The sequence below is a fragment of the Streptomyces sp. NPDC127119 genome, from assembly GCF_042677425.1.
In the GTDB taxonomy this organism is placed as follows: domain Bacteria; phylum Actinomycetota; class Actinomycetes; order Streptomycetales; family Streptomycetaceae; genus Streptomyces.
This window is the reverse complement of record NZ_JBHXTO010000041.1, coordinates 1-52,656: the sequence shown is the minus strand read 5'-3', so window position 1 is coordinate 52,656 and position 52,656 is coordinate 1. Positions and strand designations below refer to the sequence as shown.

Below are 52,656 nucleotides of genomic sequence, written 5' to 3'. Positions count from 1 at the left end.
GCTCGGGGGGGGGTTCACCTTTTTTGGGGCGCCTCGCTTGGTTGTGTGGGCGGGGGTCCGGGGGGGCTGCTGGGGGGGCAACCCCCCCACGACGGACCCGCACACGCGGGGGGCCCGGGGCACAGCCCCGGTTTCGGCAAGGGGCGGGCCAGGGGAAAGTACCCCCACCCACCCCCGCCCTCCACCACCCCGCCCCATAAAATCCGCACGTCAGGCCCGCTCCACCGCCGCAGCGCGCCACCCCGCACCACCCGCTTGAGGAGCCGCACCTCCATGGCCGAAAACCCCGCCTACCCCGTAGGCCTCCGCCTCGCCGGCCGCCGCGTCGTGGTCCTCGGCGGCGGCCAGGTCGCCCAGCGCCGCCTCCCGGCCCTCATCGCGGCGGGCGCGGACATCCAGCTCGTGTCCCCGTCCGCGACCCCCTCGGTCGAGGCCATGGCGGACGCCGGCGAACTGACCTGGACCAGGCGCCGGTACGCGTCGGGCGACCTCGCGGAATCCTGGTACGTCCTGATCGCCACCCCCGACTCCGCGGCGAACGCCGAGGCCTCCGCCGAGGCCGAGGCCCGCCGTGTGTGGTGCGTGCGCGCGGACGACGCGGACGAGGCCACCGCCTGGACCCCGGCGACGGGCCACAGCGAGGGCGTCACGGTGGCCGTCCTGACCACGGACGCCAAGGGCCGCGACCCCCGCCACACCGCGGCCATCCGCGACGCGGTGGTCGAGGGCCTGCGTGACGGCACCCTCGTGGCACCCCACCACCGCACCCGTACGTCCGGCGTCTCCCTGGTCGGCGGCGGTCCCGGCGACCCGGACCTGATCACGGTCCGCGGCCGGCGTCTCCTCGCCGAGGCGGACGTGGTCATCGCCGACCGCCTGGGCCCGCGCGACCTGCTCGCCGAACTCCCGCCGCACGTCGAGGTGATCGACGCGGCGAAGATCCCGTACGGGCGTTTCATGGCCCAGGAGGCCATCAACAACGCGCTCATCGAGCACGCCCTGCAGGGCAAGTCGGTGGTCCGTCTCAAGGGCGGCGACCCCTTCGTGTTCGGCCGGGGCATGGAGGAGGCCCAGGCACTGGCCGAGGCGGGCATCTCCTGCACGGTCGTCCCGGGCATCTCCAGTTCGATCTCCGTGCCGGGCGCGGCGGGAATCCCGGTCACGCACCGCGGGGTCGCCCACGAGTTCACGGTCGTGAGCGGCCATGTCGCCCCCGACGACGAACGCTCCCTGGTCGACTGGGCCGCACTCGCCAAGCTCCGCGGCACCCTGGTCGTGCTGATGGGCGTGGACAAGATCGGCGCGATCGCCCGTACCCTCATCGAGAACGGCAAGGCGCCCGGTACCCCCGTGGCGCTCGTCCAGGAGGGTACGACCGCGGCGCAGCGCCGCGTCGACGCGACCCTGGCGACGGTCGGCGAGACCGCCCGGGCCGAGGAGGTACGGCCGCCGGCGGTCATCGTCATCGGGGAGGTCGTGACCGTGGGGGCGGACGGCTCGTTCGAGACGTCCGACGGGGCCTCTGACGGGACCTCTGAGTAACCCCGGGTAACGCAACCCGTTCCAAGCCGTTGGCACCGCACTCAGGACAAGGCAGTATCACCCTGTGGCCGATCTCATCACCGTTGAGGACCCAGCCGACCCGCGCCTGCGTGACTACACAGGCCTGACCGACGTGGAGCTGCGCCGCAAGCGCGAACCGGCCGAGGGCCTGTTCATCGCCGAGGGCGAGAAGGTCATCAGACGGGCCAAGGACGCCGGCTACGAGATGCGCTCGATGCTGCTGTCCGCCAAGTGGGTCGACGTCATGCGCGACGTCATCGACGAACTCCCGGCCCCGGTGTACGCGGTCAGCCCCGACCTCGCCGAACAGGTCACCGGCTACCACGTGCACCGCGGCGCGCTCGCCTCCATGCAGCGCAAACCGCTGCCCACCCCCGACGACCTGCTCCGCACGGCCCGCCGGGTCGTCGTCATGGAGTCGGTCAACGACCACACCAACATCGGCGCGATCTTCCGCTCGGCCGCCGCCCTCGGCATGGACGCGGTCCTGCTCTCACCGGACTGCGCGGACCCGCTGTACCGACGCTCGGTGAAGGTCTCCATGGGCGCGGTCTTCGCCGTGCCGTACGCACGCCTGGACTCCTGGCCCAAGGGTCTCGACTCGGTCCGCGAGGCGGGCTTCGGCCTCCTCGCACTCACCCCGGACGAAAAGGCCAAGACCCTCGACGAGGTGGCCCCGCACCGCATGGACCGCGTCGCCCTGATGCTCGGCGCGGAGGGCGACGGCCTGTCCACCCAGGCCCTGGTGGCAGCGGACGAATGGGTCCGCATCCCCATGGCCCACGGAGTCGACTCCCTGAACGTAGGAGCGGCAGCAGCGGTCGCGTTCTACGCGGTGGCAACAGGCAGACCAACCCGCTGAGCCCGCACGCCCCGCCGGCCGGCGCACGCGACGACGGGGGCGCCCCGCAAGGGGCGCGAGGAACGCCGCGCCCAACCACGACGCACGTTCAGTCGACGACTAACGCCGGTGTGCCCCGTAAGGGGCGCGGGGAACGGCGCGCCCAGCCACGACGCACGTTCAGTCGACGACTAACGCCGGTGTGCCCCGTAAGGGGCGCGGGGAACGGCGCGCTCAGCAACGTCGCACCCGCAGCCGACGAGCAACACCGTCGAGCCCCGCAGGGAGCCGCGGGGAACGGCGCGCCCAACCACGACGCACGTTCAGTCGACGACTGACGCCGGTGTGCCCCGTAAGGGGCGCGGGGAACGGCGCGCTCAGCAACGTCGCACCCGCAGACGACGAGCAACCCCGTCGCGCCCCGCAGGGGGCCGCAGGGAGCCGCGCGCCCAACCACAACGCACCCGCACCCGCACCCGACGAACACCCCTACCCGCCCTACCCGCCCTGCTGAAGCCCGCCCTGCCGATACGACTGCTCCTGCGACACGCCCCCGCCAGGGGACCCCCCACGATCAAGCCCCCGAGCAGGCCCCTGACACCCCTGCGCCGCAGCAATCGCCAGCGCCACGAGCAACGTCACCACCACGAACACGAACAGCCGCTGCCGCAACAGCCGCGGATTGGCAGGCCGCCGCCCGGTCCCGGTGGTCCGAGGTCCGGTCCGCGGCCCGGTCCGAGGCCCAGACCGCCCGGTCCCGCTCCGCGGCGCCCCACTCCGACTCCCGGACTGCCCGGCACGACTGCCGGACTGCCCGGCACGACTGCCGGACTGCCCGGCACGACTGCCGGACTGCCCGGCCCTGCTGCCGGACCCGGACCCGGACCCGGACCCGGACCCGGACCCGGAGCCAGATCCGGAGCCGGACCGATTCGAGCCACCCCGCGAGGGAGCCGGCGGACGCGCCCCCGACCGCGAGGACGACCCGTTCCCCCGAGGCCCGGAAGACCCCTGCGTCCGCCGCTGCGTCCGCTGCTCCGGATAGTCGTCGTAATCGTCGGCGAGCCGCCCGGTGGGCCGGTCGGCCTCCGCCGCACGGGGAGCGGGCGGCCGGGCCTCGCCCATACCCTGCGCCTCCCGCGCCGCGATCTCCTTGAGCCGCAACGACAACTGCAGCGTGCTGGGCCGCTCCTCGGGATCCTTCGCCAGGCAGGCGCGTACGAGAGGGGCCAGCGCGTCGGGCACACCGTGCAGGTGCGGCTCCTCGTGCACCACCCGGTAGAGCATCACTTCGGAACTGCCGTGCCCAAAGGGCGAGTCCTGCGTCGCGGCGTACGCCAGCGTCGCGCCGAGCGCGAACACATCCGTGGCCGGCGTGACCGCCGCACCCCGCACCTGCTCCGGCGCGAGGAACCCGGGCGACCCCACGGCCGTACCCACGTGCGTGAGCGTGCTCGCCCCGGTCGCCCAGGCGATACCGAAGTCGATGATGCGCGGCCCCTTCGGGGACAGCAGGATGTTCGACGGCTTGAGGTCCCGGTGAACGACACCGGCCTCGTGCACGGCGACGAGCCCTTCGGAGAGGGCGGCGCCGACGGCCGCGACCTCGGACGCGAAGAGCGGCCCGTCCTCGGTGACCTTGTCGTGCAGCGAGGGCCCGGGAACGTACTGGGTCGCGAACCAGGGCCGCTCGGCCTCCAGATCCGCGGCGACGAGCCGCGCGGTGCACCCGCCCCTGATCCGCCGTGCCGCCGACACCTCGCGGGCGAATCGCGACCTGAACTCCTGGTCCTCCGCGAGGTCGGGCCGGATCACCTTCAGCGCGACCCGCTGGCCGCGCCGGTCGGAGCCCAGGTAGACAACGCCCATCCCGCCCGCGCCGAGCCGTCGGTGAAGCCTGAACGAGCCGACGACACGCGGGTCCTCGCGCCTCAGGCGCATCATCGCCATGTCCATCCCCGCTGCCCGGTCCGTTTGACGAGCCACAGCTTACGTTTCCGCGGCCGGGTGCGCGCAGAGGCCGCGCCCTCGCGGCCCGACCGATTGTCAGTGCCGGGTGGGAAACTTGAGAGGTGGTCAGGGGACGGGGGACTGCGGCGGCGTTGAGCTGCGCGGAATCCCAACCATCGCTCGCAGAAGGGGGATTGGGCCCGTGAAGGGTGATCGCGTGGAGATAGTGGTCGACGCGGGGGACACGACCCGTACGTACGAGGTGGTGGCCAGCCGGGCGGGCCGTCGGGTGGAGACGGCGGTCCGCAGAGGGGTGGTCGAAGTGAGCGAAGTCACCAGGAGTGGATCAGTCGTGCGTACGGCCCGCTTCATGTCCACCCGGGTGCTCGCACTCGTCGAACAACCGGTCCCGAGGGAGGACAGCTCGGAACAGACCGGACGCCCCCTCAGGGAAACCCCCGAGACCTAGAAGGCCTTCTCCACCCAGGGGAGTACTCCGCAGGTCACCGCTCATCCTCCGGGAGGCCCGGTAATAGGTACGAGGGCATGACGACCCACACGCCCCTCCCGCCTAGATTTGTTGTCAAGCGGCGGGTGGCAGCACTCGTCCCCCGAGGTCAGACACCCGCCGCTGCCAGATATCAGAGGTCCGGCGTCGTCAGAGGTCGGACACGAGAAGCTTTTCAACAGAACGGTCAGGAGAGGGACCATGGCTGACACGGCATCGCGGGCGATGATCCGTACACAGGGACGCAGGGCGTACACCGCCGCGTTCGGGCCCAGCCGGTCCGGTCGGCGCCACCCCCTGGTGGCGACGGCCATGGTTCTTCCTCTGGCCACCCTGCTCGTAGTCGTCTTCGGCGGCTGGGAGGCAGTGGTCACACAGGCGTCGTCCGTGGGCGTGATGCTGGGGCGCTGAGCGGCGCCCCAGGCCCGGAAGAGCGGTCCGGGCGGGGACATCCGGCCATGAAACCCCGTGGGGACGGGGGTGCGGCGGACGGCAAAAGATGCGGGCGCAGCTGGGGAGCTGCGCCCGCATTGCTTTGCCCGCCCAGGCTTCTGGGACCTTCTGCGTACGCTCCTGAGACGCTGTGGACCCGCCCACGCGCGACCGGACCGGGGACGGAACCGGACAAGGCTGGTTGAAAAAGGACAAGGCCGGACGGGGCCGGGGCGTACGACCTGAGGAGGACCCGAGTGACCGCAGATGTGCTGCCCGCGCTCAGCGCGAAGGTGCGGGCCGCCGCCCATCCGGCGGCGGAGACCTGCGTCTGCGGTACGGACACCTCCGTGCTGGCCGACCGGCCCGACGGCACCGTGGTCCGGCACGGAGCCACGGTGGCGAAGGCACACGCCGCCGGCACCGACCCCACGGAGCTCGCGGCGAGGCTGGCCGTGGCCGCGCACCCCGCGCTCGACGGCGTCCTCCTGCCGCCGCAGAGACCGGGCACGGCCGAACTGGACGGCAGGCCGGTCACCTTCTGGTCCTACGGCACTCCCGTGGACCGCGACGACCCGGACGCCGCTCCCTGGGAGGAGGCCGCGGCCCTGCTCGCCCGGCTGCACCGGACTCCGTACGCCGTCCTTCCGTCCGGTCTGCCTCCCATGCGCGGCCCGGCGAAGGCGGCCCGGGCGGTCGCCCGCCTCCTGGCGGCGGGACCGCACCCGGCGGCGGCCCCCGTGCTGCGTGCCTGGGCCGTCCTGCCCGCCTGGGCGCGGGGCGAGGCCCCGATGCCGGACCTGGGCACGCTCTGTCACGGTGATCTCCACCTGGGCCAGCTGGTGCGGTCGGGGAGCGGCGACTGGCTGCTCATCGACATCGACGACCTCGGCCTCGGCGATCCCGCCTGGGACCTGGCCCGTCCCGCGGCCTGGTTCGCCTGCGGGCTCCTGGCGCCCGACGAGTGGACGCGTTTCCTCACCGCGTACCGGAGGGCCGGGGGTACGGCCGTCCCGGCGGACAGTGATCCCTGGCCGGCCCTCGATGTCCCGGCCCGCGCCCTGAGTGTGCAGACCGCGGCGCAGGCGATCGCCAAGTCGGTCGCGGCCGGGCGCCCGTTGGACGAGGTCGAGACGTCCGTGATCGACGCATGTGACCGAATGGCAGCGCACCCACCGGAGTTGGCGGGAGACTACGCGACGTAGGGTGCAACCGACCGCAGCCGGACAGAGTCTGTCCTGGCGGAAGCAGTACCGACAGGCGAGGAGTTGAGCCGAGCATGCAGTGTCCGAAGTGCCATGCGCCGATGCACACGTACAACCGCAACGGTGTCCAGATCGAGCAGTGCAGCGGCTGCCGCGGGATCTTTCTCGACTACGGCGAGCTGGAGTCGCTGACCCGTATGGAGGGCCAGTGGTCGCAGCCCGGCCCGCCGCCCCAGGGCGCCCCGCAGGCCTATCCGTCCGCCCCCGCACCCGCCTGGGGTGCGCCGCAGCACGGCGGTCATGGCGGGCACGGTGGCCACTACGGCCACAAGCGTCAGAAGAGCTTCGGTCACATGCTCTTCTCCTCCTGATCCGGTCCGACCCGGAACACGACGAAGCCCCCGACCGTACGAGACGGCCGGGGGCTTCGGCTGGTGCGCGATACTGGGATTGAACCAGTGACCTCTTCCGTGTCAGGGAAGCGCTCTCCCGCTGAGCTAATCGCGCGGGTGGGACCTGCTGGTGATGCGTACCGCTCTTCTACTGCGTACTGCTCGTCCTTCGTACTGCCGGTACTGCGTGCGCGATACTGGGATTGAACCAGTGACCTCTTCCGTGTCAGGGAAGCGCTCTCCCGCTGAGCTAATCGCGCGGGGACCCGGCGAACCGGATCAGTGGACGATACTGGGATTGAACCAGTGACCTCTTCCGTGTCAGGGAAGCGCTCTCCCGCTGAGCTAATCGTCCTTGGAGGTGGAGACGGGATTTGAACCCGTGTAGACGGCTTTGCAGGCCGTTGCCTCGCCTCTCGGCCACTCCACCAGGAGTGCGGGGGGTCGGGAAGATCCCCCACTTCCTGCGAGCGGACGACCAGGTTCGAACTGGCGACCTCAACCTTGGCAAGGTTGCGCTCTACCAACTGAGCTACGTCCGCTTGTCGTTTCCGGTCGGCTCTCGCGTCCCGGCGACGTGTTGAACTCTAGCGGATACCGGGGCCAGCACAAAAACGCGTTTGCGCAGCGTGCTGCGTTACGCCCGCTCCAGGACACGGCCGAGGCACCCGCAGGTCACCCACCATAGACTCACGGTTGTGCACGACCTCCCAGCTCTCGCCCGCTTCGGCGGCCTCGTCGCGACCGGCCTCGTCGATGTCACGGACGACCCCGCGGCCCTCGACTCCAGTGGCTTCTGGGCCGTGAGCGCCGACTTCGAGGGCCGTGTCGTCTGTGCCCGTTTCGCGGACGTACGGCGCGAGGCCGTACCCGCGCCGGTGCCGGGGAAATGGACGGGCCCCGCCGCCGGCGACTGGACGTCGTCGCTCGACCGCGCCGCGTACACGGCGGGTGTACGCCGCATACGGGAGCTCATCGCGACCGGCGAGGTGTACCAGGCGAATCTCTGCCGGGTCCTGTCCGCGCCCATCGCCCCGGACGCCGACGTCGACGCGCTGACCGCCCTGCTGGCACGCGGCAACCCGGCCCCGTACGCCGGAACGATTCGCCTGCCCGGCCACGGGGTCGAGATCGCCACCGCGTCCCCCGAACTCTTCCTTCGGCGCACCGGCCGTGTCGTCGAGTCGGGTCCGATCAAGGGCACCGGCCGCACCGAGGCGGACCTCCTCGAAAAGGACCACGCCGAGAACGTGATGATCGTGGACCTGGTCCGCAACGACCTGGGCCGGGTGTGCGCCACGGGCAGTGTGACCGTGCCCGACCTGTGCGTCGTCGAGAAGCACCCGGGCCTCGTCCACCTCGTCTCCACCGTCCGCGGCGAACTGCGCGAGGACGTGGGCTGGCCGGAGCTGCTGGGCGCGGCCTTCCCGCCCGGATCCGTCACCGGCGCCCCCAAGTCCAGCGCCCTGCGGATCATCGAAGAACTGGAGACGGCCCCCCGCGGGCCGTACTGCGGCGGCATCGGCTGGGTCGACGCCGACCGCGGCACCGCGGAACTGGCCGTCGGGATCCGCACCTTCTGGATCGACCGGGCCGCGGGCGTGCTGCGCTTCGGTTCCGGCGCGGGCATCACGTGGGGCTCGGATCCCCGGCGCGAGTGGGAGGAGACCGAGCTGAAGGCCGCCCGGCTGCTCGCTGTAGCGTCGGGGGAGTACCCAGGGGCGTACGACGCGGGTGAGGCGGGTGGGCTCACCTCCGCGCGGGCCCCCGGAGTCTCCGGCCGGGGAAGCACGTCAGGCCGGTGACCCGGAACGTTCTCGTCGTTCTCGTGAGGTGAGGTTCAGTGAAGATCTGGCTCGACGGCGGGCTGCAGGACAGCGAGTCGGCCCGCGTCTCCGTGTTCGACCACGGGCTGACCGTGGGCGACGGCATCTTCGAGACGGTGAAGGCGACCGACGGGCGCACCTTCGCGCTCACCAGGCACCTCGACCGCCTGGCACGCTCGGCGAGCGGCCTCGGACTGCCCGAGCCCGACCGCGACGAGCTGCTCAGGGCGTGCGCGGCCGTCCTGGACGCCAATCCCATGCCGCTCGGCCGCCTGCGGATCACGTACACCGGCGGGCACGGGCCGCTCGGCTCGGACCGCGGGGAGCAGGGGCCGACCCTGGTCGTGGCGCTGGCGGAGTCCGGCCGCCGCCCCGACTCCACCGCCGTGATCACCGTCCCCTGGACCCGCAACGAGCGCGGCGCGCTGACGGGCCTCAAGACGACGTCGTACGCCGAGAACGTCGTCGCCCTCGCCCGCGCGCGTGAGCACGGCGGGTCCGAGGCGCTGTTCGCGAACACGGTCGGGCAGCTCTGCGAGGGCACGGGGTCCAACGTCTTCGTCGTCCTCGACGGCGAGATCCACACCCCTCCCGTCGCCTCCGGGTGCCTCGCGGGCATCACGCGCGCCCTCACCGTCGAGTGGACCGGAGCCAAGGAGACCGACCTCCCGCTGGGCGTCCTGGAGCGGGCCGAGGAGGTCTTCCTGACCTCGACCCTGCGCGACGTACAGGCCGTGCACCGGGTCGACGACCGCGAACTGCCGGGCGCGCCGGGTCCGGTGACCGCGAAGGCCATGCGGATCTTCACCGAGCGGGCGGCCGACGACCTCGACCCCTGAGCCGCACCGTCACCGTGCGGCGATCGCTGACCTGATCCCCGGACCGATCGCTGTCCGGATCTCCGCGCCGGTCGTCGTGCGGTCGCCCGTCGGAACCGTCGGCCGAACTCGATGGCGTGAGGGCGTCCGGACGGGTACAACACCCCTGATGACCACCACCCTGCGGCCGACCGAGCCGCTTCAGCGCGACGCCGACGGGGCGCTCTCCCGTCACTACACGGTGTGTGTGAACAGCCGTCCCGTGGGCGCGATACATCTCGCCACCGACCCCGGTTCCGGACCGCCCGTCGCCCGGATCCTTGAACTGGGCATCGAGGAGCCGGACCGGGGGCGCGGCCGGGGCACGGTGGCGGCGCTCGCCGCGGAGGAGGTGGCGCGCGGCTGGGGCTGCCGGCGCATCGAGGTGTCGGTACCCGCCGACGCGGCGCGGGCCCTGCGACTCGCGACGGCCCTCGGTTACGTGGTCCGCAACCGCGCGATGGAGAAGCGGCTCGGCGCGACCGCGCCCGAACTCCCGGCCGGCAGCCGGGGCCGCCCCATGACGGAGACCGAGTTCGACTCCTGGGTGGTACGGGCCAAGGAGGCCTACACCCAGGAGTGGATCACCGGGGGGATGCCCGAGGCCGAGGCCCGCACCAAGGCCGATCAGGACTACGCCACTCTGCTGCCGGACGGGGCCGGCAGCGCGGGCTCGGACCTCGACGTCCTGGAGCACGACGGAACTCCGGTGGGTGTGCTGTGGACGGCGGCGCGTGACGGCTGGGCGTTCGTCTACCGCGTCGATGCCGACGAGGAACACCGGGGCCGGGGGCACGGCCGCTCGCTGATGCTGCTGGCCGAGGTACGGGCAGGCGCCGCCGGACACGCAGGTGTCCGCCTGAACGTCTTCGCGGGCAACACCCCGGCCGAGCGGCTCTACGAGTCGCTCGGCTACGGGACGACCACGTACCACTTCTACAAAGACCTGCTGTAGCCGCGGAAGCCCCCGGAGAGGGCGGGCGTCAGGACTCCTGCCCGGCCAGCAGCCGGTCCACGATCTCCTCGACGCGCTCGCGCAGCCCGTCCTGGCTCTTGCCGCCGTCGAGGCGCTCGCCGTCGATGACGTACGTCGGCGTGCCGGTCACGCCGATCGCCTTGCCCTCGGCCTGGTCGGCGTCCACGATCAGGATGTGCCGGCCGTCGATCAGGGCCGTGTCGAACTCCTCGACGTCCAGGCCGAGCCCGCGGGCCACATCGAGGAGGACCGCCTCCCCGTCGCGGTCCAGCTCCGACACCCGCTCCAGCACCGCCTCGACGTACGGCCAGGCCTTGCCCTGTTCCGCGGCCTCCTCGGCGGCCTGGGCCGCCGCGAACGCGTGCTTGTGCTTCTCCAGCGGGAAGTGCCGCAGCCGCAGCTCCAGCCGGTCGCCGTAGCGGGCACGCAGCGCGCGCAGGTCGTCGAGGGCACTACGGCAGTCCGGGCACTGCAGTTCGCACCAGATGTCCAGTACGGGGACGGCGGGGCGGGCGGGGGAGGAGTCGCTCATGGGGTCAGTCTCCCAGCCGGGGCCCACGTGCCCCAACCGGGACCTCCGGGCGGCCCCGGGTCCGCCCGGTCCGCCCTGCAGCCGGTGGGCGCCGACCGCGATTCTCCCCGGCGATGCCTCGCCATGGACCGGCCACCTGGACCGGCCACCTGGACCGGCACCTCAGGAGGACCCGACCCGGAGATGTCCCTGAGGTCTCCCCGGACCATGGCATACCGGGCGTGCGGCGGTGCAGGATGGAAGGGACGAAGTGCCCCCGACCGACCGACCCACCCGCCCCGCCTGGAGGACCGGATGATTGCCGAGACCGTCTGTTCCGCCGTCGCCGCGGCAGGCCTGGGCATCGCCGCGGTCACCGCGTACCGCAAGCGTTTCCTCACCGCGGCCCGCCTTGCCGCGTACTCGCTGGTCCCGCTCGGTCTCGTGATGACCGGGGTCGTCGAATGGGCGGCCGACACGGCGTTCAGTCCGACCGCCTGGGCCGGTGTCGGCGTGCTCGGGGCGGCCTGGCTGCTGTTCATGACCACGCGCGCCGTGGAGCGGCGTACGGGCGGGACCCGCAAGGAGCGCAGGGCGGCCAGGGCCGCGCAGCGCGAGGCGGTGGCTCCGGCGGCCTCGGCCCCCTCGCTGGGCCCGGCGGCGGCCCGCCCCGCGGCCCGTCCCGAGAGCAAGCCGCGCAAGGCCCCGGCGGGGGAGGACTTCAGCGACATCGAAGCCATCCTGAAGAAGCACGGGATATGAAGAACGCGGCGGCACGCGAGGATCTCCTGATTCGCCACAGGGAGTCGGACGAACACCCGACCGCCCTCCATGACGGCCCGCTCGCACCCGCGTATCCCAGATCGTGGAACACCGTGTCACGGATTTCGGCTAACTCCCCCATAATCCGGGCGTGTTGATCGCGTAGGGCGTCTCGGCTGCGTCATCATCGCGGCGAGATGCTGGACACAACCCAGAGCGACACCGTTGTTCCTCCCGAGGAACGGCGGGGTTGTCTCTTCGCGCTTTCTCAGCCACCGCTGATGATCTTCCTTGCGGTGATCGGCTGTTTGCTGCTCATGGCTTCGCTGCACGATCTGCTGCTGCTCTGAGCCGTATGCGGAGTCCCCGGCGTCACCCGCTGAGGACTCCGTCAGCCTGCCGCTTCTTTGCGCCGTGCCCGGTACGCGGCCACATGCAGGCGGTTTCCGCAGGTGCGGCTGTCGCAGTAGCGGCGGGAGCGGTTGCGGGAGAGGTCGACGAAGGCGCGTCGGCAGTCCGGTGCCTCACAGCGGCGCAGCCGCTCCTCCTCTCCGGCCACCACGAAGAACGCCAGCGCCATGCCGCAGTCCGCGGCGAGATGGTCGGCGACGGACGCGCCGGGCGCGAAGTAGTGCACGTGCCAGTCGTAGCCGTCATGGTTCGTGAGACGCGGAGTGGTTCCGGCGGCGGCGACCAGTTCGTTGATGAGCGAGGCGGCGGTCCGGGCGTCCGGGGCGGCGAAGACCGCGGCGAAGCGCCCCCGAATCCGGCGCACCGCCGACAGATCGAGCTCGGACAGGGTCCCGACATCGCTCATGGCGTGTTTTCGCACGAAGTCGAGCAGCGCCGCGAGGTTCGCGAGTCCGTCCGGGGTGTCGTCCTCCGGTGCGGTGTTCACCAGATCGACCACGGTGTCGAGGGCGCACCGGGTGTCGTGGGTGATCAGCACGTTTCGCTCCCTGGCCTGAAGGTCGGGCAACCGCCCGCCGATGCTGGCCGATGCTAGCGGCTCCCGCCGGGAGCGACGGTGTCCCGACAGCACCCCCAGGGCGGACGCCACGATCCACACGCCCCACACCCCCACCCACACAGGGACGCGGGGAACGGCGCATTCGGCCAGGGACGGCGGCCAGACAACGTACGACGGTCACCCCCACCTACCTGGGGGCGCGAGGAACGGCGCACTCGGCCGGGGACGGCGTGCAGGGGCCATGCGACGTGCACCCCCACGCACCCAGGGGCGCGGGGAACGGCGCGCTCAGCCAGGGACGGGGGCCAGGGAACGTACGACGGTCACCCCCGCCCACGGGGGGGCGCGAGGAACGGCGCACTCGGCCAGGGACGGGGGTCAGGGAACGTACGACGGTCACCCCCGCCCACGGGGGGCGCGGGGAACGGCGCGCTCAGCCCAGGGCGGCGGTCAGGAATCGTACGGCGGTCACCCCCACCCCCACGCAGCCGTAACAAGGCCCAAGCACACAACACAGGCGCCACCCCCGCGGCCTAACGCGGAGACGGCGCCCATGTGATCCATATGCAGTTGTCTGAGCCCGAGCCGTCTCCCCGAGTGGACGGCGCCGGGCGGCTTGGTACGAAGCCTTGTCCTAGCTTTCGGCCAGGATGTGTGAGAGCTCCGTATCGAGATCGAAGTGCCGGTGTTCCGTGCCGGGAGGCACGGCGGCGTCGGTTCGCTTCAGGAACGACTCCAGGGCCCGCGCCGGGGCCTCCAGCAGAGCTTCGCCCTCCGGAGAGCTCAGGGCGATGCACACGACGCCCTGACCATGACTGCGGGACGGCCAGACTCGGACGTCGCCGGTACCGGTGGGCCGGTGCAGGCCCTCGGCGAGAAGGTCGCGGGCGAACACCCACTCGACAGTCTCCTCCGCTCCGGTGTGGAAGGTGGCGTGCACGGCGTAGGGATCGGCCGTGTCGTACCGCAGGCCTGCGGGGACAGGCAGAGAGGACTCGCTCGACACAACGAGGCGCAGGTGCAGCTCGCAGCTGACCGTGGTGTTCATAAGCGCCAGGGCCTTTCGCTCAGTGTGCGCTCGGGGATTCGCACGTCGGCGAAATCGACATGCCACCTACGGTGCCGTTGTAAACCCCTCTGAGTGTTTTGCGTGTCTTTAGGTACCTCATCCGGCCGAGTCCTCGTTCGCGTACTACGCCCATTCCGGTGACCGGTTTCCGTCCGGTAGGGTTTGGCCGTATGAATACGGGGAGTGACCGAACGGGGGAGGTCGCCATGGCGGCCGACGAAACCAAGAGCGAGCCGGCGCTCGGATCCCGTGCGCCGCAATTCATCAAGGCACGCCGCATGCTGCACCTGAGCTGGCAGGTGGGTGTGTTCGTAGTAGGTCTCGCGGTCGTCGTGGCCGGCGTGATCATGCTGCCGCTGCCCGGTCCGGGCTGGCTGGTGATCTTCGGCGGTATGGCGATCTGGGCGACCGAGTTCGTCTGGGCGCAGCTGGTGCTCCGCTGGACGAAACGCAAAGTCACCGAGGCCACACAGAAGGCTCTCGACCCGAAGGTCCGGCGCCGCAACATCATCCTGACGACCATCGGGCTGGTGATCATCGCGGTACTGGTCGGGGTGTACGTGTGGAAGTTCGGCATCGAGATGCCGTGGAACATCAAGGAGTAGCGGCGGTTCACGCGCTCACGGGCCGGTCGGGCGCACGCCCTGACATGGGGTAATCTTCTTCCTGCGCCCGGGCGATTAGCTCAGCGGGAGAGCGCTTCGTTCACACCGAAGAGGTCACTGGTTCGATCCCAGTATCGCCCACACTGCCGATAGGCGGCTTGGGTCCACTGATTTGCGTGGACCCAAGCCGCCTATCGCCGTTCCGGGCAACACGCCCCCCGGCCGGCCACCGGAAGTTCAGCCGCAGCCGCAGCCGCAGCCGCAGCCGCAGCCGCAGCCGCAGCCGCAGCCGCAGCCGCACCTCGCGCCCCAGCGGTGACGTGCGTCCAGTGGCCACAAACGCAGGTCACGGATCGCGACCCAAAGCGACTCCCGCCCCGAGAGACGCGAGACTCGCCCGCTGCCGCCAAGAAGGCCCGTGGGACCGGCTGCACTGCCCCGCCCCGGTCCCAGTCGAGCCCCTGTCCCTGAACGGGCGCGAGGAGCTAGCCCGAGGCCGCCCCAGGGGGCACACGCCCTCCGACCAGCCGCTTCACCTCTCAAAGTCACACCGCCGAAGCGACGGGCGACCCCGCGCACCACCCGCCCCAGGCCCTCGCGGGCGACACCCCTCGCGTACTCCGGCCCCGCGGAAACCCTCGGCGGACCCCTCCCCGAGGAAGCCGCCTCAGAGGCGAGCCCACTCCCAGGCGTACCGCCCCGCAGGGGCGCCCCTGGCCGCGCACCCCCTGGCCCCCGCGCCCTCTGGCGGTGACCTCCCGGGGCGGCGCACCCCCACGCACCCCACCCCTTTCAGCCCCCCTCCCCAAACCCCCACCCCCCGACATTCCCGTTCGACCACCCGACCCACCCCGCCCTACCTGCGGAGTCGCCCAACTCCGTAGTCAATTCGCCCCAGTTCACGCTCACGCCCGCGCGAGTCCCTTCACATCAATTCCTGTCCGAATCATTGACGCCCGCGAAGGGCCTCCGTACCTTGTGCCAGCAAGCGCTTACTTGAAACGATTCATGGCAGCGGACAGCGACGTCGCAAGGAGGCCCGACTGTGGGGATAAACGGGAGTGTCGAGAGGCGGACGGTCCTCAAGGCGGCCGGGGCGTCGCTCGCGACGGCGGGGCTGGCCGCGACCACGGGCTGTGGCGGTGACAGCGGTGGATCGGGCGACGGCACGGTCGAGATCCGCTTCGCCTGGTGGGGTGCGGAGGAGCGGGCCAAGCGCATCAACCAGTCCATCAAGCTCTTCGAGAAGAAGTACCCGAAGATCAAGGTGAAGACGGACTTCCAGGATTACGTGGCCTTTTGGGAGAAGTTCCAGACCCAGGCCGCGGGCGGAAATCCACCGGACGTATTCCAGAACGCGGTCGCATTCCTGCGGAAGTACGACAAGAGAAGTGTTCTGCTCGACCTCAAGTCGCAAGTGGACGCGGGAAATCTGGACCTCAAGAACTTCCGCGCCGGAGTGGAGAAGGTCGGCGAGGTCGACGGAAAACTCCTCGGCGTACCCGTCGGCTCGAACACCATGTCACTCGTCATCGACGAGAAAGTCTTCAAGGCCGCCGGTGTGAAGGCCGAACAGGGCTGGACCTGGGACGAGTACTTCGCCGCGCTCAAGAAGATCCATGACACCCAGAAGGTCGCGGGCGACACCGGCTACTTCGGGATCATGTACCTCTACGACCTCTATCTGCGCCAGAACGGCAAGGCGTTCTTCACCGAGGACGGACTCGGTTTCGAGGAGACCGATCTGACGGAGTGGTGGCAGGACGGCTACAACCGCGTCAAGGCCGGCATCGTCACCGACCCGAAGAAGGTCGAGCAGCTCAAGCCCAAGTCGGCGCTGGCCTCCGGGGACGGGGCGTCCGAGTTCACCTGGGACAACTTCACCGTGCGCTACGCAACGGAGGGCGACAGCAGCTACGGCCTGGCGCCGATCCCCACGACCGACGGCAAGGAGACCGGCCAGTACCTCGGCTCGCTGATGCTGAGCGGTTTCGCGCGGACCAAGCATCCGAAGGAGGTCGCCCAGTTCATCTCCTTCATGGTGCACGACCCCGAGGTCGGCAAGATCATGGGCTACGACCGGGGCCTCCTGTCCACCACCGAGCAGTTCGACGCGTACAAGCCGGCCGACGCCCCCAACCAGGCGATCGCGAAGTACGAGGCGGACGTCGCCGAGGCCGGACTGCTCGGCACGATCACACCGCACCCGGCGGGCGCCGACACCGTGGAGGCCGCTTTCCTGCGGGTCGCCAGTGACATGTCGACGGGCAAGACCAAGGTCTCCGACGCGGTCAAGCAGTTCTTCTCCGAGGCGAAGACCGCCCTCGCCACCTGATGGGAACAGCAGTGACGACGCTCATCAAGGACTCTCCGCCGGATGCCCCGGCGAAGCGTCCCGGCCGCCCCGTCGCCGTGAAGCGGCGGGGCCGCCGGGAGAACCTGGCCGGCTACCTCTTCATGTCCCCCTGGATCGCCGGCTTTCTGCTGCTGACCGCGGGGCCCATGGCCGCATCGCTGTATTTCGCGTTCACCGACTACAACCTCTTCGACTCCCCGAAGTGGATCGGCTTCGACAACTTCACCAGGATGTTCGACGACCCCCGGTGGCAGAAGTCGGTCGAGGTGACGGCGAAGTACGTCATCATCGGCACCCCGCTGAAACTGCTCCTCGCGCTCGGGGTCGCCCTGCTGCTCGCCCAGAGCCGGCGCGGACAGGCCTTCTACCGGGCCGCGTTCTACGCCCCCTCGCTGATCGGCGCGAGCGTGTCCATCGGCTTCGTATGGCGCGCGCTGTTCTCCGACGACGCCGCGGTGGACCGTACGCAGTCGTTCTTCGGATTCGACGTGGGCGGCTGGGTCGGGAACCCGGACTGGGTGCTCTACAGCCTGGTGGCGCTCACCGTCTGGCAGTTCGGCGCCCCCATGGTCATCTTCCTCGCCGGTCTGAAGCAGGTGCCCAAGGAGCTGTACGAGGCGGCCGAGGTCGACGGCGCGGGACCGTTCAAACGGTTCTGGAGCATCACCCTGCCGATGATTTCCCCGGTGCTGTTCTTCAACGTGCTGCTGGAGACCATCCACTCGTTCCAGATCTTCGGTTCCGCGTACGTGGTCTCCAACGCCTCCTGCGGACCGGCCGACTCCACGCTCGTCTACACCTGCTACCTGTACCAGAAGGGCTTCAAGGAGGCCCAGATGGGCTTCGCCTCGGCGATGGCCTGGATGCTGCTGCTCGCCGTGGCCCTGGTGACGGTCGTCCTCTTCTGGTCCCAGAAGCGATGGGTGCACTACGAGGAGGCCTCCCGATGAGCACCACCACCACGACCACCGGCGTGTCCACGCGTACCGGCACCGGTACGAAGACCGCCCCGCCGCGCAAGCCCCTGGCGCTCGGGCGGAAGACCGGCGGGTCGCTCGTCTGGCACCTCAGCGCCCTGCTCGTCCTCGCGGTCGTCCTCTACCCCGTCGTCTGGGTCATCGGCGCCTCGTTCAAGCCCAGCCGGGAGATCATCGGCAGTCTGCAGCTCTTCCCGACCAGCCCGATCCTGCAGAACTTCAAGGGGCTGGCCGACGGCATCGCGGACATCTCGATCGCCACGTTCTTCCAGAACTCGCTCTTCTACGCGCTCGGCTCCGTCGTCGGCATCCTGGTCTCCTGCTCGCTGACGGCGTACGCGTTCGCCCGTATCCGGTTCGCCGGGCGCAACCTGATGTTCTCGCTGATGATCGGCACCTTGCTGCTGCCGTACCACGTGCTGCTGATCCCGCAGTACGTGATGTTCCAGAAGATGGAACTGATCAACACGTACGTGCCGCTGCTGATCGGCAAGTTCCTCGCCACCGAGGCGTTCTTCGTCTTCCTCATGGTGCAGTTCATGCGGAACCTGCCCAGGGAACTGGACGAGGCGGCACGGCTCGACGGCTGCGGGCATCTGCGGATCTACTGGTCGATCGTGCTGCCGCTGTGCCGCCCGGCCCTCATCACCAGTGCGATCTTCACCTTCATCAACGCCTGGAACGACTTCATGGGCCCGCTGATCTACCTCAACGAGCCCGCCAAGTACACCGTCTCTCTCGGCATGATGATGTTCCGCGACCAGGAGGGCGTCGCCAACTACGGCGGCATGATCGCCATGTCGCTGGTGGCGCTGCTGCCCGTGCTGGCGTTCTTCCTCGCCTTCCAGCGCTACCTCATCGACGGTATGGCGACCTCCGGTCTGAAGGGCTGAACAGGTCATGACCCAGACACGCACGAAGGCCCGTACGGCCGCTGTCACGCGGCGTGAATCCGCCTTCGCCGAGCGGTTCGCGCTCTTCGCCGAGTGTCTGCTCACCGGGGTGTGGATCGCGGTGGCCTCGCTCCCCGTCGTCACCTACCCGGCCGCGTTCGCCGCCGGGGCACGGCACCTGCGTCGGCGTACGGGTCATGAGGCGGGCGGCTGGCGGGAGTTCGTCGCGGACTTCCGCCTGGCCGTGCGTGGCGGGTGGGCCGCCGGGCTCGCCGGGTGGGCCGCGGCGCTCGCGGTGTGGGTGGACGTCCAGGCCGTGCGCGCCGGGATTCCGGGCGGTCCGTTCGTCGGGGCCGTGGGGCTGTTCGCGCTGATCGGGCTGGCCGTCTCCGGGCTGCGCGCGGCGGCGGTCTGGGAGCCGGGCGCCCGGTGGCGGGAACTGCTCGGCGCCGCCGGACGCCGTACGGTCCTGGACCCCGTCGGGTCCTTCCTGCTCGTCGGCGGACTGGCGGTCGTGGCCGTCTCCGGCTGGTTCGTGCCGCCGCTGGCGATCCCCGTCCTCGGGGCCGTCGCGGCGGCGGCCCTCGCCGTGGAGGAACGCGGTCGCCGACGCCGCTGACCGGCTGTCCCGACGGTCTTGACCACTTCGCACAAGGTCGGCGCCCCGGCGCCGTACCTCTCTCTGTCATGCACCTGACCTCCTCGCAAGGAAAGGAAAGGCCATGTCCCCCATCCCCCGCAGGTCCCTCCTCAAGGCGGCCGCCGTCGCCGGAGCCGCCGCCCAGTTCAGCTGGGCCCTGGGTGCGCAGGACGCCCGGGCCGCGCAGGCCGCCCCGAGAACCGAGGCCGCCGACGCGGACCCGGTGACCCTGGACTGGCTGGAGGACGGCGGGCTCGGTGAGGCCCCCGGCTCGACCGTGGGCGTGCCCTGGCCGAAGGGCGCGTACGACAAGGACCAGACGTTCGCGCTGACCGACGCCGACGGCAGAGCCGTGCCCGTGCAGTCCTGGCCGATCGGCTACTGGCCCGACGGCTCCCTGAAGTGGACCGCGCACGCGGTCGGCCCGGGGGCGGGCAGCGGAAAGCTCACCCTCGACGCGGGTACGCCCGCCGCCCCGGAGAAGAAGATCACGGTCGGCAGCGGCGGCGGCACCATCACCGTCTCGACCGGGGTCATCACCGCGAAGATCGGCAAGAGCGGGGCCACCCTCGTCAAGTCCGTCGTCCGCGGCTCGACGGAGATCGCCAGGGACGGCCGTCTCGTCCTGCTGCGCCAGCCCGAGATCGAGGACGGCGACCAGGGCGCCGAGAAGTACGAGCGGTTCGAGAGCGTCATCGCGGAGACCGAGGTCGAGCAGGACGGGCCGGTCCGCGCCGTGGTCCGCATCGACGGCAAGCACCGCAAGGGCAGCAGGAGCTGGCTGCCCTTCTCGGTGCGGCTCTACTTCTACGCGGGCGGCGAGTCGTTCCGCATGGTGCACACGATCACCTTCGACGGCACCCAGGAGCCAGGAAAGGCGAGCGGCGACTTCATCCGCGGTATCGGCGTGCGCTTCAAGGTGCCGATGCGCGATGCCGCGTACGACCGGCACATCCGGATCGGCGGGGAGGGGACCGGGCTGCTGCGCGAGGCGGTCAAGGGCATCACCGGGCTGCGCCGGGACCCGGGCGCGGCCGTCCGGACGGCCCAGTTCGAGGGACAGAAGCTGCCCGACCCGTCGACCTGGGACCAGCGGGTGACCACCCGGCTCCAGTACATCCCCGAATGGGGCGACTACACCCTCTCGCAGCTGTCGGCCGACGGTTTCGGCGTACGCAAGCGCACCAAGAAGGGGCACGGCTGGATCTCCGCGGGCGGCGGCCGGCGGGCCAGCGGCTTCGGGTACGTGGGCGGCGCCAGCGGTGGACTCGCCTTCGGGCTGCGGGACTTCTGGGAGAAGTTCCCCGCCCAGCTCGACATCCGCGACGCCCAGACCGACGAGGCCGAGGTCACCCTGTGGCTCTGGTCGCCCGAGTCGCAGCCCATGGACCTGCGCTTCTACCACGACGGCATGGGCCAGGACACGTACCCCGAACAGCTCGAAGGCCTCAACATCACCTACGAGGACTACGAGCCCGGCTTCGGCACCCCCTACGGCATCGCCCGCACCAGCGAACTCCTCTTCTGGGCCCACGAGTCGACCCCGAGCGCCGCGGCGACGGCCAAGCAGGTGGCCGCCGTACGCAAGCCGGCGCAGCTCGCCGCTCCGCCCCAGCACCTGATCAAGGCCGGTGTCTTCGGCAGGCTGTTCTCCGAACCGGACCGCTCCACCGCCGCCAAGGCGAAGATCGAGGACCATCTCGACTTCCTCTTCACCTACTACAAGGACCAGGTGGAGATGCGTAGGTGGTACGGCTTCTGGGACTACGGCGACATCATGCACACGTACGATCCGAGCCGTCACCAGTGGTGCTACGACGTCGGCGGCTACGCCTGGGACAACTCCGAGCTGTCGCCCGACCTGTGGCTCTGGTTCGCCTACATGCGCTCCGGGCGCGCCGACATCTTCCGCTTCGCGGAGGCCATGACCCGGCACACCGGCGAGGTCGACGTCTACCACCTGGGGCAGTGGGCCGGCCTCGGCACCCGGCACGGCGTCCAGCACTACGCCGACAGCGCCAAGCAGCAGCGCATCGCCAACACGACCTACCGGCGCTACTACTACTTCCTCACCGGCGACGAACGCGTCGGCGACCTCATGCACGCCAACGTCGACTCCGACGAGACGTTCCTCGTGCTCGACCCGATCCGCAAGATCCGCACCGAGCCGTACGAGCCGGACCGCAACGCCCTCTCCATCGGCTTCGGCACCGACTGGAGCGGGCTCGTGTCGGCGTGGCTCACCGAATGGGAGCGGCGCGGGCCGAAGTGGGAGAAGGCGCGGGCGCGCGTGCTGTCCACGATGGAGACCATCGCCGCGCAGCCGAACGGGTTCGTCCAGGGCAGCGCGCTGTACGACCTGGACACCGGGAAGTTCGCCGTCGCCGGCTCGGCCGTGGTGGGGGTCTCGCACCTCTCGGCGATGTTCGGGCTGGTCGAACTGAACGCCGAACTGCTCGACCAGATCGACATGCCGGAGTTCAAGGAGGCGTGGCTCGACTACTGCCGGTACTTCAACGCGACCAAGGCCGAGCAGAAAGCCCGTTACGGGTCCGACTTCGGGTCGCTGCTGCTGTTCCAGGGACACTCGCGGCAGGACGCGTACGCGGCGGTCGAACTGGGCGACGACGCACTCGCCGCGCGGGCGTGGCGGCAGTTCTACAACAGCGCCGACACGTGGGACTACAAGGAGACGACGGACTGGTCCACGAAAGAGGTCGCGGGGCCGACGGGGCTCGTCGCCGGCAGCGAGGCGCCCTGGGTGTCGACGAACACGACGGCGCTGTACGGGCTGGCGGCGATCCAGAATCTGGCACTGATCGGCGACCAGATGCCGTGACGCTGCCGCTGGGGGTTGGGGGCGGGTCCGCTGTGGCTGGACGCGCCCGCCTCGGCGCCCTTAGGGGCGCGAGGAACTGCGCGCCCGGCCACGACGCACGCGCGCCGACACACGCGCCTGCCGTGCGCTGCGCCCGCGAGGGGCTGCAGCCCCCAGGAGGACGCCCGCCGCGGCGCCCTTCAGGGGCGCGCGGAACTGCGCGCCCGGCCACGACGTACGCGCGGCGGCTCACGTACCCGCAGTGCGCTGCGCCTCTGTGGGGCTGAGCCGCCTGTCGGGTGCGCCCGCCTCGGCGCCTTTTAGGGGCGCGGGGAACTGCGCGACCAGCCACGACGTGCGCGCAGCGGCTCACGTACCCGCAGTGCGCTGAGCCCCCTCCGTGGAGGGATGTTCGGGTGCGGGTCCGTTGTGGCTGGCCGCGCAGTTCCCCGCGCCCCTCGGGAGCGCCCCTGGCGGGGCGACTCCCCGCGGGGGCGGTTTCCCCCCGGCGGGACGGCCCCCTCCGAGGCGGGGCGGCCCCCCCCCAGCAGGACGCGGCCCTCGCGGGGCGGCCCCCCAGAGTGGGGCGGCCCCGTTCAGGCGGCGGTGTCAGCGCATTCGGCCAAGGGCGTCCCTGAACCGTCGTGCGTCCCGTAGGCGTTGTTCGTAGGTGGCGCCCAGGGTCAGGAGGAGGAGGCCGGCCAGGGCGGGTGGGGCCCAGCGGGGGACCGCGCCCATGGCCTGGGCGATGTACGGGGCCAGTTCGTGGAGGGCGACCAGGATCAGCGTGGCGCCGCCCAGGACGAGCGGGGCCCGGAGGCGGTGCCGGACGCCGACGAGGGTGACGGCCAGTGCCGCGGAACCCAGCAGCAGGGGGCGCAGCCAGTTCGCGTCGCCCCATACGGCCAGGAGGCTCGGCAGCAGTGTCACCGAGAGGCCGGGCCCGTACGCCGTCCAGGACGAGGCCTCCGCGTCACGGCTCCTGCGGACGTACCCGAGGAGCAGCGCGGGCACGGTCACCGGCAGCGTGTACGCCTCCGGGGCGCCGACGTCCCACGCGGCCAGCCGGACCCACGCGGCCAGGACGAACAGCACGGCCGCCGCATGGCCGACCTGCCTGCGGTCCTCGCGTACGGCCGTGCCCGCGGCGATCACGCCGCACAGGGCCAGGACCAGGGCGAGGACGGGCAGTTCGGCGGTCGCGAGGCCGATCGCCAGCAGTCCCGCGACGGCTCCCGTGACCTCGGTGGACACCGTCGTCGCGCGATCGCCGAACCGGGGCGCCAGCACCGCCGCGACGGCCGGCACCACCAGGACGAGCAGCGCGATGTGCTGCGGCTGCCAGTCGAGGGACGCGCCCGTGGCACAGGCGAGCGCCGTGGCGTACACGAGGGCGGTGGCGGTCGTGACGGCCCGGAGGTTCGTCCCCTTGCGCAGGGCCGCCGCCGACGCGAACACCGCGGTCAGGGTTGCGAGCACGGCGAGTGTCGCCGCTTCGGAGGCCAGGGAGAGGGCCACCAGGTGCAGTGAGCCGAGGAGGGCGAGGCAGAGCGCGGTGGTCGGGAGCAGAGGCGCGCGTCGGACCGCCACCGGGGGGTGGTCGACGGTCGCGGACGTGTACTCCGCTGCCGCCAGCACGGCCACCGTGATCGCGCCGTGCGCCACCAGGGCCGCCGTGTAGGGGAGTTGTGCGATCGCGGGGAGGGGCAGTGCAGCGGACCAGGCCAGGAGCAGTGCCCCGCTCAGGGCGAAGGGGCGCCGAGCGCCGCTCCGGAACGTCAGGGCCAGCACCGCGGCCACCGCCGCCGGCACCAGCGGAGCGCTCTCCGTGCCGGACATCCACGGCGCGGAGACCGTCACCGCGTCGCGGGCGTCCGACGGCGCGCCGGACCAGGCGTGAGCGGCCCAGCCGGCCGGGCCGAACAGGGTCAGGAGGACGAGGGGCAGGGTCTCGGCCACGGCGAGCGCCTGCACCGTGACGGAGGACCAGAACAGGCCACGGCGTACGGTCCCGGGCAGCCAGGTGCCGCGTACCGACAGCAGGGCGATCGCGCAGGCCAGGCAGGCCGGGACCGTCCACACACCGGGCAGGACCGTACGGAGCACGCCGCCCGCCGCGGCGACGGCGATCAGACCGCCGGCCGACGCGAGACCGAGAGCGGCCCGCGCCTCGGGGGCACGCCATGCGGCCCCGAGCGCGATCGCCGCGGCGAGGGCGAGGAGCGCCGCCGCACGGGCGGCGGCGCTCGGACCGGGGGCGTCCAGTATGAGGACGCCGGCCGCCAGGACGCCGAAGGCGCCCGTGCCGTAGGCGCCGACGGCGGCGACGATCCGTACGGGCCGGATGGAGCGCACGGGGACGGAGAGGGCCAGCGCGGTGTCCGACGCGGCCGTCACCAGGAGCGCTGCCGTGATCGGGTGGGCCCCCGCGTCGGCCGCCACCGCCCAGAGCAGCAGGGGGAGTTGGGCGGACGCCACGGCTGCCGGGAGGGGCAGTCGCAGGTCGCCGAGCACACGGCCGTACGCCGTCCACAGCGCGGCCAGGAGGGCCGCCGCCGCTGCCGCGTAGCCGGTGCCGCCCACCGCGGAGAGGGCGACCTCGTGCAGGGCGTACGCGTCGAGCACCGTCAGCGCGAGGCCGAGGCCCGCCACCGATTCCGCCGTCGAGCGGAGGCCGCGCTTCAGCAGCGGCACCGGCGCGGCGAGCGCGGCCGCGGTGACCGCGCCGAGGACCGCCGACCGTCCGGCGATGCCCATGTCGCCCCAGCTCACCAGCGTGAACGCGATGGCCGCGATGGTCAGCAGGACGCCGCCGAGCACGAGCAGCACGTTCTGCACACCGGGGGCCGTGGCCTCCGGGCGTCGGGGCCCGGGAGCGCGGGGCGGCCGGGCGGCCGGGACATGGGCGGGGGCCGCCTGGGGCCCGGCCGACCGGAGCACATTGAGCAGCCAGATCCGGCGGGCCAGCAACTGGGCCCTGCGGGCGTCCAGTTGCCACAGCTCGTGGTCGAGGATCCGCAACTCCTCGGCCGGCGGCGGAATGTTCGTCATGCCTTGGAGTGTGGTCCGGGTCACGTCCCACGGCATGAGCGTACGTACTCAGGTCGTACTCAGATCCGTCCTGGGCAGCCGTGGCGGGTCATGGGCTTGTGGTGGGCGGGCAGACCCGGATCATGAAACCCATGGACTGGACGCACTACCGCTTCCGCAGCCTCTGGATCCTCGCCGCCCCGCCCGGCGACGTCTACGACGCGCTGGCCGACGCCGAGCGCTATCCGCTCTGGTGGCCGCAGGTGCGCGAGGTGACGCCCGTCGACGGGGCCAGTGGTGTCATCCGGATCCGCTCGGTGCTGCCGTACGACCTCGTGTTCACCGCCAGGGAGGTCCGGCGCGACCGGGCGGCGGGCATCCTGGAGATCTCGATGACGGGCGACGTGGACGGCTGGGCCCGGTGGACCGTCGCCGCCGACGGAGCGGGCGACGGGCCGGGTGGCGGGCCGGGCACCCGCGCCCGTTACGACCAGGAGGTGCACGTGACCAAGCCGCTGCTGCGACGGTTCGCGGTGCCCGGGCGGCCCGTCTTCCGCGCCAATCACACGCTGATGATGAGGGCGGGGCGCCGCGGGCTCGCCGCCCGCCTTCGGGGGAACCGCGAAGCGGTTTGAAGGAAACGCACGGAGACCTGTATTGTTCGGTGCGTTCCCGGGCGATTAGCTCAGTGGGAGAGCGCTTCGTTCACACCGAAGAGGTCACTGGTTCGAACCCAGTATCGCCCACCGGGAAAGGCCGGTCCGTCACAGACGGACCGGCTTTTTGCATGATCCCGCATGACGCGGCGCTCAGGCGGCCTCCGCCGGGAGTTCGGGACGCAGGGGCCAGGACTGGTCGACCAGCTCCTCCGAACCGCTGCGGGCGAACCACGCCTGCAGGCCACGGGCCTGCGCCGCGTGCCAGCCGCCCTGCAGCGTGTGCAGTTCGGCCGGTGACAGCCGCTCCATGCGGGTCGCGAACCGCCGCCCGATCGCCCGTACGACCTCCAGGGAGGCCAGCGCGTCGGCCGCCGCCTCGTGGGCGCCCTGCAACTCCACCTCGTAGTGCGCGCACAGGTCCGTCAGCGTGCGGCGGCCCTTGCGGTAGCGGTCCAGATACTTGTCGAGGACCCGCGGATCGAGGACGCGCAGCGGCACGGACTCGAACCAGTGGTCCAGCGAGGACGCCCGGTGCCTGCGCAACTCCCGGTCCAGGAGCGTCAGATCGAAGGGCGCGTTCATCACCACGAGCGGCCGTCCCGCCGCGCTCTGCTCGGCCAGCTCCCTGACTATCTCGTCCATGACGGGCGACGGCCAGCGGCCGCTGCGCCGCAGGTGTTCGTCCGTCAGCCCGTGCACCGCCGTGGCGCCCTCGGGCACCGGCACCCCCGGATTCACCAGCCAGCGACGCACGCGCGGGCGGCTGCCGGGAGCGTCCTGGACGACGATGGCCGCCGACACGATCCGGTCGGTTTCCACGTCGACACCGGTCGTCTCCGTGTCGAAAGCGGTCAAGGGCCCTTCGTACCAGCACGTCATACGCACACAACTCCTCGTTCACCTTCGGCAGTTGACGCGCCGTCCCCTGCCCTTTTTGTGATACCCGGGCTGTTTGCGCCGTACGCCGGAAGGAGACAACAGAGGTACGGGTCTTTGCAGTTCAGCGACTCGTCGCGGGGATTCACCGGATTCGGAAGGCTGTTGGACATGGCGCTCGCGCAGCCCGAGCAGGGCGGGCTGCTGCCCCGGCGGACGGCACCGCATCGCGGCTCACTGGCCACCACCGCATGCATGGAGACACTGCAGGTCGGCTATCTGCACGCGGTGGCGGCCGCCTCGGGCTGCTCCCTGTCCCAGCCCTTTCCGGACAACGGCATCGACTGGCACGTCAGCCACAGCGCCCCCGGGCACACGGTCGACGACGAAGTCACCATCAAGGTGCAGCTCAAGTGCACGTACCAGATCCCGCCGAACCCGCCGGGCGCCGCCTTCTCCTTCACGCTCGACAACGCCCACCTGGAGAAGCTGGCCCGGACCCCGGTCTCGGTGCACAAAATACTGGTCGTGATGCTGGTGCCCAGATCGCAGGACGACTGGCTGCGTGCCGGCCACGAAGGCCTCGACCTGCGGCACTGCTGCTACTGGATCAACCTCGCCGGACACCGGATCACCGGCCGGCGCAGGACCACCGTGCGGATACCGACCACGCGCGTCTTCGACGACAGGGCGCTCTGCGAGATCATGACGCGGGTCGGTACGGGAGGCATACCGTGACGCACCGCCCCTTCGACGAGCCCCTACGCCCCGTCAGGCCCCACCCCGTCGAGCCGCCGGGGCTGTGGGACCAGCCGCCGCGGCCCGACGAGGTCGATCCGGCCGTCCTCGGCGCGCTGCTGCTCCGGCACGGCTGGCAGCGCCGCGGCGGGGCGCCCGGCCGGTACGGCCGCTGGACGCCACCCGGGCCCGGCGGTTCCGGCACCAGTCTGCTCGTGCCCGAGAGCCGGGCGTTCCCGGACAGCGAGGACCTGCTGGGGGAGGCCCTCGTCGCGCTGTCCCGCAGCGGTTCGCCGTCCGCCCGTGACGTCCTGGTCGGCCTCGCCGTGCCCAGCGACGAGATCCACTGGTGGCGCGACGTCCCGGTGGGCCCGGTCGGCACATCGCCGTGGACGGTCGAGGAGCAGATGCGTACGGCGGCCCGGCAGATCCTCCTCGCGGGCGCCCTCGCCACCCGCGGGCGGGCCGGCTACCACGGCGCCCGCCACCGCAGGCCCGCCGCCGCCTCCCTGGAGAACGTGCTGGTCGGAGCCGCCCCCGGTGGCCGCCGCCTCACCGCCTTCGTGCCGGTCGCCACCGGCCGCCCGCTCGCCGTCCAACTCCACCAGGCGCTGTACGCGGCCCGTGAGGCGATCGACTACCGGCGTGCCACGGGTGGCATGGACGCGTTCGACGGGGCGGTCGAGGCGGGGGTGAGCCATGAGCTGACGGAGGCGCTCGTGGCGCTGGTGCGGGGAACGGAGGGCGCCAGGGTCGCCGTCGAGTGGGCGCCCGCCGCGGGGGTCCCCGAGGGGTGCGCGGCGTCCGCGGAGCCCGTCGAGTTCTCGCCCGGGGACCTGCCCGCGCTGCGTGAGGCGGGGGCCCGCTATCTGCGCGAGGAGCCGTCCGTGCCCGTGCGCGTCACCGGGGCCGTGGTGCGGATGCGCAGGTCGGGGCCGCGCGGCGACGGAACGGTACGGCTGAAGGTCATCGCGGGCGCCGAGGTGCCGCACGTCCGGATGACCCTCGACGAGGAGTCGTACCGGATCGCGGGGCAGGCCCATCTCGTGGGGCTCCCGGTGCGGGTGCACGGCCGGCTGGAGAGCCGCGGCGGATTCCGCCGGCTGACCGGCGCGTCCGGGGTGACACCGGTCCAGGTGGACGAGGCGGAACGCGACCGCCTGATGAAGTCCCTCCAGGAGAACCTCGACTTCTTCGAGGAGGCGTGCACGGAGGACTGACGCGGGCCGCGGACGGGCCGCGGACGGGCCGCGGACGGGCCGCGGACGGGGTGAGGGCTGGCCGAGGGCTGGCCGAGGGCTGGCCGAGGGCGGGCGTGGGGATAACCGTTTCGCGGTCGGTGCCCCCGGCTCGGTACGATCGCTTCCACGACGCGCGCAGGAGTCGCCGCACGCGTTCCCTTCAGGTAGGAGAGTCCGGTGTCAGACGTCCGTGTGATCATCCAACGCGATTCCGAGCGGGAAGAGCGCGTGGTGACGACGGGGACTACGGCGGCCGAGCTCTTCGCCGGTGAGCGCACCATCGTCGCCGCGCGCGTGGCGGGCGAGCTGAAGGACCTCGCGTACGAGGTGAAGGACGGCGAGACCGTCGAGAGCGTCGAGATCTCCTCCAAGGACGGCCTCGACATCCTGCGCCACTCCACCGCGCACGTGATGGCCCAGGCCGTGCAGGAGCTGTTCCCCGAGGCCAAGCTGGGCATCGGCCCGCCGGTCAAGGACGGCTTCTACTACGACTTCGACGTGGCGCGGCCCTTCACCCCCGAGGACCTCAAGGCCGTCGAGAAGAAGATGCAGGAGATCCAGAAGCGCGGCCAGCGCTTCTCCCGCCGGGTCGTCACCGACGAGGCCGCCCGCGAGGAGCTGGCCGACGAGCCGTACAAGCTGGAGCTCATCGGCCTCAAGGGTGCCGCTTCGAGCGACGACGGCGCGGACGTCGAGGTGGGCGCGGGCGAGCTGACCATCTACGACAACCTCGACGCCAAGACCGGCGACCTGTGCTGGAAGGACCTCTGCCGCGGTCCCCACCTGCCCACCACCCGGAACATCCCGGCGTTCAAGCTGATGCGCAACGCCGCCGCCTACTGGCGCGGCAGCGAGAAGAACCCGATGCTCCAGCGCATCTACGGCACCGCCTGGCCGACCAAGGACGAGCTCAAGGCGCACCTGGAGTTCCTCGCCGAGGCCGAGAAGCGCGACCACCGCAAGCTCGGCAGCGAACTCGACCTGTTCTCCATCCCGGAGCAGATCGGCTCGGGCCTCGCGGTCTTCCACCCCAAGGGCGGCATCGTCCGCCGCGTCATGGAGGACTACTCGCGGCGCCGCCACGAGGAGGAGGGGTACGAGTTCGTCTACACCCCGCACGCCACCAAGGGGAAGCTCTTCGAGACCTCGGGCCACCTGGACTGGTACGCCGACGGCATGTACCCGCCCATGCAGCTCGACGAGGGCGTGGACTACTACCTCAAGCCCATGAACTGCCCGATGCACAACCTGATCTTCGACGCGCGCGGCCGCTCCTACCGTGAACTGCCGCTGCGCCTCTTCGAGTTCGGGACCGTGTACCGGTACGAGAAGTCGGGCGTCGTGCACGGCCTGACCCGCGCCCGCGGCTTCACCCAGGACGACGCGCACATCTACTGCACCAAGGAGCAGATGGCGGAGGAGCTCGACAAGACGCTCACCTTCGTCCTCGGCCTGCTGCGGGACTACGGCCTGACCGACTTCTACCTGGAACTGTCCACCAAGGACCCGGAGAAGTTCGTCGGCTCGGACGAGGTGTGGGAGGAGGCCACCGAGACGCTGCGGCAGGTGGCCGAGAAGCAGGGCCTCCCGCTCGTCCCGGACCCGGGCGGCGCCGCGTTCTACGGGCCGAAGATCTCCGTCCAGACCAAGGACGCGATCGGCCGGACCTGGCAGATGTCGACCGTGCAGCTCGACTTCAACCTGCCGGAGCGGTTCGACCTGGAGTACACCAGCCCCGACGGCACCAAGCAGCGGCCGGTCATGATCCACCGTGCGCTGTTCGGGTCGATCGAGCGCTTCTTCGCGGTGCTCCTCGAGCACTACGCGGGCGCGTTCCCGGCGTGGCTGGCGCCCGTCCAGGCGGTCGGCATCCCGATCGGCGACGCGCACATCGACTATCTGCACAAGTTCGCCGCCGAGGCGAAGAAGAAGGGGCTGCGGGTCGAGGTCGACTCGTCCTCCGACCGCATGCAGAAGAAGATCCGCAACGCCCAGAAGCAGAAGGTGCCCTTCATGGTCATCGCGGGCGACGAGGACATGGCCGCGGGCGCCGTGTCCTTCCGCTACCGCGACGGCTCCCAGGAGAACGGCATCCCGCTCGACGAGGCCATCGCGAAGATCGCGAAGGTCGTCGAGGAGCGGGTGCAGATCTGAGGCCCTAGGGCGCGCGACGACAGGCCCCCGGGCGGCTCAGCCGCCCGGGGGCTTCTCGTTGCCCTCGCCGGCGAAGACCTGGAGCAGCCACGACGAGAACGACCCCGTCACCGCGCCGAGCAGGGCGAGCCCGCAGGCCATCAGGCCCACCGCGATCAGCCGTCCCACGGGCGTCACGGGAGCCACGTCGCCGTACCCCACGGTCGCCAGCGTCGCGCAGGTCCACCACACCGCGTCGCCGAAGGTGTGGATCGTCGCGTCCGGTGCCGTGCGCTCCTGCTGGTACACGGCGAGCGCGCCCGCGAAGCCGAGGAGGGACACGGCCAGACCCGCGTACGTGATCACGCGGGCGTGCAGGGCCAGCCGGGGCCGCCCGCGCCGGCGCTGCACGGTCTCGTAGACCTTCACCACGCGCAGCGGGCGCAGCAGGGGCAGCATGAGGACGACCGTGTCCAGCCAGTGCGTCCGTACGAACCGGGGCCCCTGGCCGCTCAGCCGCCAGCGCACGGCGTAGTCGACGGCGAACACCGCCCAGGCCCCCAGCATCGCTGCGACACAGGCGCCCGGCCACGGCTCGGGCAGTCCGTGGCCCAGGACCCGGATCGCGTACGAGGTGAAGAAGAGCACCGAGGCGACGACGAGCGGCAGCTCGGTGCGGCGCTCCCAGCGGGTCGTGCGGGTGTCGTCGTCCATCACCTCAGCTTGGCGGCGGGCCCTTTCGCGCGGTACCCGGCGACACGCCGCGAACGGGCGAAGCCATATGCTTCACCTCATGACGAGTGAGCCGGAGCAGCAGATCGGAGTCGGCACACAGGACGCGTTCCAGCGCCTGTGGACGCCCCACCGGATGGCATACATCCAGGGTGAGAACAAGCCGACCGGTCCCGGTGCCGGCGACGGCTGTCCCTTCTGCTCGATTCCGGCGAAATCCGACGAGGACGGGCTCGTCATCAAGCGCGGCGAGCAGGTCTACGCGGTGCTCAACCTGTACCCGTACAACGGTGGGCATCTGATGGTCGTGCCCTACCGGCATGTCGCGGACTACACCGATCTGACCGTCCCGGAGACCGCCGAGCTCGGTGAGCTGACCAAGCAGGCGATGACCGCGCTGCGGACCGCGTCCGGCGCGCACGGCTTCAACATCGGGATGAACCAGGGTGCGGTCGCGGGGGCCGGGATCGCCGCGCACCTCCACCAGCACATCGTGCCCCGCTGGGGCGGGGACACGAACTTCATGCCGGTGGTCGGGCACACCCGGGTGCTGCCGCAACTCCTCGCGGACACGCGGAAGATGCTCGCGGAGGCCTGGCCGTCGGTCTGAGGCCCGGCCTCCCGCACGTCCACCCGGCGTGGACGCCTACGCGTCGTACAGGTCCGCCTTCTTCGGGGAGACGTCCTGGACGGCCCCGCTGAGGGCGGACGAGCGGCCCGCGAACTTCGTCGTGTCCACGCCGTTGTCGTTCAGCACGCGGATCGCCGCCGCGTGCACCACCCGCAGCACGGGGGTCGCCGCGCGCAGGGCGTCGTCCGCCATGAAGCGGTGCCGCCAGGGCTTGGCCGCCCAGGCGTGCCGCAGGCCGAAGGGCTCCGGCAGGGTCAGCTTGCCGCCGAGGTGGTCGAGGATCGGCGGATACCAGGTGAAGGGCGCGCGCACCGCGAGCCGTACGACCTCGTCGGCGTCGACCAGCGGCAGCTTCTGCGTCTTGGTCTCCCAGAACCTGACGGTCTTCGGGACCGTTTTCGTCTTGGCGGCGGGCCCGCTGGTGAACAGCGAGTGCACGGGTCCCAGGGCGTGTCCGGTGACCTCGATGCGCAGCGTCTCGTGCAGCACGGTCACGGTGATCAGCATCGTGATGATCAACTGGCCGTCCCAGAGCGTCCACTGGACCCCGAGGTAGTGGCGGTCACCGCTGCCGAACTGCTGCTTGTTGCAGATCTCCTGTATTTTGTGCGTCTTTACCTGGTACGCGTCCACGTCGGTGCCGCCGGGGCGGGAGACCGAGCCGGCGTTCTCGTTGATCGGTGTGACCACCCAGTGCTTTATCGAAGGCGCCGGGAAACCACCGGTGTTGAGCGGGCCGCGCTCCAGCATGCGCAACTGGTCGTGGATCGACCGGATCACGTCCCAGCTGCGGAACGGATGGATCTCCTTGCTGGAGTCCGCCGACACCAGGTCCTCGGCGAGCTGCCAGGTGCCCCAGCGCGTGCCCATGCCCAGTATTCCCTTGGGGCCCGCGTAGAACACCGAGTTCGACTGCTGCTCGGCGCTCAGCCGTGCCAGGCCCTGGCGCAGCCGCTCGGCCGCCGTCTCGCCGGGGCTGCCGGGCACCGCCTCGGGAATCTTGGCACCGATGCCGCCGCCCGCGAGCAGGCTGCTCCAGCGCTCCCGCAGATCGTGGGCCGTGCGCTCGCAGATCTGCTTCGCCCAGACCCAGCCGACGACGGGCGCGACGATCGCCGCGCGCGCATACCAGGCCCAGAAGCCGCTGAAGGGCATCTTGAGCAGGAAGAGGACCGCCAGGCCGCCCACCCCGATCAGGATCGCGGTGCCGAGGGCTCCGGCCCGCTTGTCATCGGACTTGGCGACCGAGCGGCGGATCTGGAAGACCAGCAGCCAGATGAGCAGACCGGGCAGGAAGATCAGACCGGTCAGCACCATCACGGCGGTGAGCCAGCTGTCCCGCTCCTTGCGGATGCGGTTGGCCGCCAGGCAGTGCTCGACGACCACCTGCGGTTCCGTGCCGAAGGACTGGATGAGCGCACCGCGACCGCCGCCCAGCATCCGGAGCTGCACGGCCCGGGCGAAGGCCTCGCCCAGGTTCGGCTTGAAGATCGACGCCCACTTCTGTCCCGGTGAGACCTTCGACTGGTGCCACTCGCTGTTCGCGTCGAGGATCGCTTCGACGGGGCTGTCCCGATAGGCCGCGGAGGCGAGCGCGAACGTCGCCGCCGTCTGTCCCGCGGAACCCGAGAGCGGAACCTGCGCTCCCGGCCTGAAATCGAATGCGTCGTCCGCCATTACCGCCCCCATCGCCGCCTTGCCCCGCTGCTGCGGCATTCCCGACTTCGGTGCTCCGCACACCTGTTGATCAGGTCATCGTCTTGATCAGGTTCTCAGCGTATCGCCAGGGGCCGACATTCGTCGGCGGACGGCCGCAGCCGCCCGCCGATCGAAGGGGACATCAACTAACGAGCGTCCTGCGTCTGTTCGCGGATCCTGTCGGTCAACTGCGGTGGCATGGGCTCGTGCCGGGCGTAGGTGCGGTCGAACCGCGCGGTGCCGTGCGAGAGGGAGCGCAGATCGACCGCGTACCGCCCGATCTCGATCTCCGGCACCTCGGCCCGTACGAGGGTCCGGCCGCCCGGTGCCTGCTCGGTGCCGACGACCCGGCCGCGCCGGCCCGACAGATCGCTCATCACGGCCCCGACGTATTCGTCGCCCACCAGGACCGTCACCTCGGCGACCGGCTCCAGCAGATGGATGCGCGCGTCGGTCGCGGCCTCCCGCAGGGCGAGCGCGCCGGCGGTCTGGAACGCCGCGTCCGAGGAGTCCACGGAGTGCGCCTTGCCGTCGGTCAGCGTGATGCGCACGTCGATGAGGGGATAACCCGCCGTCACGCCCCTGGCGGCCTGGGCGCGCACCCCCTTCTCCACGGACGGGATGAACTGGCGGGGCACGGCACCGCCCACCACCTTGTCGACGAACTCGATGCCGGAGCCGCCGGGCAGCGGCTCCACCTCGATCTCGCAGATCGCGTACTGGCCGTGCCCGCCGGACTGCTTCACATGACGGCCGCGCCCCGCCGACCTGGCGGCGAACGTCTCCCGCAGGGACACCTTGTGCGGTACGACGTCGACCTGGACGCCGTACCGGTTGCGCAGCCGTTCCAGGGCGACGTCCGCGTGGGCCTCGCCCAGGCACCACAGGACGACCTGGTGGGTGTTCTGGTTCTGTTCCAGCCGCATCGTGGGGTCCTCGGCGACCAGCCGGCCCAGGCCCTGCGAGAGCTTGTCCTCGTCGGCCTTGCTGTGCGCCTGGATGGCGAGCGGCAGCAGGGGATCGGGCATCTCCCACGGCTCCATCAGGAGCGGGTCGTCCTTGGCCGAGAGCGTGTCACCGGTCTCGGCGCGGTTCAGCTTGGCCACACAGGCCAGATCGCCCGCGATCGCGTGCGTGAGGGCCCGCTGCTGCTTGCCGAAGGGCGCGGACAGGGCGCCGATGCGCTCGTCGACGTCGTGGTCCTCGTGCCCGCGGTCGGCGAGCCCGTGCCCGGAGACGTGCACCGTCTCGTCCGGGCGCAGGGTCCCGGAGAACACCCGCACCATCGAGACCCGGCCGACGTACGGGTCGGAGGCGGTCTTCACGACCTCGGCGACCAGCGGCCCGTCCGGATCGCAGGCCTTGACGCGGCGGGCCCGGCCGTCCGGGGTGGTGACCGTCGGGGCCTCGCGCTCCAGCGGCGTCGGGAAGCCGCCGGTGATCAGTTCGAGCAGTTCGACCGTGCCCAGCCCCTGCCGGGCGCCCTCGGCGGCGGGCGCGGCGGCCAGCACCGGATGGAAGACCCCGCGCGCGACCGCCCGCTCCAGGTCCTCCACGAGTGTCCTGAAATCGATCTCCTCACCGCCGAGATAGCGGTCCATGAGGGTCTCGTCCTCGCTCTCCGCGATGATTCCCTCGATCAGCCGGTTGCGGGCCGACTCGATGAGCGGCATCTGCTCGGGACCGGGCTCGGACTCCTTGCGCTCCCCGGACGAGTAGTCGAACAGCCGCTGCGAGAGCAGCCCGATCAGCCCCGTCACCGGCACATGCCCGTCGGGCCCCTGGGCGCCGTGCAGCGGCAGGTACAGCGGCAGTACGGCGTCGGGGTCGTCCGCGCCGAACGCGTCCGCGCAGATCCGCGTCATCTCGTCGAAGTCGGCCCGCGCCGACTCCAGATGCGTCACCACGATGGCTCTCGGCATGCCGACCGCCGCGCACTCCTCCCACACCATGCGCGTCGAGCCGTCCACGCCGTCCGAGGCCGAGACGACGAAAAGGGCCGCGTCCGCCGCTCGCAGACCGGCCCTCAGCTCGCCGACGAAATCGGCGTAACCGGGAGTGTCCAGCACATTTATCTTGTATCCGTCCCAGTCGACCGGGACCAGGGACAGCTGCACCGAGCGCTGCTGCCGGTGTTCGATCTCGTCGTAGTCGGAGACGGTGCCGCCGTCCTCCACACGGCCCGCCCTGTTCACCGCTCCCGCGGTCAGCGCGAGAGCCTCCACCAGAGTCGTCTTGCCCGAACCGCTGTGGCCGACCAGCACCACATTCCGTACGGACGCGGGGTGGTCGGCCGCCGTGGCCCTGCCGGCGGCTCCGGGGTGTGCGTTCGCCTTGTCGCCCATGGAATTGCCTCCCGTGCACGGTGAGGTCACTGGGGGCGCGGGCCGGCGGATCCGCGAGGGGCGGCTCCGACGACGCCCGCGGTGCCATCGAGCTTTGCACTCGCGTCACGGTGCGTCCATACAACGGACGCGATCGCGCCGCCCCCTGCCGAGCCCCCCCGGATGTCACCAGGACGTGACACGGGGTGCGGGTGCCCGACCGTCGCACACGCGCACGCGTGGCTACGATGGGCCAGCCGGTGGCCAGCAGGGCCGCCCGGCCACACCGACCGTCGGGAAGGCCATGCTGAACAAGTACGCGCGTGCATTCTTTACGCGTGTCCTCACACCGTTCGCCGCGTTTCTCATCCGCCGGGGGGTGAGCCCCGACACGGTCACCCTCCTGGGCACGGCCGGAGTGGTGGCGGGCGCGCTGGTCTTCTACCCCCGGGGCGAGCTCTTCTGGGGCACGATCGTCATCACGCTCTTCGTGTTCTCGGACCTGGTCGACGGCAACATGGCACGCCAGCTGGGCCGCTCCAGCCGCTGGGGCGCCTTCCTCGACTCGACACTCGACCGGGTGGCCGACAGCGCGATCTTCGGCGGCTTCGCCCTCTGGTACGCGGGCAACGGCGACGACAACGTCCTGTGCGCCGTGTCGATCTTCTGCCTGGCCAGCGGTCAGGTGGTGTCGTACACCAAGGCCCGGGGCGAGTCGATCGGTCTGCCCGTCGCCGTCAACGGCCTGGTCGAGCGCGCCGAACGCCTGGTGATCTCGCTGGTCGCGGCCGGCCTGGCGGGCTTCCACAAGACCTTCGGCGTCCCCGGCATCGACGTACTGCTGCCGGTCGCGCTGTGGATCGTCGCCGTGGGCAGTGTCGTCACCCTCGTCCAGCGCGTCGTCACGGTCCGCCGCGAGGCCGCCGAGGCCGACGCGGCGGTCGCCGCCCCGCCGGGGAACTCACCGGAAAGCACCTCGCACAACAGCGAGGCCACCTCGTGAGCGGTCTGCGGGACCAGCTGACCTACGGCGCCTACGCCGCGGGCTGGGGAGCCGTCAAGAAGCTCCCCGAGCCGGTGGCCGTGCGCCTCGGCCGGACCATCGCCGACATCACCTGGAAGCGGCGCGGCAAGGGCGTACTGCGTCTGGAGTCGAACTACGCGCGCGTGCTGCCCGACGCGAGTCCCGAGCGGCTCGCGGAGCTGTCCCGCGCGGGCATGCGTTCGTATCTGCGCTACTGGATGGAGTCGTTCCGGCTGCCCGCGTGGAGCAAGGAACGCATCAGGAGCGGTTTCGAGCCGAAGGACCTCCACCATCTGACCGAGGGGCTCGCGGCGGGCAAGGGCGTCATCCTCGCGCTGCCGCACCTGGGCAACTGGGACCTCGCGGGCGCCTGGGTCACCACCAGACTGGAGACGCCGTTCACGACGGTCGCCGAGCGCCTCAAGCCCGAGAAGCTCTACGACCGGTTCGTGGCGTACCGCGAGGGCCTCGGCATGGAGGTGCTGCCGCACAGCGGCGGCACCGCGTTCGGCACGCTGGCCCGGCGGCTGCGCGACGGCGGCCTGGTCTGCCTCGTCGCCGAACGCGACCTGTCCGCCTCCGGGGTCGAGGTCTCCTTCTTCGGCGACACCACCCGGATGCCCGCGGGCCCGGCGCTGCTCGCCCAGCAGACCGGCGCGCTGCTGCTGCCGGTGACCCTGTGGTACGACGACTCGCCCGTGATGCGTGGCCGGGTCCATCCCCCCGTCGACGTACCCGGGTCAGGTACGCGGGCCGAGAAGACGTCTGTCATGACGCAGGCGCTGGCCGATGCCTTCGCCACGGGGATCGCCGACCATCCGGAGGACTGGCACATGCTGCAACGCTTGTGGCTCGCCGACCTGGAAGCCCGCCCGGGGACGACCGCGGGGGAGCCGATCCCGGGGCCGCCCGGCGGAAAGCCCCCGTCCGTGGCGGTTCGCGACGAGCAGGCCCGGCAGGGGGAGCGACCATGAGGATCGGGATCGTCTGCCCGTACTCCTGGGACGTCCCCGGGGGAGTCCAGTTCCACATCCGCGACCTGGCCGACCACCTCATCGCGCTCGGGCACCACGTGTCCGTCCTCGCGCCCGCCGACGACGAGACACCGCTCCCGCCGTACGTCGTCTCGGCGGGCCGTGCCGTCCCGGTGCCGTACAACGGCTCGGTCGCGCGCCTGAACTTCGGGTTCCTGTCCGCCGCGCGCGTACGCCGCTGGCTCCACGACGGCACGTTCGACGTGATCCACATCCACGAGCCGGCCTCGCCCTCCCTCGGCCTGCTGGCCTGCTGGGCGGCCCAGGGACCGATCGTCGCCACCTTCCACACGTCGAACCCGCGCTCCCGCGCGATGATCGCCGCGTACCCGATCCTGCAGCCCGCGCTGGAGAAGATCAGCGCGCGGATCGCGGTGAGCGAGTACGCCCGGCGCACGCTCGTCGAGCACCTGGGCGGCGACGCCGTGGTCATCCCGAACGGCGTCGACGTCGACTTCTTCGCGAAGGCCGAGCCCAACCCCGAGTGGCAGGGCGGCACGATCGGCTTCGTGGGCCGGATCGACGAGCCCCGCAAGGGCCTGCCGGTCCTCATGAAGGCGCTGCCGAAGATCCTCGCCGAGCGGCCGGAGACACGGCTGCTGGTCGCCGGACGCGGCGACGAGAAGGAAGCCGTCGAGAAGCTTCCGGCGGAACTGCGCCCGCGCGTCGAGTTCCTCGGCATGATCAGCGACGAGGACAAGGCGCGGTTCCTGCGCAGCGTCGACGTGTACGTGGCGCCCAACACCGGCGGCGAGAGCTTCGGGATCATCCTGGTCGAGGCGATGTCGGCGGGCGCGCCCGTGCTCGCCTCCGACCTCGACGCGTTCGCGCAGGTCCTCGACCAGGGCGCGGCGGGCGAACTGTTCACCAACGAGGACGCGGACGCGCTGGCCACGTCGGCGGTGCGGCTCCTCGGCGATCCGGCGCGACGCGCGGAACTCCACGAGCGGGGGAGCGCGCACGTGCGGCGCTTCGACTGGTCGACGGTCGGCGCGGACATCCTGTCCGTCTACGAGACGGTCACGGACGGCGCGGCGGCGGTCGCCGCGGCGGACGAACCGGCGGAACCGGGCGGTCTGCTGGCCCGCTTCGGTTTGGCGCGGGACTGAACTGAGAGGCGCCGTCCCCTGGGGGCTGCGCCCCCAGACCCCCCTGTCGGCCTGAACGGCCTCGTCCTCAAACGCCGGACGGGCTGAAAAACGAAAGGCACGGCGAAGCCGGTCTTTCAGGGGCGCGGGGAACTGCGCGACCGGCCCCCACCGGGCCTGCACCCGGAGACGCTCGCATAGGTGCCGCAGGCGCCGTCGCGGGGGCGCAGCCCCGTTTTTCAGGGGCGCGGGGAACTGCGCGGCCAGCCCCCACCGGGCCTGCACCCGGAGACGGTCGCATAGGTGCCGTGGGCGCCATCGTGGGGGCGCAGCCCCGTTTTTCAGGGGCGCGGGGAACTGCGCGGCCAGCCCCCACCGGGCCCGCACCCGGAGACGGGCGCGCGCCGCAGGCGCCATCCGGGGGCGCCGCCGAGCAACGCGCCCCCACCGGTAGCGTGTGCCCCCGTGACCTCCACACTGATCTGGATCGTGGTCGCCCTCGCGGCGATCGGCCTCTACCTGAGCTGGACGGCGGGCCGCCTCGACCGCCTGCACTCACGCATCGACGCAGCCCGCGCAGCCCTCGACGCACAGCTCCTGCGCCGCGCCTCGGTCGCCCAGGAACTCGCCACCGCCGGCGTGCTCGACCCGGCCGCGTCGATGGTGCTCTACGAGGCCGCGCACGCCGCCCGGCAGGCCGAGGAGGACCACCGGGAGGTCGCCGAGAGCGACCTCAGCCAGGCACTGCGGGCCGTCTTCGGGGAGACCGAGCAGGTGGAAGTGGTCCAGGCGGCCCCGGGCGGCGAGGACGCGGCCCGCGAACTCGCCCAGGCGGTCCGCCGCGTACCGATGGCCCGGCGTTTCCACAACGACGCCGTACGCGCGGCCCGCGCCCTGCGCCGCCACCGCAAGGTGCGCTGGTTCCGGCTGGCCGGACACGCCCCGTTCCCGCTGGCCTTCGAGATGGACGACGAGCCCCCGACGGCGCTCGCGGACCGCCCCGGAACGTAGAGGTCCGGCCGCCGGAGGCCCTGGTCCGGGCGGGTGCGTGAATCCCGGACAACGCCCTGAACAGCGGAAAAGCTCGGCATGGGCCGGAAAATGAGCCACCGCCTACCCATTGGCCCTTGCTGTGGCCTGGTCCCCGGGCGTTTCCTCGGTGTCTGCAGAAGCCCTCTTTCACCGAGTGAGGTCAACCCGTGTCCAGCACGCTCTCCCAGCCCGTCCAGTCCACCGACACCCCGGCCACCGGCACCGCGCGCGTGAAGCGCGGCATGGCCGAGCAGCTCAAGGGCGGCGTGATCATGGACGTCGTCACGCCCGAGCAGGCGAAGATCGCCGAGGACGCGGGCGCCGTGGCCGTCATGGCCCTGGAGCGGGTCCCGGCCGACATCCGCAAGGACGGCGGCGTGGCACGCATGTCCGACCCGGACATGATCGAGGGCATCATCGAGGCCGTCTCGATCCCGGTGATGGCCAAGTCGCGCATCGGCCACTTCGTGGAGGCGCAGGTCCTGCAGTCCCTCGGCGTCGACTACATCGACGAGTCCGAGGTGCTCACCCCCGCCGACGAGGTCAACCACTCCGACAAGTGGGCCTACACGACCCCCTTCGTCTGTGGTGCCACCAACCTGGGCGAGGCCCTGCGCCGCATAGCCGAGGGCGCCGCCATGATCCGCTCCAAGGGCGAGGCCGGCACCGGCAACGTCGTCGAGGCCGTACGCCACCTGCGTCAGATCAAGAACGAGATCGCCCGGCTGCGCGGCTACGACAACAACGAGCTGTACGCCGCCGCCAAGGAACTGCGCGCCCCGTACGAGATCGTCAAGGAGGTCGCCGAACTGGGCAAGCTCCCGGTCGTGCTGTTCTCCGCGGGTGGCGTGGCCACTCCCGCCGACGCCGCACTGATGCGCCAGCTCGGCGCCGAGGGTGTCTTCGTCGGCTCCGGCATCTTCAAGTCCGGCGACCCGGCCAAGCGCGCCGCGGCCATCGTGAAGGCCACCACCTTCTACGACGACCCGAAGATCATCGCGGACGCCTCCCGCAACCTGGGCGAGGCCATGGTCGGCATCAACTGCGACACCCTCCCCGAGTCCGAGCGCTACGCGAACCGCGGCTGGTAGTCCGTCCCTCCGGACGGAAACCACCCTCTCCAGGGCACCCCTTCACACAAGGCAGGCACTCCGTAGATGAGCACCACCCCCGTCATAGGTGTCCTGGCCCTCCAGGGCGACGTACGGGAGCACCTCATCGCCCTGGCCGCGGCGGACGCCGTGGCCAGGCCGGTGCGGCGCCCCGAGGAACTCGCCGAGGTCGACGGACTGATCGTCCCCGGTGGTGAGTCCACCACCATCTCCAAACTGGCCGTCCTCTTCGGCCTGATGGAGCCCCTTCGCGCGCGCGTGCGGGACGGCCTGCCCGTCTACGGCAGCTGCGCGGGCATGATCATGCTCGCCGACAAGATCCTCGACCCGCGCTCGGGCCAGGAGACCATCGGCGGCATCGACATGATCGTGCGCCGCAACGCCTTCGGACGGCAGAACGAATCCTTCGAGGCGAAGGTCGACGTGAGGGGCATCGAGGGCGATGCTGTGGAGGGACTCTTCATCCGGGCCCCCTGGGTGGAATCGGTGGGCGCGGAGGCCGAGGTACTGGCCGAGTACGGCGGTCACATCGTCGCCGTACGCCAGGGCAACGCGCTCGCCACGTCGTTCCATCCGGAACTGACCGGCGACCACCGCGTGCACGGTCTCTTCGTCGACATGGTGCGCGCGACCCGGACAGCGGCGTCCTAGTAGGATCTGGGGGTCCCCCAGGCTCTCGAAGCCTCGGGAGTTCGTACTGGTTGGGTTACGCGAAGGAGACAGGCAGATGTCCGGCCACTCTAAATGGGCCACGACGAAGCACAAGAAGGCCGTGATCGACGCCAAGCGCGGCAAGCTCTTCGCGAAGCTGATCAAGAACATCGAGGTCGCGGCGCGCATGGGCGGCGTGGACCTCGACGGCAATCCGACGCTTTACGACGCCGTGCAGAAGGCCAAGAAGTCCTCGGTCCCGAACAAGAACATCGACTCCGCGGTCAAGCGCGGCGGTGGTCTCGAAGCCGGTGGCGCCGACTACGAGACGATCATGTACGAGGGATACGGCCCGAACGGTGTCGCGGTGCTCATCGAGTGCCTCACCGACAACCGCAACCGCGCCGCCTCGGACGTACGCGTCGCCATGACCCGCAACGGCGGCAACATGGCCGACCCGGGTTCCGTCGCGTACCTCTTCAACCGCAAGGGCGTCGTCATCGTCCCCAAGGGCGAGCTGTCCGAGGACGACGTCCTCGGTGCCGTGCTCGACGCGGGTGCCGAGGAGGTCAACGACCTCGGTGAGTCCTTCGAGGTCCTCTCCGAGGCCACCGACCTGGTCGCGGTGCGCACCGCGCTCCAGGAGGCCGGCATCGACTACGACTCGGCCGACGCCAACTTCGTCCCGACGATGCAGATCGAGCTGGACGAGGACGGCGCCCGGAAGATCTTCAAGCTCATCGACGCCCTTGAGGACAGCGACGACGTGCAGAACGTCTTCGCCAACTTCGACGTGAGCGACGAGGTCATGGAGAAGGTCGACGCGTAACACCGCGCCGCACACCGCCCGCCGCGCATCGTCGCGCCGCAGCCGGTACGGGCTCAACGGGCCGACGGGACACATCCCGTCGGCCCGTCCCGTTGTCGGCCCGCCCCCTTGCCGGGCGTCGCTGGCGGGCGTTGTCGGTGGCACCCGATAACCTGCACGAACCGGGGACAGCTCCCCCGGTGGTGGCCGGGTGGGGCCGATCAGTCGAAGGAGGGGGCCGGGTGCGGGTACTGGGCGTTGACCCCGGATTGACCCGGTGCGGTGTCGGGGTCGTCGAAGGCGTGGCGGGCCGGCCGCTCACCATGATCGCCGTCGGAGTCGTCCGCACCCCCTCCGACGCGGAGTTGGGACAGCGCCTCGTCGCCATCGAGCAGGGCATCGAGCGGTGGCTCGACGAGCACCGCCCCGAATACGTCGCCGTGGAGCGGGTGTTCAGCCAGCACAACGTCCGTACGGTGATGGGCACGGCCCAGGCCAGCGCGGTCGCGATGCTCTGCGCGGCCCGGCGCGGCATCCCCGTCGCCCTGCACACCCCCAGCGAGGTCAAGGCCGCCGTCACCGGCAACGGCCGCGCCGACAAGGCCCAGGTCGGCGCCATGGTCACCCGGCTGCTGCGGCTCGACGCGCCGCCCAGGCCCGCCGACGCCGCCGACGCCCTCGCCCTCGCCATCTGCCACATCTGGCGTGCCCCGGCCGTGAACCGCCTCCAGCAGGCACAGGCCGCGCACCGCCGGGCCCAGCTCTCCACCCGGAAGGTCACCCGATGATCGCCTTCGTCAGCGGCAAGGTCGCCGCCCTCGCCCCCGACTCCGCGGTGGTCGAGGTGGGCGGTATCGGCATCTCCGTCCAGTGCACCCCCGACACCCTCTCCGGACTGCGCATGGGCAAGGAGGCCCGGCTCGCCACCTCCCTGGTCGTCCGCGAGGACTCGCTCACCCTGTACGGCTTCGTGGACGACGACGAGCGCCAGACCTTCGTGCTGCTGCAGACCGCCAGCGGGGTGGGGCCGCGGCTGGCCCAGGCGATGCTCGCCGTGCACAGCCCGGACGCCCTGCGCCGCGCGGTGTCCACCGGGGACGAGAAGGCCCTCACCGCCGTCCCGGGCATCGGCAAGAAGGGGGCCCAGAAGCTGCTGCTCGAACTGAAGGACCGCCTCGGGGAGCCGCTCGGTACGGGGGGCGCGGCGATCGGGCGGCCCGTCGCCGCGGGGTGGCGGGAGCAGCTGCATGCCGCGCTGATCGGGCTGGGCTATGCGACCCGGGAGGCCGACGAGGCGGTTTCGGCGGTTGCGCCTCAGGCGGAGGCCTCCGGCGAGGTGCCGCAGATCGGTCAGTTGTTGAAGGCCGCGCTTCAGACGCTCAACCGGGCCCGCTGAGCCCTGCCGGGGGACGGGCCGTCATGAACCTGCGGGTGCGTCGTGGCCGGTCGCGCAGTTCCCCGCGCCCCTTCGGTGCACCCCACGTCCGCACGACCTGAACCACTACCCCGCGAGGCACGCCGAATGAACTGGGACGAGACGACCGACGACGGTGACGGCGAGCGGCTCGTCGGTGCTGCCGGGGATCGTGAGGAGCAGGCCGTCGAGGCCGCCCTGCGCCCCAAGGACCTCGGTGAGTTCATCGGTCAGGAGAAGGTCCGCGAACAGCTCGACCTCGTCCTGCGCGCCGCCCGCGCGCGGGGCGCCACCGCCGACCACGTGCTGCTCTCCGGCGCCCCCGGCCTCGGCAAGACCACCCTCTCGATGATCATCGCCGCCGAGATGGAGGCCCCGATCCGCATCACCAGCGGCCCCGCCATCCAGCACGCGGGCGACCTCGCGGCGATCCTCTCCTCCCTCCAGGAGGGCGAGGTCCTCTTCCTCGACGAGATCCACCGCATGTCGCGGCCCGCCGAGGAGATGCTCTACATGGCGATGGAGGACTTCCGCGTCGACGTCATCGTCGGCAAGGGCCCCGGCGCCACCGCCATCCCCCTCGAACTGCCGCCCTTCACGCTCGTCGGCGCCACCACGCGCGCGGGCCTGCTGCCGCCCCCGCTGCGCGACCGCTTCGGCTTCACCGCCCACATGGAGTTCTACGAGCCCGCCGAGCTGGAGCGGGTCATCCACCGTTCCGCACATCTGCTCGACGTGGAGATCGACACGGACGGGGCCGCCGAGATCGCCGGCCGCTCCCGGGGCACGCCGCGTATCGCCAACCGCCTGCTGCGCCGGGTCCGGGACTATGCCCAGGTCAAGGCCGACGGCGTCATCGACCAGGACATCTCCAGGGCCGCCCTCGCGGTGTACGAAGTGGACAGCCGCGGTCTCGACCGTCTCGACCGGGGCGTCCTCGAAGCCCTCCTCAAGCTCTTCGGCGGCGGACCCGTCGGCCTCTCCACGCTCGCCGTGGCCGTGGGGGAGGAGCGGGAGACGGTGGAAGAGGTGGCCGAACCCTTCCTCGTACGCGAGGGGCTGCTGGCCCGTACGCCCCGCGGACGCGTCGCCACTCCGGCCGCGTGGGCTCACCTGGGCCTCACGCCGCCCCGGTCGTCAACCGGTGGAAACGGACAAGGGGACCTGTTCGGGGCGTGACGGCGAGGGGGCTCGCGAGGTCAGGAACCCCGGTGCCATGCTGAGCGTTGTTCCTTGACGGCGGACTCGCTTAGACTCCGCCGATGCCGCCCTTGTCGACGGCGTACATACCCCCATCCATCAGGCCGCTCACCATCGCGGTCGAATGAAGGAAGTTCCGTCCCGTGAGTCTCGTGACCCTCCTCCCGTTCATCGTGCTCATCGGGGCCATGTTCCTGATGACCCGGTCGGCCAAGAAGAAGCAGAATGCGGCTGCGCAGATGCGCAACGACATGCAGCCCGGCACCGGAGTCCGCACGATCGGTGGCATGTACGCAACGGTGAAGGAGGTCAACGAGGAGACGGTCCTCCTTGACGCAGGCCCGGGCGTCGACCTGCTCTTCGCGAAGAACGCCATCGGCGCGGTCCTCGGCGACGACGAGTACAACCGCATCGTCCACGGCATCGAGCACGACCTGAAGTCCGACGAGTCGGTCGTGCCGGACGACGCCTCCTCCCTCACCGAGACGGACGAGTCCGCCGACGTCTCCGACGACAAGCACGTCGACCTCGGCAAGAAGGACGCGGCCGACGAGCCCGTCGCCGAGCCGACGACCGAGCCCGTCGCCGAGCCCGCCGACGAGTCCGCCGTCGCGGAGCCGAAGAAGACCGACGCCGCGGAGCTGAAGAAGTCCGACGGAGAGTCCGACACGAAGTAGCCACGCCCGGGGACCGCGGAGTGCGCCGCTCGCGCGCCGCGGTCCCCGGACGTCCGGCTTCGCGTGGAACCCCACACCATTTGATGCCCGTCCGCGAAGGTACCGAGAGACCGGGCGGACGAAGAGGGAGAACGAGAAGGTGGCAGCACCTAAGAAGGGCCGACAGGGCACCCAGAGCAGGCCGGGGCGCACCTTGGCCCTGATCCTGATCGCCATCGTGGCGCTCACCGGCGGCATGTTCGCCTCCGGGCACACGACACCGCGACTGGGCATCGACCTCGCCGGCGGTACGAGCATCACGCTCCAGGCGAAGAACGAGCCCGGTCAGAAGAACGCGATCAACAAGACCAACATGGACACCGCGGTCGACATCATGAACCGCCGTGTCAACGGTCTGGGCGTCAGCGAAGCGGAGGTGCAGACCCAGGGCGACAGCAACATCATCGTCAACATCCCCAAGGGTACGAACTCCGAGCAGGCCCGGGAACAGGTCGGCACCACCGCCAAGCTCTACTTCCGTCCCGTGCTGGTCACCGAGGTCACCGGCGCCGACGCCGCGACCCCGTCCCCGAGCGCGTCCGGCAGCTCCTCCGCGAGCCCTTCCGCCTCGGCGAAGGAGAGCGAGAAGGCCACCTCGTCCTCGTCGCCCTCCGCCTCCGCCACCTCGCAGGGCCGGGCGGTCACCGACGCGCTGAAGGCCGACCCCACTCCCTCGGGGAGCAGCACGGGCAGCGAGTCCCCCGCTGCCAGCCCCTCGGCGTCCGCGAGCACCGACCCGGCGACCGCGAAGCTCCAGGCGCAGTACACCGCGCTGGACTGCAGCAAGAAGACGGTCCGCGCCAAGGCCGGTGACGGCGTCAAGGCCGGCGACCCGACCGTGGCCTGCGGCCAGAACTCGCAGGGCCAGTGGCAGAAGTACATCCTCGGCCCGGCCGAGGTCGAGGGCACGGACGTCGACAAGGCCTCGGCCGTGTTCGACACCCAGGGTGCCGCGGGCTGGAAAGTCACCATGGACTTCACCGGCAAGGGCGGCAAGAAGTTCGCGAGCATCACGGGCAAGCTGGCGCAGAACCAGTCCCCGCAGAACCAGTTCGCCATCGTCCTCGACGGTGAGGTCGTCTCCGACCCGTACGTCAGCCAGGCGCTGACCGGCGGCACCGCGGAGATCTCCGGCAGCTTCGACCAGCAGGAGGCCCAGGACCTCGCCAACATGCTGTCGTACGGCGCGCTGCCGCTCACCTTCACCGAGGCGAGCGTCACCACCGTCACCGCCGCGCTCGGCGGCGAGCAGCTGGAGGCCGGTCTGATCGCCGGCGCCATCGGCCTGGCCCTGGTCATCATCTACCTGGTGCTCTACTACCGGGGTCTGTCGCTCATCGCCATCGCCTCGCTGCTGGTCTCCGCGGTCATGACGTACGTGATCATGGCGCTGCTCGGCCCGACCATCGGCTTCGCGCTGAACCTGCCCGCGGTCTGCGGCGCCATCGTGGCCATCGGCATCACGGCGGACTCGTTCATCGTGTTCTTCGAACGCATCCGTGACGAGATCCGCGAAGGCCGCAGGATGCGCCCCGCGGTCGAGCGTGCCTGGCCGCGCGCCCGGCGCACCATCCTGGTCTCCGACTTCGTGTCGTTCCTCGCCGCCGCCGTGCTCTTCGTCGTCACCGTCGGCAAGGTCCAGGGCTTCGCCTTCACCCTGGGTCTGACCACCCTGCTCGACGTGGTGGTCGTCTTCTTCTTCACCAAGCCGCTGATGACGCTTCTGGCCCGCAGGAAGTTCTTCGCGGAGGGCCACAGCTGGTCCGGCCTCGACCCGAAGCGACTGGGCGTGCAGCCGCCGCTGCGCCGCACCCGTCGTGCGTCCGCCCCCGTCGACACGAAGGAGGCGTGAGATGTCGAAACTCGGCACGCTCGGCGCCCGGCTCCACCGCGGTGAGATCGGCTACGACTTCGTCGGCAAGCGCAAGATCTGGTACGGCGTCTCGATCCTGATCACCATCACGGCGATCCTGGGCCTCGCGGTGCGCGGTCTGAACATGGGCATCGAGTTCCAGGGCGGCGCCGTCTTCACCACCGAGCGCACCAGCGTCTCGGTGAGCCAGGCCGAGACGTACGCGGAAGAGGCCTCGGGCCACGACGCGATCGTCCAGAAGCTCGGCAACGGCGGACTGCGCATCCAGGTCGCCGGCGTCGACACCAGCAAGTCCGACCAGATCAAGAAGACCCTCGCCTCGGACCTCAAGGTCGACCCGGAGAAGATCAACGCCGATCTGGTCGGCCCCAGTTGGGGTGATCAGGTCGCCAACAAGGCCTGGCAGGGCCTGGCGATCTTCATGGTCCTCGTCGTGATCTATCTGGCGATCGCCTTCGAGTGGCGCATGGCCGCGGCGGCGCTCGTGGCGCTCATCCACGACATCACCATCACGGTCGGCGTCTACGCACTCGTCGGGTTCGAAGTCACCCCGGGCACCGTGATCGGTCTGCTCACGATCCTCGGTTACTCGCTGTACGACACGGTGGTCGTCTTCGACAGCCTCAAGGAACAGACGAAGGACATCACCAAACAGACCCGCTACACCTACAGCGAGATCGCCGACCGCTCGATCAACGGCACCCTGGTGCGTTCGATCAACACCACGGTCGTCGCGCTGCTCCCGGTGGCGGGCCTGCTGTTCATCGGTGGCGGTGTCCTCGGCGCGGGCATGCTCAACGACATCTCGCTGTCGCTGTTCGTCGGCCTCGCCGCCGGCGCGTACTCCTCGATCTTCATCGCCACGCCACTCGTCGCCGACCTCAAGGAGCGCGAGCCGCAGATAAAGGCACTGAGGAAGCGCGTCCTGGCCAAGCGGGCCGCCGCCGCGGCGAAGGGCGAGTCCCTGGAGGCCCCGGTCGTCGAGCGCTCGTACGACGACGAGGAGCCGGAGGACGACGACGCGACCCCCGCGGTCGTCGGACCCCGTGCCCAGCGCGCCCAGCCCTCGTCCCGGGGCAGGGGCCGCGGCCGTCCCTCGGGCAAGCGCCGATGACCGGCGTCGAGGAGCTGCTGCTCAGCCGCATCCGTGACGTGCCCGACTACCCGGAGCCGGGCGTGGTGTTCAAGGACATCACCCCGCTCCTGGCGGACCCGGCGGCGTTCACGGCGCTCACCGAGGCCCTGGCCGAGATCAGTGTCCGCAACGGCGCCACGAAGATCGTCGGCCTGGAGGCCCGCGGCTTCATCCTCGGCGCCCCCGTCGCGGTCCGCGCCGGACTGGGCTTCATCCCCGTGCGCAAGGCGGGCAAGCTCCCCGGAGCGACCCTCAGCCAGTCGTACGAGCTGGAGTACGGCTCCGCCGAGATCGAGGTGCACGCCGAGGACCTCACGCCGGGCGACCGCGTCATGGTCGTCGACGACGTCCTCGCCACCGGCGGCACCGCCGAGGCCTCGCTCCAGCTGATCCGCAGGGCGGGCGCCGAGGTCGCCGGGGTCGCCGTTCTCATGGAGCTGGGCTTCCTGGGCGGCCGTGCCCGTCTGGAGCCCGCTCTGGACGGCGTCCCGCTGGAGGCACTGCTCACGGTCTGAGCGACCGGACGACCTGCCTCCCGGCAACCGGGCGGCCACCCGTCCGACACCGCTCAGAACCCCGCAGGACACCGCGCAGGCGGGTCCCGGAGGAATCCGGGACCCGCCTCTCGTGTTTCTCCCGTGGAAGGCCGTCCCACCGGCCGAAGGCGAGACCCGAGCCCAGGATCGCTACCATGGGGTTTCCGGAGCCTGACCGGGGACCCGGATCGCGCACGAGGAGCCCTCTTGCCAGACGAGGCCCAGCCACTCGCCCCCAGGGCCGACCGCCCGGGGGTATCACCCGCCGCCAAGCCCGAGCAGCCCGCGGTGTCCACGGGCACGCCCGCCGCGCCCGCACCCGCGAAGAACGGGTCGGCCGCCCCGGCCGAGGCGGCGGATCAGCCACGTCCCGAGCCGGCGGCTCCCGAGCGGCAGGCCTCCACGCCGGCGGCCCGCCCCGCGTCCGCCGCCCGGCCCGCCGCCGGCCAGCCCGCGCGCTCCGGCGGCTCCTCCAACCGTGTACGGGCCCGGCTCGCCCGTCTCGGCGTCCAGCGCTCGAACCCGTACAACCCGGTGCTGGAGCCGTTGCTGCGGATAGTGCGCAGCAACGACCCGAAGATCGAGACGGCCACGCTGCGCCAGGTCGAGCGCGCCTACCAGGTCGCCGAGCGCTGGCACCGCGGCCAGAAGCGCAAGAGCGGCGACCCGTACATCACGCACCCGCTCGCGGTGACGACGATCCTCGCCGAACTGGGCATGGACCCGGCGACGCTGATGGCGGGGCTCCTGCACGACACGGTCGAGGACACCGAGTACGGCCTCGACACCCTCCGCAAGGACTTCGGCGACCAGGTCGCCCTGCTCGTCGACGGCGTCACCAAGCTCGACAAGGTCAAGTTCGGCGAGGCCGCGCAGGCCGAGACCGTCCGCAAGATGGTCGTCGCCATGGCCAAGGACCCGCGCGTCCTGGTCATCAAGCTCGCCGACCGCCTGCACAACATGCGCACCATGCGCTATCTCAAGCGGGAGAAGCAGGAGAAGAAGGCGCGCGAGACCCTGGAGATCTACGCGCCGCTCGCCCACCGCCTGGGCATGAACACCATCAAGTGGGAGCTGGAGGACCTCGCCTTCGCGATCCTCTACCCCAAGATGTACGACGAGATCGTGCGCCTGGTCGCCGAACGCGCCCCCAAGAGGGACGAATACCTCGCCATAGTGACCGACGAGGTCCAGTCCGACCTGCGCGCGGCCCGTATCAAGGCGACCGTCACCGGCCGCCCGAAGCACTACTACAGCGTCTACCAGAAGATGATTGTCCGCGGCCGTGACTTCGCGGAGATCTACGACCTGGTGGGCATCCGCGTCCTCGTCGACACGGTCCGCGACTGCTACGCGGCACTGGGCACCGTCCACGCCCGCTGGAACCCGGTTCCGGGGCGGTTCAAGGACTACATCGCGATGCCCAAGTTCAACATGTACCAGTCGCTGCACACGACGGTCATCGGGCCCAACGGCAAGCCGGTCGAACTCCAGATCCGTACGTTCGACATGCACCGCCGCGCCGAGTACGGCATCGCCGCCCACTGGAAGTACAAGCAGGAGGCCGTCGCCGGCGCCTCCAAGGTGCGCTCCGACCAGCCGCGGACCACCGGCAAGGACGACCACCTCAACGACATGGCGTGGCTGCGCCAGCTCCTCGACTGGCAGAAGGAGACCGAGGACCCGGGCGAGTTCCTGGAGTCCCTGCGCTTCGACCTCTCGCGCAACGAGGTCTTCGTCTTCACGCCGAAGGGCGACGTGATAGCGCTGCCGGCCGGCGCGACCCCCGTGGACTTCTCCTACGCGGTGCACACGGAGGTGGGCCACCGCACGATAGGAGCACGCGTCAACGGACGCCTCGTACCGCTGGAGTCGACCCTCGACAACGGCGACCTGGTGGAGGTCTTCACCTCCAAGGCGGCCGGCGCCGGACCCTCCCGGGACTGGCTGGGCTTCGTCAAGTCGCCCCGTGCCCGCAACAAGATCCGCGCCTGGTTCTCCAAGGAGCGCCGCGACGAGGCGATCGAGCAGGGCAAGGACGCCATCGCGCGCGCCATGCGCAAGCAGAACCTGCCGATCCAGCGCATCCTCACCGGCGACTCGCTGGTCACGCTCGCGCACGAGATGCGCTACCCCGACATCTCGTCCCTGTACGCGGCCATCGGTGAGGGCCATGTGGCCGCGCAGGGTGTCGTGCAGAAGCTCGTGCAGGCGCTCGGCGGCGAGGAGGCCGCCACCGAGGAGATCGACGAGAGCGTCCCGCCCGCCCGCGGCCGCGGCCGCAAGCGCCGCTCGAACGCCGACCCGGGTGTCGTCGTCAAGGGCGTCGACGACGTGTGGGTCAAGCTGGCCCGCTGTTGTACGCCCGTTCCCGGCGACCCGATCATGGGCTTCGTGACACGCGGCAGCGGGGTGTCGGTCCACCGCACGGACTGCGTCAACGTCGACTCCCTGTCCCGCGAGCCCGAGCGCATCCTCGAAGTCGAGTGGGCGCCCACCCAGTCCTCGGTCTTCCTGGTCGCCATCCAGGTCGAGGCGCTCGACCGCTCACGGCTCCTGTCGGACGTCACACGCGTCCTGTCCGACCAGCACGTCAACATCCTGTCCGCGGCCGTCCAGACGTCCCGCGACCGGGTGGCCACCTCCCGCTTCACCTTCGAGATGGGCGACCCCAAGCACCTGGGCCACGTCCTGAAGGCGGTCAGGGGAGTGGAGGGCGTGTACGACGTCTACCGAGTGACATCGGCCCGCAGGCCTTCGGAGGCCTAGCAGCCGGACACAACACAGGAGGGGCTCCCGTACGGACCGTACGGGAGGCCC

Annotated in this window: 46 protein-coding genes and 7 tRNA genes; 39 read left to right on the top strand and 14 right to left on the bottom strand. The window is 71.0% G+C overall.

The genetic code is table 11. The annotated features are described in order from the left end of the window. Positions 1 to 273: 273 nt before the first annotated feature. Both cobA and ACFVH5_RS19770 read left to right on the top strand, forming a co-directional pair. A complete protein-coding gene (cobA, locus tag ACFVH5_RS19775; protein WP_385834945.1) occupies positions 274 to 1,542 on the top strand; it encodes a uroporphyrinogen-III C-methyltransferase in 1,269 nt (422 codons plus the stop codon). A 64-nt stretch (positions 1,543 to 1,606) separates the two neighbouring features. Then, complete coding sequence (locus ACFVH5_RS19770; protein WP_384810263.1) at positions 1,607 to 2,425, top strand: TrmH family RNA methyltransferase; 819 nt, start codon at positions 1,607 to 1,609, stop codon at positions 2,423 to 2,425. Positions 2,426 to 2,902: 477 nt separating this feature from the next. On the opposite strand, the gene ACFVH5_RS19765 is transcribed toward ACFVH5_RS19770, so the two are convergent. Then, on the bottom strand, positions 2,903 to 4,360 hold the full coding sequence (locus ACFVH5_RS19765) for a protein kinase (RefSeq protein WP_385834957.1): 1,458 nt from the start codon (positions 4,358 to 4,360) through the stop codon (positions 2,903 to 2,905). A 196-nt stretch (positions 4,361 to 4,556) separates the two neighbouring features. Between ACFVH5_RS19765 and ACFVH5_RS19760 the strand changes: the two genes are divergently transcribed. From ACFVH5_RS19760 to ACFVH5_RS19745, 4 genes are all read left to right on the top strand, one after another. Continuing rightward, on the top strand, positions 4,557 to 4,823 hold the full coding sequence (locus ACFVH5_RS19760) for a hypothetical protein (RefSeq protein WP_384810261.1): 267 nt from the start codon (positions 4,557 to 4,559) through the stop codon (positions 4,821 to 4,823). Between the two features lie 240 nt (positions 4,824 to 5,063). After that, entirely contained in the window at positions 5,064 to 5,273 is a 210-nt protein-coding gene (locus ACFVH5_RS19755; RefSeq protein ID WP_107019729.1) for a hypothetical protein, read from the top strand. Between the two features lie 278 nt (positions 5,274 to 5,551). Beyond that, positions 5,552 to 6,499, top strand: coding sequence for a phosphotransferase (locus ACFVH5_RS19750; protein WP_385834944.1), 948 nt, complete (start codon positions 5,552 to 5,554; stop codon positions 6,497 to 6,499). Positions 6,500 to 6,573: 74 nt separating this feature from the next. Further along, complete coding sequence (locus ACFVH5_RS19745) at positions 6,574 to 6,870, top strand: zf-TFIIB domain-containing protein (RefSeq protein WP_384810254.1); 297 nt, start codon at positions 6,574 to 6,576, stop codon at positions 6,868 to 6,870. Between the two features lie 61 nt (positions 6,871 to 6,931). Here ACFVH5_RS19745 and ACFVH5_RS19740 read toward each other — a convergent pair. From ACFVH5_RS19740 to ACFVH5_RS19720, 5 genes are all read right to left on the bottom strand, one after another. Beyond that, positions 6,932 to 7,006, bottom strand: a tRNA-Val gene (locus tag ACFVH5_RS19740). Positions 7,007 to 7,079: 73 nt separating this feature from the next. Beyond that, positions 7,080 to 7,151 (bottom strand) — tRNA-Val (locus tag ACFVH5_RS19735). Between the two features lie 23 nt (positions 7,152 to 7,174). Continuing rightward, positions 7,175 to 7,246 (bottom strand) — tRNA-Val (locus ACFVH5_RS19730). 1 nt (position 7,247) lies between these two features. After that, positions 7,248 to 7,321, bottom strand: a tRNA-Cys gene (locus tag ACFVH5_RS19725). A gap of 39 nt (positions 7,322 to 7,360) precedes the next feature. Continuing rightward, positions 7,361 to 7,433, bottom strand: a tRNA-Gly gene (locus ACFVH5_RS19720). A gap of 156 nt (positions 7,434 to 7,589) precedes the next feature. Between ACFVH5_RS19720 and ACFVH5_RS19715 the strand changes: the two genes are divergently transcribed. The 3 genes from ACFVH5_RS19715 (at position 7,590) to ACFVH5_RS19705 (ending at position 10,529) form a co-directional block, all read left to right on the top strand. After that, the gene (locus ACFVH5_RS19715; protein ID WP_385834943.1) at positions 7,590 to 8,696 is read left to right on the top strand and encodes a chorismate-binding protein; all 1,107 of its coding nucleotides are present in this window, start codon (positions 7,590 to 7,592) and stop codon (positions 8,694 to 8,696) included. Between the two features lie 38 nt (positions 8,697 to 8,734). Continuing rightward, positions 8,735 to 9,556, top strand: coding sequence for an aminotransferase class IV (locus ACFVH5_RS19710; protein ID WP_385834941.1), 822 nt, complete (start codon positions 8,735 to 8,737; stop codon positions 9,554 to 9,556). Between the two features lie 148 nt (positions 9,557 to 9,704). Beyond that, positions 9,705 to 10,529, top strand: coding sequence for a GNAT family N-acetyltransferase (locus ACFVH5_RS19705; RefSeq protein WP_385834940.1), 825 nt, complete (start codon positions 9,705 to 9,707; stop codon positions 10,527 to 10,529). A gap of 28 nt (positions 10,530 to 10,557) precedes the next feature. Here ACFVH5_RS19705 and ACFVH5_RS19700 read toward each other — a convergent pair whose 3' ends face one another. Continuing rightward, the gene (locus ACFVH5_RS19700) at positions 10,558 to 11,082 is read right to left on the bottom strand and encodes a DsbA family protein (RefSeq protein WP_385834939.1); all 525 of its coding nucleotides are present in this window, start codon (positions 11,080 to 11,082) and stop codon (positions 10,558 to 10,560) included. A 294-nt stretch (positions 11,083 to 11,376) separates the two neighbouring features. Here ACFVH5_RS19700 and ACFVH5_RS19695 point away from each other — a divergent pair, with 294 nt between their 5' ends. Continuing rightward, on the top strand, positions 11,377 to 11,823 hold the full coding sequence (locus ACFVH5_RS19695) for a hypothetical protein (RefSeq protein WP_385834938.1): 447 nt from the start codon (positions 11,377 to 11,379) through the stop codon (positions 11,821 to 11,823). 197 nt (positions 11,824 to 12,020) lie between these two features. Continuing rightward, positions 12,021 to 12,173: a hypothetical protein gene (locus tag ACFVH5_RS19690; protein WP_189772695.1), complete on the top strand. Its 153-nt coding sequence runs from the start codon at positions 12,021 to 12,023 to the stop codon at positions 12,171 to 12,173. 41 nt (positions 12,174 to 12,214) lie between these two features. Here the strand turns inward: ACFVH5_RS19690 and ACFVH5_RS19685 are convergent, their stop codons facing one another. Then, entirely contained in the window at positions 12,215 to 12,772 is a 558-nt protein-coding gene (locus ACFVH5_RS19685) for a CGNR zinc finger domain-containing protein (RefSeq protein WP_384810235.1), read from the bottom strand. A gap of 655 nt (positions 12,773 to 13,427) precedes the next feature. After that, positions 13,428 to 13,841 carry an SsgA family sporulation/cell division regulator gene (locus ACFVH5_RS19680; RefSeq protein WP_003959770.1) on the bottom strand — a complete coding sequence of 138 codons (414 nt, stop codon included), beginning with the start codon at positions 13,839 to 13,841 and terminating at the stop codon, positions 13,428 to 13,430. 191 nt (positions 13,842 to 14,032) lie between these two features. Between ACFVH5_RS19680 and ACFVH5_RS19675 the strand changes: the two genes are divergently transcribed. The 7 genes from ACFVH5_RS19675 to ACFVH5_RS19645 all read left to right on the top strand — a co-directional run bounded on the left by ACFVH5_RS19675 (position 14,033) and on the right by ACFVH5_RS19645 (position 22,172). Beyond that, positions 14,033 to 14,467 (top strand): TIGR02611 family protein, encoded by a 435-nt coding sequence (locus tag ACFVH5_RS19675; RefSeq protein ID WP_384810232.1) that lies wholly within the window; start codon positions 14,033 to 14,035, stop codon positions 14,465 to 14,467. A 69-nt stretch (positions 14,468 to 14,536) separates the two neighbouring features. Then, positions 14,537 to 14,608: transfer RNA gene (locus tag ACFVH5_RS19670), tRNA-Val, on the top strand. Positions 14,609 to 15,512: 904 nt separating this feature from the next. After that, positions 15,513 to 16,802, top strand: coding sequence for an ABC transporter substrate-binding protein (locus ACFVH5_RS19665; RefSeq protein WP_384810230.1), 1,290 nt, complete (start codon positions 15,513 to 15,515; stop codon positions 16,800 to 16,802). After that, the gene (locus tag ACFVH5_RS19660) at positions 16,802 to 17,773 is read left to right on the top strand and encodes a carbohydrate ABC transporter permease (protein ID WP_385834937.1); all 972 of its coding nucleotides are present in this window, start codon (positions 16,802 to 16,804) and stop codon (positions 17,771 to 17,773) included. Before ACFVH5_RS19665 ends, ACFVH5_RS19660 begins: the two co-directional genes overlap by 1 nt. Beyond that, a complete protein-coding gene (locus tag ACFVH5_RS19655; protein ID WP_385834936.1) occupies positions 17,770 to 18,693 on the top strand; it encodes a carbohydrate ABC transporter permease in 924 nt (307 codons plus the stop codon). Before ACFVH5_RS19660 ends, ACFVH5_RS19655 begins: the two co-directional genes overlap by 4 nt. 7 nt (positions 18,694 to 18,700) lie before the next feature. Then, positions 18,701 to 19,312 (top strand): hypothetical protein, encoded by a 612-nt coding sequence (locus ACFVH5_RS19650; RefSeq protein ID WP_385834935.1) that lies wholly within the window; start codon positions 18,701 to 18,703, stop codon positions 19,310 to 19,312. Between the two features lie 103 nt (positions 19,313 to 19,415). After that, a complete protein-coding gene (locus tag ACFVH5_RS19645; RefSeq protein WP_385834934.1) occupies positions 19,416 to 22,172 on the top strand; it encodes a Tat pathway signal sequence domain protein in 2,757 nt (918 codons plus the stop codon). 588 nt (positions 22,173 to 22,760) lie between these two features. On the opposite strand, the gene ACFVH5_RS19640 is transcribed toward ACFVH5_RS19645, so the two are convergent. Next, entirely contained in the window at positions 22,761 to 25,238 is a 2,478-nt protein-coding gene (locus ACFVH5_RS19640) for an SCO7613 C-terminal domain-containing membrane protein (RefSeq protein WP_385834933.1), read from the bottom strand. Positions 25,239 to 25,333: 95 nt separating this feature from the next. On the opposite strand from ACFVH5_RS19640, the gene ACFVH5_RS19635 reads away from it, so the two are divergent. Both ACFVH5_RS19635 and ACFVH5_RS19630 read left to right on the top strand, forming a co-directional pair. After that, entirely contained in the window at positions 25,334 to 25,816 is a 483-nt protein-coding gene (locus ACFVH5_RS19635) for an SRPBCC family protein (RefSeq protein WP_385834932.1), read from the top strand. Between the two features lie 39 nt (positions 25,817 to 25,855). Beyond that, positions 25,856 to 25,927: transfer RNA gene (locus ACFVH5_RS19630), tRNA-Val, on the top strand. A gap of 63 nt (positions 25,928 to 25,990) precedes the next feature. On the opposite strand, the gene ACFVH5_RS19625 is transcribed toward ACFVH5_RS19630, so the two are convergent. Further along, positions 25,991 to 26,719 carry a 3'-5' exonuclease gene (locus tag ACFVH5_RS19625; RefSeq protein ID WP_384810214.1) on the bottom strand — a complete coding sequence of 243 codons (729 nt, stop codon included), beginning with the start codon at positions 26,717 to 26,719 and terminating at the stop codon, positions 25,991 to 25,993. A gap of 168 nt (positions 26,720 to 26,887) precedes the next feature. Between ACFVH5_RS19625 and ACFVH5_RS19620 the strand changes: the two genes are divergently transcribed. The 3 genes from ACFVH5_RS19620 (at position 26,888) to thrS (ending at position 30,849) form a co-directional block, all read left to right on the top strand. Then, positions 26,888 to 27,454, top strand: coding sequence for a DUF4365 domain-containing protein (locus ACFVH5_RS19620; RefSeq protein ID WP_107019874.1), 567 nt, complete (start codon positions 26,888 to 26,890; stop codon positions 27,452 to 27,454). After that, positions 27,451 to 28,674 (top strand): hypothetical protein, encoded by a 1,224-nt coding sequence (locus ACFVH5_RS19615; RefSeq protein WP_385834931.1) that lies wholly within the window; start codon positions 27,451 to 27,453, stop codon positions 28,672 to 28,674. The genes ACFVH5_RS19620 and ACFVH5_RS19615 overlap by 4 nt, the downstream gene beginning before the upstream one ends. A gap of 198 nt (positions 28,675 to 28,872) precedes the next feature. Continuing rightward, a complete protein-coding gene (thrS, locus tag ACFVH5_RS19610) occupies positions 28,873 to 30,849 on the top strand; it encodes a threonine--tRNA ligase (RefSeq protein ID WP_385834930.1) in 1,977 nt (658 codons plus the stop codon). Between the two features lie 36 nt (positions 30,850 to 30,885). On the opposite strand, the gene ACFVH5_RS19605 is transcribed toward thrS, so the two are convergent. Then, positions 30,886 to 31,542, bottom strand: a complete 657-nt coding sequence (locus tag ACFVH5_RS19605; protein WP_385834929.1) for a potassium channel family protein — start codon at positions 31,540 to 31,542, stop codon at positions 30,886 to 30,888. Between the two features lie 67 nt (positions 31,543 to 31,609). Between ACFVH5_RS19605 and ACFVH5_RS19600 the strand changes: the two genes are divergently transcribed. After that, positions 31,610 to 32,170, top strand: a complete 561-nt coding sequence (locus tag ACFVH5_RS19600; RefSeq protein ID WP_385834927.1) for an HIT family protein — start codon at positions 31,610 to 31,612, stop codon at positions 32,168 to 32,170. Between the two features lie 36 nt (positions 32,171 to 32,206). On the opposite strand, the gene ACFVH5_RS19595 is transcribed toward ACFVH5_RS19600, so the two are convergent. Continuing rightward, positions 32,207 to 33,868, bottom strand: a complete 1,662-nt coding sequence (locus ACFVH5_RS19595) for a hypothetical protein (protein ID WP_385834926.1) — start codon at positions 33,866 to 33,868, stop codon at positions 32,207 to 32,209. Between the two features lie 167 nt (positions 33,869 to 34,035). Continuing rightward, entirely contained in the window at positions 34,036 to 36,234 is a 2,199-nt protein-coding gene (locus ACFVH5_RS19590; protein ID WP_385834925.1) for an elongation factor G-like protein EF-G2, read from the bottom strand. Positions 36,235 to 36,517: 283 nt separating this feature from the next. Between ACFVH5_RS19590 and pgsA the strand changes: the two genes are divergently transcribed. From pgsA to ACFVH5_RS19515, 15 genes are all read left to right on the top strand, one after another. Then, positions 36,518 to 37,216 (top strand): phosphatidylinositol phosphate synthase, encoded by a 699-nt coding sequence (pgsA, locus tag ACFVH5_RS19585; RefSeq protein ID WP_385834923.1) that lies wholly within the window; start codon positions 36,518 to 36,520, stop codon positions 37,214 to 37,216. Further along, positions 37,213 to 38,211, top strand: a complete 999-nt coding sequence (locus ACFVH5_RS19580; RefSeq protein WP_385834922.1) for a phosphatidylinositol mannoside acyltransferase — start codon at positions 37,213 to 37,215, stop codon at positions 38,209 to 38,211. The genes pgsA and ACFVH5_RS19580 overlap by 4 nt, the downstream gene beginning before the upstream one ends. Continuing rightward, positions 38,208 to 39,380, top strand: coding sequence for a glycosyltransferase family 4 protein (locus ACFVH5_RS19575; RefSeq protein ID WP_385834921.1), 1,173 nt, complete (start codon positions 38,208 to 38,210; stop codon positions 39,378 to 39,380). Before ACFVH5_RS19580 ends, ACFVH5_RS19575 begins: the two co-directional genes overlap by 4 nt. Positions 39,381 to 39,824: 444 nt before the next feature. Next, the gene (locus ACFVH5_RS19570; protein ID WP_385834920.1) at positions 39,825 to 40,370 is read left to right on the top strand and encodes a hypothetical protein; all 546 of its coding nucleotides are present in this window, start codon (positions 39,825 to 39,827) and stop codon (positions 40,368 to 40,370) included. 188 nt (positions 40,371 to 40,558) lie between these two features. Next, positions 40,559 to 41,482, top strand: coding sequence for a pyridoxal 5'-phosphate synthase lyase subunit PdxS (gene pdxS, locus ACFVH5_RS19565; protein ID WP_385834919.1), 924 nt, complete (start codon positions 40,559 to 40,561; stop codon positions 41,480 to 41,482). A 66-nt stretch (positions 41,483 to 41,548) separates the two neighbouring features. Next, positions 41,549 to 42,154: a pyridoxal 5'-phosphate synthase glutaminase subunit PdxT gene (pdxT, locus tag ACFVH5_RS19560; RefSeq protein WP_385834918.1), complete on the top strand. Its 606-nt coding sequence runs from the start codon at positions 41,549 to 41,551 to the stop codon at positions 42,152 to 42,154. A 76-nt stretch (positions 42,155 to 42,230) separates the two neighbouring features. Continuing rightward, positions 42,231 to 42,983, top strand: coding sequence for a YebC/PmpR family DNA-binding transcriptional regulator (locus ACFVH5_RS19555; protein ID WP_385834917.1), 753 nt, complete (start codon positions 42,231 to 42,233; stop codon positions 42,981 to 42,983). A 221-nt stretch (positions 42,984 to 43,204) separates the two neighbouring features. Next, a complete protein-coding gene (gene ruvC, locus ACFVH5_RS19550; protein WP_385834916.1) occupies positions 43,205 to 43,750 on the top strand; it encodes a crossover junction endodeoxyribonuclease RuvC in 546 nt (181 codons plus the stop codon). Continuing rightward, positions 43,747 to 44,358: a Holliday junction branch migration protein RuvA gene (ruvA, locus tag ACFVH5_RS19545; RefSeq protein ID WP_385834914.1), complete on the top strand. Its 612-nt coding sequence runs from the start codon at positions 43,747 to 43,749 to the stop codon at positions 44,356 to 44,358. Before ruvC ends, ruvA begins: the two co-directional genes overlap by 4 nt. Positions 44,359 to 44,484: 126 nt before the next feature. Then, entirely contained in the window at positions 44,485 to 45,555 is a 1,071-nt protein-coding gene (gene ruvB / locus ACFVH5_RS19540; protein WP_385834913.1) for a Holliday junction branch migration DNA helicase RuvB, read from the top strand. Between the two features lie 164 nt (positions 45,556 to 45,719). Then, a complete protein-coding gene (yajC, locus tag ACFVH5_RS19535; RefSeq protein WP_385834912.1) occupies positions 45,720 to 46,253 on the top strand; it encodes a preprotein translocase subunit YajC in 534 nt (177 codons plus the stop codon). A gap of 139 nt (positions 46,254 to 46,392) precedes the next feature. After that, the gene (secD, locus tag ACFVH5_RS19530; RefSeq protein ID WP_384810173.1) at positions 46,393 to 48,144 is read left to right on the top strand and encodes a protein translocase subunit SecD; all 1,752 of its coding nucleotides are present in this window, start codon (positions 46,393 to 46,395) and stop codon (positions 48,142 to 48,144) included. Between the two features lies 1 nt (position 48,145). Further along, a complete protein-coding gene (gene secF / locus ACFVH5_RS19525) occupies positions 48,146 to 49,279 on the top strand; it encodes a protein translocase subunit SecF (RefSeq protein WP_384810170.1) in 1,134 nt (377 codons plus the stop codon). After that, entirely contained in the window at positions 49,276 to 49,815 is a 540-nt protein-coding gene (locus tag ACFVH5_RS19520; RefSeq protein ID WP_385834911.1) for an adenine phosphoribosyltransferase, read from the top strand. Before secF ends, ACFVH5_RS19520 begins: the two co-directional genes overlap by 4 nt. Before the next feature lie 228 nt (positions 49,816 to 50,043). Beyond that, positions 50,044 to 52,605 carry a RelA/SpoT family protein gene (locus tag ACFVH5_RS19515; protein WP_384810166.1) on the top strand — a complete coding sequence of 854 codons (2,562 nt, stop codon included), beginning with the start codon at positions 50,044 to 50,046 and terminating at the stop codon, positions 52,603 to 52,605. Positions 52,606 to 52,656: the final 51 nt, after the last annotated feature.

Bases quoted from the DNA above. Each gene is read 5' to 3' on its own strand.
- pgsA (WP_385834923.1), top strand. From the start codon at position 36,518: ATGCTGAACAAGTACGCGCGTGCATTCTTTACGCGTGTCCTCACACCG.
- ACFVH5_RS19635 (WP_385834932.1), top strand. From the start codon at position 25,334: ATGGACTGGACGCACTACCGCTTCCGCAGCCTCTGGATCCTCGCCGCC.
- ACFVH5_RS19680 (WP_003959770.1), bottom strand. From the start codon at position 13,841: ATGAACACCACGGTCAGCTGCGAGCTGCACCTGCGCCTCGTTGTGTCG.
- ACFVH5_RS19555 (WP_385834917.1), top strand. From the start codon at position 42,231: ATGTCCGGCCACTCTAAATGGGCCACGACGAAGCACAAGAAGGCCGTG.
- ACFVH5_RS19590 (WP_385834925.1), bottom strand. From the start codon at position 36,234: ATGGGCGACAAGGCGAACGCACACCCCGGAGCCGCCGGCAGGGCCACG.
- ACFVH5_RS19575 (WP_385834921.1), top strand. From the start codon at position 38,208: ATGAGGATCGGGATCGTCTGCCCGTACTCCTGGGACGTCCCCGGGGGA.
- ACFVH5_RS19645 (WP_385834934.1), top strand. From the start codon at position 19,416: ATGTCCCCCATCCCCCGCAGGTCCCTCCTCAAGGCGGCCGCCGTCGCC.
- ACFVH5_RS19700 (WP_385834939.1), bottom strand. From the start codon at position 11,082: ATGAGCGACTCCTCCCCCGCCCGCCCCGCCGTCCCCGTACTGGACATC.
- ACFVH5_RS19605 (WP_385834929.1), bottom strand. From the start codon at position 31,542: ATGGACGACGACACCCGCACGACCCGCTGGGAGCGCCGCACCGAGCTG.
- ACFVH5_RS19675 (WP_384810232.1), top strand. From the start codon at position 14,033: ATGAATACGGGGAGTGACCGAACGGGGGAGGTCGCCATGGCGGCCGAC.
- ACFVH5_RS19650 (WP_385834935.1), top strand. From the start codon at position 18,701: ATGACCCAGACACGCACGAAGGCCCGTACGGCCGCTGTCACGCGGCGT.
- ACFVH5_RS19755 (WP_107019729.1), top strand. From the start codon at position 5,064: ATGGCTGACACGGCATCGCGGGCGATGATCCGTACACAGGGACGCAGG.
- ACFVH5_RS19625 (WP_384810214.1), bottom strand. From the start codon at position 26,719: ATGACGTGCTGGTACGAAGGGCCCTTGACCGCTTTCGACACGGAGACG.
- ACFVH5_RS19765 (WP_385834957.1), bottom strand. From the start codon at position 4,360: ATGGACATGGCGATGATGCGCCTGAGGCGCGAGGACCCGCGTGTCGTC.
- cobA (WP_385834945.1), top strand. From the start codon at position 274: ATGGCCGAAAACCCCGCCTACCCCGTAGGCCTCCGCCTCGCCGGCCGC.
- ruvA (WP_385834914.1), top strand. From the start codon at position 43,747: ATGATCGCCTTCGTCAGCGGCAAGGTCGCCGCCCTCGCCCCCGACTCC.
- ACFVH5_RS19745 (WP_384810254.1), top strand. From the start codon at position 6,574: ATGCAGTGTCCGAAGTGCCATGCGCCGATGCACACGTACAACCGCAAC.
- ACFVH5_RS19620 (WP_107019874.1), top strand. From the start codon at position 26,888: ATGGCGCTCGCGCAGCCCGAGCAGGGCGGGCTGCTGCCCCGGCGGACG.
- ACFVH5_RS19600 (WP_385834927.1), top strand. From the start codon at position 31,610: ATGCTTCACCTCATGACGAGTGAGCCGGAGCAGCAGATCGGAGTCGGC.
- ACFVH5_RS19520 (WP_385834911.1), top strand. From the start codon at position 49,276: ATGACCGGCGTCGAGGAGCTGCTGCTCAGCCGCATCCGTGACGTGCCC.
- ACFVH5_RS19640 (WP_385834933.1), bottom strand. From the start codon at position 25,238: ATGCCGTGGGACGTGACCCGGACCACACTCCAAGGCATGACGAACATT.
- ruvB (WP_385834913.1), top strand. From the start codon at position 44,485: ATGAACTGGGACGAGACGACCGACGACGGTGACGGCGAGCGGCTCGTC.
- pdxT (WP_385834918.1), top strand. From the start codon at position 41,549: ATGAGCACCACCCCCGTCATAGGTGTCCTGGCCCTCCAGGGCGACGTA.
- secF (WP_384810170.1), top strand. From the start codon at position 48,146: ATGTCGAAACTCGGCACGCTCGGCGCCCGGCTCCACCGCGGTGAGATC.
- ACFVH5_RS19690 (WP_189772695.1), top strand. From the start codon at position 12,021: ATGCTGGACACAACCCAGAGCGACACCGTTGTTCCTCCCGAGGAACGG.
- ACFVH5_RS19595 (WP_385834926.1), bottom strand. From the start codon at position 33,868: ATGGCGGACGACGCATTCGATTTCAGGCCGGGAGCGCAGGTTCCGCTC.
- ACFVH5_RS19655 (WP_385834936.1), top strand. From the start codon at position 17,770: ATGAGCACCACCACCACGACCACCGGCGTGTCCACGCGTACCGGCACC.
- ACFVH5_RS19660 (WP_385834937.1), top strand. From the start codon at position 16,802: ATGGGAACAGCAGTGACGACGCTCATCAAGGACTCTCCGCCGGATGCC.
- ACFVH5_RS19695 (WP_385834938.1), top strand. From the start codon at position 11,377: ATGATTGCCGAGACCGTCTGTTCCGCCGTCGCCGCGGCAGGCCTGGGC.
- ACFVH5_RS19705 (WP_385834940.1), top strand. From the start codon at position 9,705: ATGACCACCACCCTGCGGCCGACCGAGCCGCTTCAGCGCGACGCCGAC.